The 54,482-nt window shown below is 70.3% G+C and carries 57 protein-coding genes and 2 tRNA genes (2 of these 59 only partly in view); 27 read left to right on the top strand and 32 right to left on the bottom strand.

Annotation, left to right across the window (positions count from 1 at the left end; all coding sequences use genetic code 11):
- From G6G98_RS15545 to G6G98_RS15535, 3 genes are all read left to right on the top strand, one after another.
- Nucleotides 1-1,537, top strand: the 3' portion of a protein-coding gene (locus tag G6G98_RS15545) for a helicase-associated domain-containing protein (RefSeq protein WP_067354769.1). It extends 164 nt beyond the left edge of the window; 1,537 of the gene's 1,701 nt are visible here — the last part of the coding sequence; its start codon lies beyond the left edge, outside the window; the stop codon is at nt 1,535-1,537.
- A gap of 61 nt (nt 1,538-1,598) precedes the next feature.
- Nucleotides 1,599-3,239 (top strand): DNA repair helicase XPB, encoded by a 1,641-nt coding sequence (locus tag G6G98_RS15540; RefSeq protein WP_067354766.1) that lies wholly within the window; start codon nt 1,599-1,601, stop codon nt 3,237-3,239.
- A 105-nt stretch (nt 3,240-3,344) separates the two neighbouring features.
- On the top strand, nt 3,345-5,018 hold the full coding sequence (locus G6G98_RS15535; protein ID WP_164234439.1) for a stealth family protein: 1,674 nt from the start codon (nt 3,345-3,347) through the stop codon (nt 5,016-5,018).
- A gap of 27 nt (nt 5,019-5,045) precedes the next feature.
- On the opposite strand, the gene G6G98_RS15530 is transcribed toward G6G98_RS15535, so the two are convergent.
- Entirely contained in the window at nt 5,046-5,957 is a 912-nt protein-coding gene (locus G6G98_RS15530) for an alpha/beta fold hydrolase (RefSeq protein WP_164234438.1), read from the bottom strand.
- A 110-nt stretch (nt 5,958-6,067) separates the two neighbouring features.
- On the opposite strand from G6G98_RS15530, the gene G6G98_RS15525 reads away from it, so the two are divergent.
- The 4 genes from G6G98_RS15525 to G6G98_RS15510 all read left to right on the top strand — a co-directional run bounded on the left by G6G98_RS15525 (nt 6,068) and on the right by G6G98_RS15510 (nt 9,514).
- Nucleotides 6,068-6,619, top strand: coding sequence for a TetR/AcrR family transcriptional regulator (locus G6G98_RS15525; RefSeq protein ID WP_067354758.1), 552 nt, complete (start codon nt 6,068-6,070; stop codon nt 6,617-6,619).
- Between the two features lie 57 nt (nt 6,620-6,676).
- On the top strand, nt 6,677-7,363 hold the full coding sequence (locus G6G98_RS15520; RefSeq protein WP_067354751.1) for a response regulator transcription factor: 687 nt from the start codon (nt 6,677-6,679) through the stop codon (nt 7,361-7,363).
- Between the two features lie 43 nt (nt 7,364-7,406).
- A complete protein-coding gene (locus G6G98_RS15515; protein ID WP_067354749.1) occupies nt 7,407-9,101 on the top strand; it encodes a sensor histidine kinase in 1,695 nt (564 codons plus the stop codon).
- 125 nt (nt 9,102-9,226) lie between these two features.
- Complete coding sequence (locus G6G98_RS15510; protein WP_067354748.1) at nt 9,227-9,514, top strand: WXG100 family type VII secretion target; 288 nt, start codon at nt 9,227-9,229, stop codon at nt 9,512-9,514.
- Nucleotides 9,515-9,621: 107 nt separating this feature from the next.
- Here the strand turns inward: G6G98_RS15510 and groL are convergent, their stop codons facing one another.
- The 4 genes from groL to G6G98_RS15490 form a co-directional block, all read right to left on the bottom strand.
- On the bottom strand, nt 9,622-11,241 hold the full coding sequence (gene groL, locus G6G98_RS15505) for a chaperonin GroEL (protein WP_067354745.1): 1,620 nt from the start codon (nt 11,239-11,241) through the stop codon (nt 9,622-9,624).
- Nucleotides 11,242-11,353: 112 nt separating this feature from the next.
- Nucleotides 11,354-11,932, bottom strand: a complete 579-nt coding sequence (locus G6G98_RS15500; RefSeq protein WP_347877970.1) for a LytR C-terminal domain-containing protein — start codon at nt 11,930-11,932, stop codon at nt 11,354-11,356.
- Nucleotides 11,933-12,000: 68 nt separating this feature from the next.
- The gene (locus G6G98_RS15495) at nt 12,001-12,258 is read right to left on the bottom strand and encodes a DUF3263 domain-containing protein (protein WP_164234437.1); all 258 of its coding nucleotides are present in this window, start codon (nt 12,256-12,258) and stop codon (nt 12,001-12,003) included.
- Nucleotides 12,259-12,267: 9 nt separating this feature from the next.
- Complete coding sequence (locus tag G6G98_RS15490; RefSeq protein WP_067354737.1) at nt 12,268-13,263, bottom strand: DUF2332 domain-containing protein; 996 nt, start codon at nt 13,261-13,263, stop codon at nt 12,268-12,270.
- 55 nt (nt 13,264-13,318) lie between these two features.
- On the opposite strand from G6G98_RS15490, the gene msrB reads away from it, so the two are divergent.
- Nucleotides 13,319-13,723 carry a peptide-methionine (R)-S-oxide reductase MsrB gene (msrB, locus tag G6G98_RS15485; RefSeq protein WP_067354735.1) on the top strand — a complete coding sequence of 135 codons (405 nt, stop codon included), beginning with the start codon at nt 13,319-13,321 and terminating at the stop codon, nt 13,721-13,723.
- A complete protein-coding gene (locus tag G6G98_RS15480; protein WP_067354732.1) occupies nt 13,720-14,271 on the top strand; it encodes a nitroreductase family protein in 552 nt (183 codons plus the stop codon). Before msrB ends, G6G98_RS15480 begins: the two co-directional genes overlap by 4 nt.
- Before the next feature lie 4 nt (nt 14,272-14,275).
- On the opposite strand, the gene G6G98_RS15475 is transcribed toward G6G98_RS15480, so the two are convergent.
- Nucleotides 14,276-15,187, bottom strand: a complete 912-nt coding sequence (locus G6G98_RS15475; protein ID WP_164234529.1) for a DMT family transporter — start codon at nt 15,185-15,187, stop codon at nt 14,276-14,278.
- Nucleotides 15,188-15,300: 113 nt separating this feature from the next.
- Between G6G98_RS15475 and G6G98_RS15470 the strand changes: the two genes are divergently transcribed.
- Nucleotides 15,301-15,927 (top strand): SOS response-associated peptidase family protein, encoded by a 627-nt coding sequence (locus tag G6G98_RS15470; protein WP_164234436.1) that lies wholly within the window; start codon nt 15,301-15,303, stop codon nt 15,925-15,927.
- A gap of 22 nt (nt 15,928-15,949) precedes the next feature.
- Here the strand turns inward: G6G98_RS15470 and G6G98_RS15465 are convergent.
- A tRNA-Thr gene (locus tag G6G98_RS15465) sits at nt 15,950-16,022 on the bottom strand.
- 40 nt (nt 16,023-16,062) lie between these two features.
- On the bottom strand, nt 16,063-17,004 hold the full coding sequence (locus tag G6G98_RS15460) for a DsbA family protein (protein WP_067354718.1): 942 nt from the start codon (nt 17,002-17,004) through the stop codon (nt 16,063-16,065).
- A 228-nt stretch (nt 17,005-17,232) separates the two neighbouring features.
- Here G6G98_RS15460 and G6G98_RS15455 point away from each other — a divergent pair, with 228 nt between their 5' ends.
- Nucleotides 17,233-18,336 (top strand): ABC transporter ATP-binding protein, encoded by a 1,104-nt coding sequence (locus tag G6G98_RS15455; RefSeq protein ID WP_067354717.1) that lies wholly within the window; start codon nt 17,233-17,235, stop codon nt 18,334-18,336.
- Between the two features lie 83 nt (nt 18,337-18,419).
- Complete coding sequence (locus tag G6G98_RS15450) at nt 18,420-19,724, top strand: DUF4032 domain-containing protein (RefSeq protein ID WP_164234435.1); 1,305 nt, start codon at nt 18,420-18,422, stop codon at nt 19,722-19,724.
- Nucleotides 19,725-19,750: 26 nt separating this feature from the next.
- Here the strand turns inward: G6G98_RS15450 and G6G98_RS15445 are convergent, their stop codons facing one another.
- The 5 genes from G6G98_RS15445 to G6G98_RS15425 form a co-directional block, all read right to left on the bottom strand.
- A complete protein-coding gene (locus G6G98_RS15445; RefSeq protein ID WP_164234434.1) occupies nt 19,751-20,392 on the bottom strand; it encodes an NAD(P)-dependent oxidoreductase in 642 nt (213 codons plus the stop codon).
- Nucleotides 20,393-20,404: 12 nt separating this feature from the next.
- The gene (gene rlmB, locus G6G98_RS15440) at nt 20,405-21,412 is read right to left on the bottom strand and encodes a 23S rRNA (guanosine(2251)-2'-O)-methyltransferase RlmB (RefSeq protein ID WP_067354711.1); all 1,008 of its coding nucleotides are present in this window, start codon (nt 21,410-21,412) and stop codon (nt 20,405-20,407) included.
- Nucleotides 21,405-22,832 carry a cysteine--tRNA ligase gene (gene cysS / locus G6G98_RS15435; RefSeq protein ID WP_067354709.1) on the bottom strand — a complete coding sequence of 476 codons (1,428 nt, stop codon included), beginning with the start codon at nt 22,830-22,832 and terminating at the stop codon, nt 21,405-21,407. The genes rlmB and cysS overlap by 8 nt, the downstream gene beginning before the upstream one ends.
- Nucleotides 22,833-22,935: 103 nt before the next feature.
- Entirely contained in the window at nt 22,936-24,135 is a 1,200-nt protein-coding gene (ispD, locus tag G6G98_RS15430; RefSeq protein WP_164234433.1) for a 2-C-methyl-D-erythritol 4-phosphate cytidylyltransferase, read from the bottom strand.
- A gap of 90 nt (nt 24,136-24,225) precedes the next feature.
- Nucleotides 24,226-24,708: a CarD family transcriptional regulator gene (locus tag G6G98_RS15425; RefSeq protein WP_067201792.1), complete on the bottom strand. Its 483-nt coding sequence runs from the start codon at nt 24,706-24,708 to the stop codon at nt 24,226-24,228.
- 135 nt (nt 24,709-24,843) lie between these two features.
- Here G6G98_RS15425 and G6G98_RS15420 point away from each other — a divergent pair, with 135 nt between their 5' ends.
- Entirely contained in the window at nt 24,844-25,377 is a 534-nt protein-coding gene (locus G6G98_RS15420) for a DNA modification methylase (protein WP_067354698.1), read from the top strand.
- Nucleotides 25,378-25,443: 66 nt separating this feature from the next.
- On the opposite strand, the gene G6G98_RS15415 is transcribed toward G6G98_RS15420, so the two are convergent.
- Together G6G98_RS15415 and G6G98_RS15410 are read right to left on the bottom strand one after the other, a co-directional pair.
- Nucleotides 25,444-26,127: a response regulator transcription factor gene (locus G6G98_RS15415; protein WP_067354696.1), complete on the bottom strand. Its 684-nt coding sequence runs from the start codon at nt 26,125-26,127 to the stop codon at nt 25,444-25,446.
- Nucleotides 26,124-27,347: a sensor histidine kinase gene (locus G6G98_RS15410; RefSeq protein WP_164234432.1), complete on the bottom strand. Its 1,224-nt coding sequence runs from the start codon at nt 27,345-27,347 to the stop codon at nt 26,124-26,126. Before G6G98_RS15410 ends, G6G98_RS15415 begins: the two co-directional genes overlap by 4 nt.
- 222 nt (nt 27,348-27,569) lie before the next feature.
- On the opposite strand from G6G98_RS15410, the gene phoU reads away from it, so the two are divergent.
- Nucleotides 27,570-28,280, top strand: a complete 711-nt coding sequence (gene phoU / locus G6G98_RS15405) for a phosphate signaling complex protein PhoU (protein ID WP_067354682.1) — start codon at nt 27,570-27,572, stop codon at nt 28,278-28,280.
- 89 nt (nt 28,281-28,369) lie between these two features.
- Here the strand turns inward: phoU and G6G98_RS15400 are convergent, their stop codons facing one another.
- A complete protein-coding gene (locus G6G98_RS15400) occupies nt 28,370-29,119 on the bottom strand; it encodes a phosphoglyceromutase (protein ID WP_067354679.1) in 750 nt (249 codons plus the stop codon).
- Nucleotides 29,120-29,178: 59 nt separating this feature from the next.
- On the opposite strand from G6G98_RS15400, the gene G6G98_RS15395 reads away from it, so the two are divergent.
- Nucleotides 29,179-30,003 (top strand): class I SAM-dependent methyltransferase, encoded by an 825-nt coding sequence (locus tag G6G98_RS15395; protein WP_164234431.1) that lies wholly within the window; start codon nt 29,179-29,181, stop codon nt 30,001-30,003.
- Here the strand turns inward: G6G98_RS15395 and G6G98_RS15390 are convergent, their stop codons facing one another.
- From G6G98_RS15390 to G6G98_RS15380, 3 genes are all read right to left on the bottom strand, one after another.
- Nucleotides 30,004-31,125, bottom strand: coding sequence for a YgfZ/GcvT domain-containing protein (locus tag G6G98_RS15390; RefSeq protein ID WP_164234430.1), 1,122 nt, complete (start codon nt 31,123-31,125; stop codon nt 30,004-30,006).
- A gap of 17 nt (nt 31,126-31,142) precedes the next feature.
- Nucleotides 31,143-31,742: an FABP family protein gene (locus G6G98_RS15385; RefSeq protein ID WP_067354674.1), complete on the bottom strand. Its 600-nt coding sequence runs from the start codon at nt 31,740-31,742 to the stop codon at nt 31,143-31,145.
- A gap of 172 nt (nt 31,743-31,914) precedes the next feature.
- Nucleotides 31,915-32,205, bottom strand: a complete 291-nt coding sequence (locus G6G98_RS15380) for a hypothetical protein (RefSeq protein ID WP_067354671.1) — start codon at nt 32,203-32,205, stop codon at nt 31,915-31,917.
- A 72-nt stretch (nt 32,206-32,277) separates the two neighbouring features.
- Here G6G98_RS15380 and G6G98_RS15375 point away from each other — a divergent pair, with 72 nt between their 5' ends.
- From G6G98_RS15375 to G6G98_RS15340, 8 genes are all read left to right on the top strand, one after another.
- Nucleotides 32,278-32,961, top strand: a complete 684-nt coding sequence (locus G6G98_RS15375; protein ID WP_067354669.1) for a winged helix-turn-helix transcriptional regulator — start codon at nt 32,278-32,280, stop codon at nt 32,959-32,961.
- A 52-nt stretch (nt 32,962-33,013) separates the two neighbouring features.
- Nucleotides 33,014-35,179, top strand: a complete 2,166-nt coding sequence (locus tag G6G98_RS15370) for an RNA degradosome polyphosphate kinase (protein ID WP_067355156.1) — start codon at nt 33,014-33,016, stop codon at nt 35,177-35,179.
- Nucleotides 35,176-36,183, top strand: a complete 1,008-nt coding sequence (locus G6G98_RS15365) for an NUDIX hydrolase (protein WP_084788373.1) — start codon at nt 35,176-35,178, stop codon at nt 36,181-36,183. Before G6G98_RS15370 ends, G6G98_RS15365 begins: the two co-directional genes overlap by 4 nt.
- A 163-nt stretch (nt 36,184-36,346) precedes the next feature.
- Nucleotides 36,347-37,447 (top strand): phosphate ABC transporter substrate-binding protein PstS, encoded by a 1,101-nt coding sequence (locus tag G6G98_RS15360; RefSeq protein ID WP_067354666.1) that lies wholly within the window; start codon nt 36,347-36,349, stop codon nt 37,445-37,447.
- Between the two features lie 147 nt (nt 37,448-37,594).
- Entirely contained in the window at nt 37,595-38,563 is a 969-nt protein-coding gene (pstC, locus tag G6G98_RS15355; RefSeq protein WP_067354663.1) for a phosphate ABC transporter permease subunit PstC, read from the top strand.
- 1 nt (nt 38,564) lies between these two features.
- Nucleotides 38,565-39,668: a phosphate ABC transporter permease PstA gene (gene pstA / locus G6G98_RS15350; protein WP_067354661.1), complete on the top strand. Its 1,104-nt coding sequence runs from the start codon at nt 38,565-38,567 to the stop codon at nt 39,666-39,668.
- A 42-nt stretch (nt 39,669-39,710) separates the two neighbouring features.
- Nucleotides 39,711-40,490 carry a phosphate ABC transporter ATP-binding protein PstB gene (gene pstB, locus G6G98_RS15345; protein ID WP_067354658.1) on the top strand — a complete coding sequence of 260 codons (780 nt, stop codon included), beginning with the start codon at nt 39,711-39,713 and terminating at the stop codon, nt 40,488-40,490.
- A gap of 374 nt (nt 40,491-40,864) precedes the next feature.
- Nucleotides 40,865-41,536 carry an endonuclease domain-containing protein gene (locus G6G98_RS15340; protein ID WP_243842147.1) on the top strand — a complete coding sequence of 224 codons (672 nt, stop codon included), beginning with the start codon at nt 40,865-40,867 and terminating at the stop codon, nt 41,534-41,536.
- A gap of 199 nt (nt 41,537-41,735) precedes the next feature.
- On the opposite strand, the gene G6G98_RS15335 is transcribed toward G6G98_RS15340, so the two are convergent.
- The 5 genes from G6G98_RS15335 to G6G98_RS15315 all read right to left on the bottom strand — a co-directional run bounded on the left by G6G98_RS15335 (nt 41,736) and on the right by G6G98_RS15315 (nt 46,545).
- Nucleotides 41,736-42,620: an aminodeoxychorismate lyase gene (locus tag G6G98_RS15335; protein ID WP_067354653.1), complete on the bottom strand. Its 885-nt coding sequence runs from the start codon at nt 42,618-42,620 to the stop codon at nt 41,736-41,738.
- A 163-nt stretch (nt 42,621-42,783) separates the two neighbouring features.
- On the bottom strand, nt 42,784-43,410 hold the full coding sequence (locus G6G98_RS15330; RefSeq protein ID WP_067354651.1) for a DNA-directed RNA polymerase subunit beta: 627 nt from the start codon (nt 43,408-43,410) through the stop codon (nt 42,784-42,786).
- A 28-nt stretch (nt 43,411-43,438) separates the two neighbouring features.
- Nucleotides 43,439-44,206, bottom strand: a complete 768-nt coding sequence (locus G6G98_RS15325; RefSeq protein ID WP_164234428.1) for an anti-sigma factor — start codon at nt 44,204-44,206, stop codon at nt 43,439-43,441.
- The gene (gene sigK / locus G6G98_RS15320) at nt 44,203-44,802 is read right to left on the bottom strand and encodes an ECF RNA polymerase sigma factor SigK (RefSeq protein ID WP_208321512.1); all 600 of its coding nucleotides are present in this window, start codon (nt 44,800-44,802) and stop codon (nt 44,203-44,205) included. The genes G6G98_RS15325 and sigK overlap by 4 nt, the downstream gene beginning before the upstream one ends.
- A gap of 30 nt (nt 44,803-44,832) precedes the next feature.
- A complete protein-coding gene (locus G6G98_RS15315; RefSeq protein ID WP_164234427.1) occupies nt 44,833-46,545 on the bottom strand; it encodes a cytochrome c biogenesis protein DipZ in 1,713 nt (570 codons plus the stop codon).
- 143 nt (nt 46,546-46,688) lie between these two features.
- Here G6G98_RS15315 and G6G98_RS15310 point away from each other — a divergent pair, with 143 nt between their 5' ends.
- The 3 genes from G6G98_RS15310 to G6G98_RS15300 all read left to right on the top strand — a co-directional run bounded on the left by G6G98_RS15310 (nt 46,689) and on the right by G6G98_RS15300 (nt 48,226).
- Nucleotides 46,689-47,348, top strand: a complete 660-nt coding sequence (locus tag G6G98_RS15310) for a fasciclin domain-containing protein (protein WP_067354643.1) — start codon at nt 46,689-46,691, stop codon at nt 47,346-47,348.
- 468 nt (nt 47,349-47,816) lie between these two features.
- Nucleotides 47,817-48,059, top strand: a complete 243-nt coding sequence (locus G6G98_RS15305; protein WP_164234426.1) for a hypothetical protein — start codon at nt 47,817-47,819, stop codon at nt 48,057-48,059.
- Between the two features lie 14 nt (nt 48,060-48,073).
- Nucleotides 48,074-48,226 carry a hypothetical protein gene (locus G6G98_RS15300; RefSeq protein WP_164234425.1) on the top strand — a complete coding sequence of 51 codons (153 nt, stop codon included), beginning with the start codon at nt 48,074-48,076 and terminating at the stop codon, nt 48,224-48,226.
- A 7-nt stretch (nt 48,227-48,233) separates the two neighbouring features.
- Here G6G98_RS15300 and G6G98_RS15295 read toward each other — a convergent pair whose 3' ends face one another.
- Nucleotides 48,234-48,749, bottom strand: coding sequence for a CGNR zinc finger domain-containing protein (locus G6G98_RS15295; protein ID WP_067354640.1), 516 nt, complete (start codon nt 48,747-48,749; stop codon nt 48,234-48,236).
- Nucleotides 48,750-48,774: 25 nt separating this feature from the next.
- Between G6G98_RS15295 and G6G98_RS15290 the strand changes: the two genes are divergently transcribed.
- Nucleotides 48,775-48,972 (top strand): hypothetical protein, encoded by a 198-nt coding sequence (locus G6G98_RS15290; protein ID WP_164234424.1) that lies wholly within the window; start codon nt 48,775-48,777, stop codon nt 48,970-48,972.
- Here the strand turns inward: G6G98_RS15290 and G6G98_RS15285 are convergent.
- The 7 genes from G6G98_RS15285 to topA form a co-directional block, all read right to left on the bottom strand.
- Nucleotides 48,969-49,496 carry a DUF1697 domain-containing protein gene (locus G6G98_RS15285; RefSeq protein WP_164234423.1) on the bottom strand — a complete coding sequence of 176 codons (528 nt, stop codon included), beginning with the start codon at nt 49,494-49,496 and terminating at the stop codon, nt 48,969-48,971. The genes G6G98_RS15290 and G6G98_RS15285 overlap by 4 nt on opposite strands.
- Nucleotides 49,493-50,074, bottom strand: coding sequence for an isochorismatase family protein (locus G6G98_RS15280; protein ID WP_164234422.1), 582 nt, complete (start codon nt 50,072-50,074; stop codon nt 49,493-49,495). The genes G6G98_RS15285 and G6G98_RS15280 overlap by 4 nt, the downstream gene beginning before the upstream one ends.
- An 80-nt stretch (nt 50,075-50,154) precedes the next feature.
- Nucleotides 50,155-50,230, bottom strand: a tRNA-Thr gene (locus G6G98_RS15275).
- Between the two features lie 54 nt (nt 50,231-50,284).
- Complete coding sequence (locus G6G98_RS15270; RefSeq protein WP_067354630.1) at nt 50,285-51,838, bottom strand: alpha/beta hydrolase; 1,554 nt, start codon at nt 51,836-51,838, stop codon at nt 50,285-50,287.
- Entirely contained in the window at nt 51,835-53,022 is a 1,188-nt protein-coding gene (locus G6G98_RS15265) for a DNA polymerase III subunit delta' (RefSeq protein ID WP_164234421.1), read from the bottom strand. Before G6G98_RS15265 ends, G6G98_RS15270 begins: the two co-directional genes overlap by 4 nt.
- 32 nt (nt 53,023-53,054) lie before the next feature.
- Nucleotides 53,055-53,684, bottom strand: a complete 630-nt coding sequence (gene tmk / locus G6G98_RS15260) for a dTMP kinase (RefSeq protein ID WP_164234420.1) — start codon at nt 53,682-53,684, stop codon at nt 53,055-53,057.
- Nucleotides 53,681-54,482 carry the 3' portion of a type I DNA topoisomerase gene (gene topA, locus G6G98_RS15255; RefSeq protein ID WP_164234419.1) on the bottom strand. It continues 2,036 nt past the right edge of the window, so 802 of the gene's 2,838 nt are visible here — the last part of the coding sequence; its start codon lies beyond the right edge, outside the window; the stop codon is at nt 53,681-53,683. Before topA ends, tmk begins: the two co-directional genes overlap by 4 nt.

The raw sequence follows: 54,482 nt of genomic DNA, 5'->3' as shown, positions 1-54,482 counted from the left end.
GACGACGCTCACGGCCGCCGAGGCCGAGGCGCTGCGGCGCGCGGCCGGCGGCGACGATCCCGGGGAGCGTCGCGGAATGCTGGCGTCCCTGGGACTTCTGCTTCCCGACGGCACCGTGCCGCCCCCGGTCGCCTCGGCGCTGGCGGGCAGGCCGCCGGCCGAGTCCCGCGACGCCGTGGAGCCCCCGCCGTCCGGCGACGACGCATCCGCCCATGCCGCCGAGCGCGCGTTCACGACGGTCGCCGCGCTCGCCGATCTGATGCTCGTCACGAAGGAGCGCCCGCTCACCCTGCTGGCCGGCGGTGCGGTGAGCGCGGGCGAGAAGCGGCTGCTCGCCGAGGCCGGCCTCGTCGTCGACGCCGTCGACCTGCTCGTCGCGCTCGCGATCGACGCGGGTCTCGCCGTGACGGAAGAGCGCCGGCTGCGGACCACCAGCGGCGCCGAGGAGTGGCTGCGCGCCCCGGTCGGACCCCGCTGGAGCGCGCTCGTGACGGGGTTGCGCGCGGCGCTCCCCCGCGGCATCCGCGACGGCGACGGCTGGACGCCGCCCTCCTCCTGGGCCGGAGCGCACCCCTGGGACCCCGCCTGGCCGGAGCGCTGCGCCGGGCTGCTCGAGCGCGCCCGGCTCCTCGGCCTCATCGCCGACGACGGCTCCGAGCCGGCATGGGCGCGCCCGCTCCGCGCCGGCGGGCCCGCCGACCCCGCCCCGCTCACGGCGCTGCTGCCGGCGGAGGTCGATCGCATCTTCCTGCAGAACGACCTCACCGCGATCGCGCCCGGTCCGCTCGCCCCGGCGCTCGACGTCCGCCTGCGCACGATGGCGGCCAGGGAGTCGGCGGCGCAGGCGTCGTCCTACCGGTTCACGGCCGAGTCGGTCGCGCACGCGCTCGTCGCCGGCGAGACCGAGCAGTCGATGCTCGACTTCCTCGAGGGCATCTCGCTCACCGGCATCCCGCAGCCGCTCCGCTACCTCGTGGGGCACACCGCGCAGCGCCACGGCCTGGTGCGGGTCTCCGTCGACGGCGAGACCGGGCGCACCAGGATCGAGAGCGTCGACGACCACCTCCTCGCGGCGATCTCCGTCGATCAGGCGCTGCGCCCCCTCGCACTCACGAAGCACGTCGGCTCGCTCACCACGCGTGTCGGACGGGACACCGTGTACTGGGCGCTCACCGATGCGCGCTATCCGGCCACTCTCGTCGCCGAGGACGGCACCGTCCTCACGGGTGAGCGGCATCCCGTGGCCGACCCGGTGCCCGTCGCCCCTGCGGATCACCGCCCCCTGATCGCGGCCCTGCGCGCACATCAGGGGCCCGATGCGGATGCCGCCTGGCTCGACCGCGAACTGGAGGCAGCCGTCCGCGCCAAAGCCGTTCTCCGGGTGACCGTCGGCATGCCGGACGGCTCGACCAGGGAACTCCTGCTGGAGGCGACGGGACTCGGCGGCGGTCGGCTGCGCGGCAGGGACCGCGCGGCGGACGTCGAGCGGACGCTCCCGGTCTCCAGCATCCGCTCCGCGACCATCGTCGCGACCTGAGAGGCCGGGAGTCCGGGCGGCCCGCGCCCCCGGCATCCGCCCGCCGGTAGACTGGTCTGCTATGTCTGATGGCCCCCTGATCGTCCAGAGCGATCGCACCGTCCTGCTCGAGGTCGCCCACGCCGACGCCGAGAGCGCCCGGCACGAGCTCGCGATCTTCGCCGAGCTGGAGCGGGCACCCGAGCACATCCACACCTACCGGATCACGCGGCTGGGCCTGTGGAACGCGCGCGCCGCGGGGCACACTGCCGAGGACATGCTGGAGACGCTGGACCGCTGGTCGCGCTTCCCCGTGCCGCCGTCCGTGGCCGTGGACCTGCGCGAGACGGTGAACCGCTACGGGCGCCTGGTCATCGAGAGGGACGAGGAGGGCGTGCTCATCCTGCGGTCCTCCGACCCCGCCGTGCTGACGCAGGTGGCGAGCAACAAGCGCATCCAGCCGCTGCTGATCGGCCACCCGGCGCCGGACACCTATGTGGTCGACGCCTGGGCGCGCGGCCAGATCAAGCAGGAGCTGCTCAAGATCGGCTGGCCCGCGGAGGACCTCGCCGGCTACACCCCCGGCACCCCGCACGAGATCGAGCTCGCCGAGGACGGCTGGCAGATCCGCCCGTACCAGCAGGATGCCGTGAACGCGTTCGCGAAGGACGGATCCGGGGTCGTGGTGCTCCCCTGCGGCGCGGGCAAGACGATCGTGGGCGCCGGTGCGATGGCCGCCACCAAGACCACGACGCTGATCCTCGTGACCAACACGGTGTCGGCCCGGCAGTGGCGCGACGAGCTGCTCAAGCGCACGAGCCTCACACCCGAGGAGATCGGCGAGTACTCCGGGCAGGCCAAGGAGGTCAAGCCGGTCACGATCGCGACCTACCAGATCCTCACGGCGAAGCGGAAGGGGCAGTACGCGCACCTCGCGCTGCTTGATGCCCTCGACTGGGGGCTCATCGTCTACGACGAGGTGCACCTGCTCCCCGCCCCCGTGTTCAAGCTCACCGCGGACCTGCAGGCGCGCCGCCGCATCGGCCTCACCGCGACCCTCGTGCGCGAGGACGGCCGCGAGGGCGACGTGTTCAGCCTCATCGGCCCCAAGCGCTTCGACGCGCCCTGGAAGCAGATCGAGGCCCAGGGATTCATCTCCCCCGCCGTCTGCTACGAGGTGCGGGTCGACCTTCCGCCGAGCGACCGCCTCGAGTACGCGGCGGCGACCGACGACGAGCGCTACCGGCTGGCGGCATCCGCCCCTGCCAAGATCGACGCGGTGAAGGAGCTCATCGCGAAGCATCCGGACGAGCAGATCCTCGTGATCGGCCAGTACCTCGACCAGCTCGACACGCTCTCGGAGGCGCTCGACGCACCGCAGATCACCGGCGCGACTCCCGTCGATGAGCGCGAGGAGCTGTACCGGCAGTTCCGAGAGGGCGAGATCCACCTGCTCGTGGTCTCGAAGGTCGCGAACTTCTCGATCGATCTGCCGGAGGCGTCGGTCGCGATCCAGGTGTCCGGCTCTTTCGGCTCCCGGCAGGAGGAGGCGCAGCGCCTCGGCCGGCTGCTGCGCCCGAAGCAGTCGGGGCACACGGCGAGCTTCTACACCCTCGTCGCCCGCGACACCATCGACCAGGACTATGCGCAGAACCGGCAGCGGTTCCTCGCCGAGCAGGGATACAGCTACACGATCATGGACGCGGACGCGATCGCGGCCTGATCGGGGCCGCGCAGCCCCCGCGCTCGCGCTCGAACCGGCCGACCGCGAGCTCGCCGGGGTTGTCAACCCGGTGGACTTCCCGGCGTCGTCTCCCACAGTCGAACCATGGCGAACGACACTCTGCCGGCTTTCATCCGATGGGCAGCCACCAGGCTTCCGCCGGACACGGTGATCTGGGTGAAACGGCTCCTCCGCGAGGAGCACCCCTGGCAGCGCCGGCAGCGCGCGCTGCGCAGGCTACTGCGCGTCCCCGGGGAGACGTCACGAACGCTGAGGTTCGCGGACGGTCCTGTCACGGTGATGGAGCGGGGCTATGACGCGATCCAGGCGGTCTCGCACAACGTCTCGCAGGTGGCCGATGCGCTCCGCACTGCGGGGATCGAGTACGTGCGCCTCCCGAACCTCGTGCCTTTCGACCCGCTCCTGGTGATCAGGGAGGACGAGCTTCCCGCGACGCTGGACGCGTTGACACAGCTGCCGGAATCGGACGGATGGTCGGTTCGCATCGAGGACGCGAGTCATCGAGCGCTCCCTGCGACAGCGTCACGTCGTCGACCGAGCGCGGTGTTCCGCATCGTCGTCTCACGGCGCATCGCAGGAAGGAGCGGGCACCTGATGTCCACGCCGAGGGAGAGCGTGGCGATCGAGCCCTGGGCGAGGACGCGAGAAGGCGAGGCCCGCGCCGACGGATCGGCTCACGTCGCGGGTACGATGCGCCGGCGAGTGTCGCGGCGAGGACCGTTCGTGGAGTACCTGACCCCGCAGGCCTGGGCCAGCGCCGTCGGTCGCGACGATCGGACGCTCACCTGGCCCCGACCGCACCTGTATCAGGTGACGGAGCCCATCGATGTCGTCTACACGTGGGTCAACGATGATGATCCGCAGTGGCAATCACGAAAGAGACGAGCCTCCGGCCTCATAGACGAGGACGAGGTGAACGACACCGCGCTGAACCCTTCGCGCTATGCCAACCGGGACGAGCTGAAGTACTCGTTGCGTTCAGTGGAAGCGTATGCGAACTGGGTGAATCACATCTACATCGTCACCGACCGGCAGGTGCCCGACTGGCTGAACACCGCGCACCCGCGGATCACGATGGTCGATCATCGCGAGATCTTCTCGGACCCTCGCGTGCTGCCGGTGTTCAATTCGCACGCGATCGAGTCCCAGCTCCACCACATTCCCGGGCTCGGCGAGCGGTACCTGTACATGAACGACGACGTGTTCTTCATGCGACCGGTGAGCCCTGAACTGTTCTTCACGAGCAGCGGACTGTCGAAGTTCTTCCCCTCACGGGCGCCCCTCGACGTCGACGACGCTTCCCCCCGGGACCTCCCCGTGCTCTCCGCCGCGAAGAACGGGCGCGAGTTCATGATCCAGCACCACGGGAGAACCGTGACGAACAAGTTCAAGCACACGCCCCACCCCCAGCTGCGCAGCGTGCTGCACGACATGGAAGCCGAGCACCCGGATCTGTTCCGATCGGTCGCGTCGTCGAAGTTCCGCGCGGCCGGGGACGTCTCGATCGCGTCTTCCCTGTATCACCATCACGCGTTCGCGCGGCAGCGGGCGGTTGTCGGCGACATCGCGTACGACTACGTCGACATCGCCAGTCCCAGGGCTGCACTCAGGCTCGAATGGTTCTCGTACCGGGGGCGGCTCGACGTGGTCTGCCTGAACGACACCGACATCGCGGGGGCGGACCAGGAACAGGTCTCGTCGCTGCTCACCGGGTTTCTCGAAAGACGGTTCTCGATCGCCAGCTCCTTCGAGCTCTAGTCGCGATCTCGCCCCTGGCGGCCGGGATCAGGTCGCTCCGCCCTCCCGTGCGAACCAGTCGAGCACCAGCCGGATGACGTCCTCCGGCGCATCGTCGGTGATGAAGTGCGCCGCGCCGTCGACGAACGCGAGTTCGAAGCGGTCGGCGTGAGCGGCGTGGTTCCGGCAGATGTGCCGGGCGGTGGGCTCCGCGAACGGCCCGTCCTCACGGCCGAACACGACGAGAGTCGGAGGGCGCAGCCGCATCCGCCTGTAGACCCCGGCCATGAGGCGGAAGGAGACGGGGATCACCAGGCCCCGGTACAGCGCCCGCACGGCCTGCTCGACCTCGGGGCGCTGGTGCGGCCGCAGATTCGCCTCGATCACCTGCTCGGACATCGGGTGCGTCATGTACCGCGGGCTGAAGAGGTAGCGCAGCGATGTGCCGGGGCGATGCATCAGCAGCTTCGGCATGTGCTCGAAGGCCGGCATCACCTTCGGAGTGAACTCCATGAATCCCGGCGGCACCGCCAGCTGGACGATCGTGCGCACCCGCTCGGGCTGCAGGTAGGAGATCTGCATCCCGGAGATCGCGCCCATGTCGTGACAGACGAAGTGCGCCCGCGGGATGCCGAGTGCGTCGAGCACGGCGATGACGTCGTCCCGCTGCGAGTCGGGGCCGAACCGCGGGTCCGCCGCCTCCGTCCACCCGGAGCCGCGCAGATCGGGACAGATCACCCGGAACCCCTGCGCGGCGATCGCCGGCGCGATGTCGCGCCACTGCCACCAGTGCCCGGGGAAGCAGTGCAGCATCACGACGGGGTCGCCCTCACCGATGGAGGCGACGTGGGTCCGCAATCCCGGAGTCTCGACCATCGTGTGCTCGAAGCCGTCCGCCTCGGGCAGCGGAGGCGACCACTCGTGTGTGACCGACCCTTTCGCGGATGCAGGTGTGTCCATGAGCAGACCTCCAAGTCGGGTGCGTTCTCCGGGTCGACTCGGCCCTCACCGCACTCTACTACTTTCATAGTGCGTTTGTCACTAGAAATATAGTGTTCTACGCTCGACGCATGAGCAGCACCCGACGTCGAGCCCTGGATGCCGCCGTGACCCTCGTCGGCACGGAGGGCATCCGCGCGCTCACCCACGGGCGAGTGGATGCCGCGGCCGACCTGCCGCCCGGATCCACCTCGAACCACTTCCGCACCCGAGCCGCACTGCTGGCCGGCGTCATCGACTGGATCGCGGAGAGCGAGCGCGCCGAGGGCGGCCACCCCGCGGCGATCACCACCGAGCAGGGCCTCGTCGAGATGCTCACCCGGGTGATGGAGATCGAGTCCGGGCCGAGAGCGGCGCGCACCCGCGCCCGGTACGCGCTGTTCCTGGAGGCCGTCGACGACGAGGCCGTGGCGCCGCTGCGCCGCCAGCGCCGGATCTTCGAGGACTGGACGCGCTCCCTGCTCGCCACGATCGGCGGGCCCGAGGCGGCCGATCGCGCGCCCCTGCTCATGGCCGCGTGCGACGGCCTCCTGCTGCACAGGATCACGGTGGATCCGGACGCGCCGTTCGCGGCATCCGTCGCCCTCGCGGTCGCCACCGCCGTGCACGGACCCGCCGTCTGAACCGCCGTTCCGGCCGACAATCAGCCCGCGCATGGCCGGAGTCACCATAATGGGGTCATGACTGATGCGCGCATCCTGGTCGTCGACGACGAGCCGAACATCCGCGACCTGCTCTCCACGGGTCTGAGCTTCGCCGGGTTCCAGGTGAAGACCGTCGCCAACGGCGCCGCCACGATCTCCGCCGTGCTGGAGGAGGAGCCGGACCTCATCATCCTCGACGTGATGCTGCCCGACATGAACGGGTTCAGCGTGACCAAGCGCCTGCGCGGCGCCGGCTTCACCGCGCCCATCCTGTTCCTCACCGCGAAGGACGGCACGGAGGACAAGATCGAGGGCCTCAACGCCGGCGGCGACGACTACGTCACCAAGCCGTTCAGTCTCGACGAGATCGTCGCCCGCGCACAGGCCATCCTGCGCCGTACGATGCAGGCCGACGAGGAGTCCATCATCCGCGCCGGCGAGCTCTCGATGGACCAGGACACGCACGACGTCCAGGTCGGCGGCGAGTCGATCGAGCTCAGCCCGACCGAGTTCAAGCTCCTGCGCTATCTCATGCTGAACCCGAACCGGGTGCTGTCGAAGGCGCAGATCCTCGACCACGTGTGGGAGTACGACTTCAACGGCGACGCCGGCATCGTGGAGAGCTACATCTCCTACCTGCGCCGCAAGATCGACCCGCACACCGAGGAGTCCCTCATCCAGACCAAGCGCGGCTTCGGCTACATGCTGAAGGTCGGCAAGTAGCACCCGATCCCCTTCGCCGCCGACGTCACACCGGGAGGACCGCATGGCGCACAAGCCCGATGCGGTCACCCGCTGGTGGCGGGCGATCAGCCTGCGCGCCAAGGTCACCGGCGTCACCGTGGCCGTGCTCGCGCTCGGCCTGCTCGTCGCGGGACTGGGCACCGTGCCGATCCTGCGGGGCGCCCTGATCGGCAACATCGACGCGCAGCTGCCCGCGCTGGTGTCCACGGACCTCACGTCCCGCTACTTCGAGGTCTCCACGTCCGACGGCGAGACCATCTACACCCAGACGGACACGCCGCGTGACTTCTACCTGGCCGTGTACGACGCGGACGGCGTCCTGCGCGGCACGGCCGGCGGCATCTCGGGCGTCGGCACGCCGATCTTCCCGTCCAGCTACTCCCTGCAGGAGGCGCTCGCCAAGCAGGACCTCATCATCCCGCTCGACGGCACGAAGTCGACGAGCTTCCACGCCGCGGTGGCCAGCGCCCCGGGCGAGGGCGGCGTGCTGCGCGTGCAGCTCGTGGCGATGCCGCTCTCCGCGGCCGATCGGATCATCGGACAGTACTTCGGGATCTACATCACGGTCGCCCTCATCACGATCGTGATCGCCGCCCTCCTCACGCGCGGACTGGTGACGCTGACGTTCCGCCGGCTCGGCCAGGTGGAGTCCACCGCGATGGCGATCGCGGCGGGGAACTTCAGCCAGCGCCTCACCGATCTCGAGCCGACGACCGAGGTCGGCCGTCTCAACTACGCCATCAACACGATGCTCGACCGCGTGGACCACTCCCTCGCGCAGCGCGACCGCACGGTGCGGCACATGCGCCGCTTCATCGGCGACGCCAGTCACGAGCTGCGCACCCCGCTGGTGAGCGTGCGCGGGTACGCCGAGCTGTACCGGATGGGCGCCATCAAGGGCGACGAGGACACGGCCAGGGCCATGGAGCGCATCGAGAAGGAGGCGATCAGGATGGGCGTGCTCGTCGAGGATCTCCTCGCCCTCGCCCGCCTCGACGAAGAGCGGGAGCCGGAGATCGAGCCGCTGGACCTGCGCCCCATCGCGCGAGACGCGGCTCTCGATGTGCGCGCCGCCGCACCGGCCCGCACCGTCACCGTCGTCGACCGCACGGTCGACGCCCCGCTCATCGACGTGACGACCCGCAGCACCCCGGTGATCGCCTCACCCTCCCCCGCGACGCCCCGAGGCCTCTCCAGGGCGGCCCTGGCGCGTCTGCGCCGGCGGCCGCGCAGCGCTCCCGAGCAGGTGCCGGCCATCGACTTCACCGAGGCGACCGACATCCCGGTGCGGACACCGCCCATCGTCCTCGGCGAGGAGAACAAGGTCCGCCAGGTCGTGACGAACCTGCTCGGCAACGCGCGCCGCTTCTCCCCGGAGGAGAGCCCGATCGAGATCGTCGTGGACGCCGACCGCGTGCGCGGCACGGGCAGCATCGCGATCGTCGATCACGGCGAGGGCATCCCGCCGCAGATCCGGGAGCAGATCTTCGAACGCTTCTGGCGCGCCGACACCTCCCGTGCCAGGGAGACCGGCGGCTCGGGCCTCGGCCTCGCCATCGTCGCGTCGATCGTGAAGGCGCTGCACGGCAGCGTCACGGTCACCGAGACGCCCGGCGGCGGCGCCACCTTCACGGTGACGTTCCCCCTCGCGCCGTCGCGCGCCACGCCGTCGCACCTCCTCGAGGACACCCAGCCGCTGGACCCCCTGGAGATCTGAGCGGCTCCTCCTGCACCGGCATCCGGCGACGACCGTTGTCCACAGGGCGCGACGATCGCTCGCCGCGAGGCGGATGCCGTCACCGGCGCGGACCTATCGTCGGAACCCCATCGAGAGGAGTTCCCATGTCCGTCTTCACCGTCGACACCGAGGCCGTCACCGCGGCGCACGGCGCCGCCCGCGCCACCATGGAGCGTCTGCGGACAGAGTCCGCGACCCTGATGTCGCAGCTGACCCAGCTGCAGTCGTCCTGGGTCGGCACCGCGTCCGACGCGTTCCAGGGCTGCGCGGAGCAGTGGCGCGGCGCGGCCCTGCACGTCGAGCAGACGCTCGAGTCGATCGGCAGCTCGCTCGGCGCGGCCGCGACGCAGTATGCGGATGCCGACCGGTACTCCGCCAGCCTGTTCCGCTGACCTCCGCCTGCCCTTCGACGAGCTCAGGGACGCACGCAGAAGCGCCCCGGCCGCAAGGGCCGGGGCGCTTCTGTCAGTGCGCTGAGGTGATCGTCAGCGGCCGGGACTCAGAAGTCCATGCCACCCGACGGGTCGCCCATCGGAGCGGCGGCCTTCTCGGGCTTGTCCGCGACGACGGCCTCCGTGGTGAGGAACAGACCGGCGATGGAGGCCGCGTTCTGCAGAGCGGAACGGGTCACCTTCGCGGGGTCGATGATGCCGGCGGCGAACATGTCGACGTACTCGCCGGTGGCCGCGTTGAGGCCCTGGCCCGCGGGGAGCTCGGAGACCTTGTTCGCGACGACACCCGGCTCGAGACCGGCGTTGAGGGCGATCTGCTTCAGCGGAGCCTCGATCGCGACGCGGACGATGTTCGCACCGGTCGCCTCGTCGCCCGAGAGCGAGAGGGCGTCGAGAGCCTTGGTGCCCGACTGGATGAGCGCGACGCCACCACCGGGGACGATGCCCTCCTCGACGGCCGCCTTCGCGTTGCGGACGGCGTCCTCGATGCGGTGCTTGCGCTCCTTGAGCTCGACCTCGGTGGCCGCGCCCGCCTTGATGACGGCGACACCGCCGGCGAGCTTGGCGAGGCGCTCCTGGAGCTTCTCGCGGTCGTAGTCGCTGTCGGTGTTCTCGATCTCGCGGCGGATCTGGGTCACGCGGCCCTCGATCTGCTCCGCCTCACCGGCACCCTCGACGATCGTGGTCTCGTCCTTGGTGACGATGACCTTGCGTGCGCGACCGAGCAGGTCGAGCGTGGCGTTCTCCAGCTTGAGGCCGACCTCTTCGGTGATGACCTGGCCGCCGGTGAGGATCGCGATGTCCTGCAGCTGAGCCTTGCGGCGGTCGCCGAAGCCGGGAGCCTTGACGGCGACCGACTTGAAGATGCCCTTGAGCTTGTTCAGCACGAGGGTCGCGAGAGCCTCGCCCTCGACGTCCTCGGCGATGATGACGAGCTCCTTGCCGTCCTGGATCACCTTGTCGACGATGGGCAGGAGGTCCTTGATGTTCGAGACCTTCTGGTTGGCGATGAGGATGTACGGGTCCTCGAAGACGGCCTCCTGGCGCTCCGGGTCCGTGACGAAGTACGGGTTCAGGTAGCCCTTGTCGAAGCGCATGCCCTCGGTGAGCTCGAGCTCGGTGCCGAAGGTCTGCGACTCCTCGACGGTGACCACGCCCTCCTTGCCGACCTTGTCGATCGCCTCGGCGATGAGCTCGCCGATCGCGGTGTCAGCGGCCGAGATGGACGCGGTGGCCGCGATCTGCTCCTTGGAGTCGATCTCCTTGGCGCTGGCGAGCAGCTCCTCGGTGATCGCCGCGACGGCCTTCTCGATGCCGCGCTTGAGGGAGATGGGGTCGGCGCCGGCCGCGACGTTGCGCAGACCCTCGCGGACCAGGGCCTGGGCGAGGACCGTGGCGGTGGTGGTGCCGTCACCGGCGACGTCATCGGTCTTCTTGGCGACCTCCTTGACGAGCTCCGCGCCGATCTTCTCGTACGGGTCGTCCAGCTCGATCTCCTTGGCGATGGACACACCGTCGTTCGTGATCGTGGGGGCGCCCCACTTCTTCTCGAGCACGACGTTGCGACCGCGCGGGCCGAGCGTCACCTTGACGGCGTCGGCGAGGATGTTGAGGCCGCGCTCGAGGCCGCGGCGGGCCTCCTCATCGAAAGCGATGATCTTTGCCATGAGTTTTGTCGTCCCTCCTGGACGTAGACGTTGGGTTTAGCACTCAGAGTGAGAGAGTGCTAACGCCATTCTGGCACTCGACCCCATCGAGTGCAAGCCGCGGAGGCGGCGGTCAGGATGCGGGGGTCTCTTCGGACTCGGCCGGGGCCGTGCTCGCGCTGTCGGTGCCGATGACGACGGTGAGCTGCTTGCCGTCCGTGGTGTTCAGGTCGGCATAGGCGTCGCTCTGCCTGACCTCCGCTCCGCCGAGCAGATCGGCGAGCCCGATCGCGGCGAGCTCGTCCTCCTCCGCGACGTAGAACACGGTCGTCGTGGCGAAGTCCTGACTGCTGCTGTCGCTCGCATAGACGGTCTCGGGCACCCAGCCCGCGGTGATCAGCTGCTCCCGGAACTGCTCGTCGAGCCCCTCCTCGGCCGTGGCGTTGAGGATCATCACCGAGTACGCGGTGTCGACGACGCCGGTCTGCTCGGGGGCGGGCGCCGCCGTGGGCACCGCCTCGGGGAAGAGCGTGATCCGCCCCATCACGACGAGCGAGCCGAAGATGCCGCCGATGATGAGCACCAGCGCGGCCACGAAGGACCACAGCAGCACCACCCAGCCGTTCATCCCCGGGGCCTCGGCACGGTGCGCCCCGACACGGCCTGAAGAACGGGGGACGTCGTCGAATCGGTCGCGAGTGGGCTTTGACACCCCTCGATGCTACTGGCAGCCGCCTGTGTACCCGCACGGCGCCCGCATCCCGCGCGCCGCCTCCGGATTCAGCCGACGAAGCCGGGCGTCCGTGCGGCGCGCTTGCGAGCCCTGCCGTCCCGGAGCCGACGGAGCCTTCCGACGAGCAGGGGGTCGTACTCGAGGGCGACGTCCGAGTCGATGAGGCGGCCGAGGAGCTGGTAGTAGCGTGCCGAGCTCATGCCCAGCTGGGCGCGGATGACCTCCTCCTTCGCGCCGCCGTGCCGCGGCCACGCGGTCTCCAGCGCGAGGATCGCGCGATCGCGCTCGGTGAGCTCTCCCAGCATGGCTTCAGGCTAAGCGCTCGAGGCTCCGGAGCCGGCGCGCCACTCCCACCAGCGCCCGAGCGGATCGGCTGCGGCCCGTACCTCGCCGTCCAGCGCCACGACGAAGCCGGGCCACCGCTCGGCGTCGACCGGAGGCCGCCAGACGTCGAGCAGACCGGGAGGGTCGATGGTGATCCAGCGCGCCGGCAGCGAGCGGATGCGCTCCACCAGCCGCTCCCGCGCCGGGCGCGGAATGTGCACGAGCACCCCGGGTGTGGTGATGACGAGCGTGGCGCCCGCGGGCGCCGCGGCGGCGAGCGCGTCGAGCCGGTCGACGGCGTCTCCGGCGATGAGGAGCGGCGGAGCGGATGCCGCGATGTCGAGAGCCGCGGCCACGCGCTGCTCGCGCCCCTCCTCCCCCGGCCACACCAGTCCCTGCAGCCAGCGGCGGTCCCGCTCCTCACGCGCGTCCAGCGGGGCGAGGTCGATGCCGGCACGCCAGACCACCTCGGGCATCCGCAGCGGCGGCAGCTCTCCCTCGACCCGGCTGACCAGCGTCACCAGGGAGGGGCCGTCATCCGGATCGAGAGCCGCCCGCGTCTCGCCATCCTGGCCGACGAAGCGGTACGAGTACCGGTCCGGGTAGAGGCAGAGCCCTGCGGACGCACCGATCTCGAGCAGCGCGAGCGGTCCATCGATCTCCCCGAGCAGCGGCAGCAGCGGTGCGAGCCGGAGCGGCTCGTTGGTCTGCAGGCCCCGCGCGGCGCTCTCCGCGACGACATCGTCGGCATGCGCGAGCACGAACGCCCGCCAGCCGTCGTACCCGGAGAGATCCGCCCCGAGCATCCGCGTGACGGCGAAGACGAGCGGCGGCTGGCGGCGGTTCTCGGGGATCCTGGCGAGCACCTCCTGCACGACGGCGTCCTGTGCGACGCCGGAGGCCCACTCGGCGTACAGGTCGCTGCGGCCGGGCGCCTCCTCCGCGGCGAAGCGCGCGTAGCGCCGCTGAACGGCATCCGTCGTCATCCTCCCATTCTGACGCGACCGTGCCGTGACGCGCCGGACGCGAGAGAATGGGGGCATGGCGTACAACGTGGAGAAGACCGAAGAGGAATGGCGCAGCGAGCTCGGCGACGAGCAGTATGCGGTGCTGCGGCAGGCGGCGACCGAGCGCGCCTGGACCGGCGAGCTGCTCGACGAGAAGCGCGCGGGACTCTACACGTGCGGGGCGTGCGGCGCGGAGCTGTTCCAGAGCGGCACCAAGTTCGACTCCGGCTGCGGCTGGCCGAGCTTCTACGAGTCGGTCCGTCCCGATGCGGTCGAGCTGATCGAGGACACGAGCCTGGGCATGGTGCGCACCGAGGTCCGCTGCGCGAACTGCGGGTCGCATCTCGGCCATGTGTTCCCCGACGGGTTCGGCACGCCGACCGGCGACCGCTACTGCATGAACTCGATCGCCCTGAACTTCACCCCCGACGCGTCGTGAACGCCCTCGAGGCCGTCCGCGCGCGGCAGTCCTGGTCGAAGGTGACCGAGGAGGCGCCGTCCCGCGAGGAGCTGCTTCACCTGGTCGCCGCCGCCGGTCGCGTCGCGGATCACTCCTCGCTGCAGCCCTGGCGCCTGATCGAGCTGCGCGGCGCCGACCGGGAGGTCCTGGGAGCGGCGATCGCGAAGGCGCAGGGAGACGACTCGCCCTCCGCCAAGCCGCTGCGGGCCCCGCTGCTGATCGCCGTCGTGGCCAGCTACCGCAAGAGCGACAAGGTGCCGCGCTGGGAGCAGGAGGCCGTCGCCTCCGGCGTCGCGCACGTTCTGAGCCTCCTGCTGGACGAGGCCGGCTGGGGCGTGATCTGGCGCACCGGCCACTACACGCGCGCGAAGGCGGTGGCCAAGGCGCACGGGCTCGGCAGGAACGAGGAGCTCCTGGGCTGGCTCTACGTCGGCGGCAAGCCGGCCGGGAAGAAGCCGGGGCGGCGCAAGCCCGTGGATGCCCGCAAGCTCGTCACGCGGATGCCGAAGAAGGCGAAGAAGAAGTAAGCCGTCAGCGTCGCCGCCGGCGCGGCACGGCGACGACGACGGACGCCACGGCGATGATGACCATCGCGATGATCTGCCAGAGCGCCGGACCGGACGCGGCCGGCCAGATCAGATCGATGACGACGGATGCCGTCAGCTGACCGAGCACCGAGCCGAGCCCCATCAGCAGCACACCGGTGTGCGCGACGATGAACGCGCCCAGCAGGATGTAGGCGAAGCCCAGCAGTCCGCCGAGGTACAGCCACGGCTCGGCCGGTGGCGCCTGCGGCAGGCCGCGGAAGAGGATGCTGACGCCCGCGGCGAGGGAGAGCATGACCACGCCCCCGGCGAAGCTCATGAACGTCGCGGTGATCGGCGACTGCACGCGCTGCGCGAGCCGTCCGTTGGCGGCCGCCTGCCAGGCGATGCCCACGCCGGTCGCGAAGGGCAGCAGCAGCATCCACAGGGGCGCCGTGGCGAGCACCTCCCCGCTCAGCGACACGGCGACGGCGGCGAGGGCGAACACGCCGCCGAGCACGCGACCGCCGGTGACCGCGACCACTCCGGCGGGGCCGATGCCGATCCGGTCGAGAACGAGGCCCTGCAGGGTCTGCCCTGCGACGACCCCGACGGTGAACAGGGAGACGCCGAGGAATCCGGCGGTGATGCCCTGGGTGGAGACGGTGAGGGCGCCGCAGACGCCGCCGAGGAGCATCCAGAACGGGATCGTGCGGCTGCGGATGCCGCGCCACAGCCGGGACGCGCCGCGGCGCGCCGACGGGATGCACGGGATGACCACGACGAGCACGAGCAGGCCGACCGAGAACGAGATGAGGCCGGCGACGATGCCGTTGTCGACCTTCACCCCGAGAACACCGTTGACGCGGGCCTGGATCGCCGTCATCACGCCGATCGCGACCGCTCCTCCGAGCGCCACCGGCGCGGGGAGTCTGCGGGTCTCGGTCACCTGTCGACCCTACCCGAGCTCCCGGGAGGCCGAGCGCGGAGGCGGCCTGCCGCGATGTCGGAGGCCGGGACTACCCTGGCGGCATGTGCGCGAGCTATGGCCTTGACCCCCGGTTCACCGACACCGAGCTGCTGGAGGCGGCAGACGAGGCCGTCCTGGAGGGGCTGCGCGCGTGGGCGGTGGAGAACGCCGGCGAGACGGTGCGCCCGACCGGGAAGAACCTCCGCAACCTGAACCCGATCGTGGTGCAGCACGATGCGGCGCCCGCCGTCGAGACCGGATGGTGGGGGTTCCTCGTGGGCGGCGAGCCGTCGAAGTTCCCCTCCATCAACACCCGCTCCGAGCGCCTGCAGGAGCGTCCAGGCGGGTTGAAGGGCCGCGCGCTGGTGCCGGCGACGAGCTGGTTCGAGATGCAGAAGCCGGAGCGGAAGTGGAACGAGTTCCTCATCGGCGACGGCACCCTGTTCGGCATGGCCGCGGTGACGCAGCGCGGCCGCACCGCCGACGGCGAGTGGTACACCTGCTACTCGATCGTGATGCGCCCGGCCCCGTCGCACCTGGTCTCGCTGCACGACCGGATGCCGCTGCTGATCCCCGCCTCGCTCAGCCACGACTGGCTCACGGCCGAGCCGACGCGGGAGATCATCGACGAGGCGATCGTCGCGTCCGACGAGCTCGCGGAGCGCGTGCGGGCACGGCCCAGGGCCTGACCGGCATCCGCATCCGCTGAAGAGCCGACTACGGGACTCGAACCCGTAACCCCCGTATTACAAGTACGGTGCGCTACCAATTGCGCCAAGTCGGCGGATGCCACCAGCTTAGCGATGGCGGCGTACCGCTTCGAACTACGGCGTGGTCGTCGGCGTCGGCGTGGGCGTCGCGGTCTCGGCCTGGTAGGCCTCGTTCGAGATGCCGAGGACGAAGGTCGAGAACTCCGACGGGTCGTCCAGTGCGCCGACATAGGCCACGCCGTTGACGACGATCATCGGCGCGGAGGTGAGCACGAGGTCATCCGAGCCGACCAGCGGGCCCTCCAGGGCGCGGGTCGTCGCGTCCTTCGCCCAGTCGACGAAGTCCTGGTCCTCGATGCACGAGCGGATGCTCTTCGCGTGGTCGACGCCCACGGCGCCGGCGATGTCGGCGAGCTCCACGTCGGTGAACCCGTCGGTGTTGACCTCGGGCTGGTCGTCGAGCAGGTCGTGGTTGAAGGCGTAGAACTGCTCAGGCGAGTAGGTCGCGACGCAGGCGGCGGCGGCCGCCGCGCGGAGCGAGTACTTGGTGCCGTTCGAGCTCGCGGTGAGCAGAGCCACCGGGTGGTAGGTGACCGTGGCGGCGCCGCTGGTGATCCACGTCCCGAGCGTGGCCGAGTTGGCCCGCTCGAACTCTCCGGCATCCGGGGAGAGGTAGTCGACGTACACGTGGATGTCGACGCTCTCGGCCGAGGAGGGCTCGGGGGTCGGCGTCGCGGTCGCGCCTGCCTCGCTGGGTGTGGGCGTCGGCGTCGCGAGCGTCTCCTCCCCGGCGGCCGAGGCGTTGATGTCGGTGATGAGGATGCCGTCGTCATCCATGCCGGCCGGAGTCAGCTGGGGCTTGGACACCTGAGCGGAGACGGCGAGCGTCACGGCGGTGCCGATCGCCCCGACGGCCACGACGGCGATCGCGCCGATGATGATCCGTCGCATCAGGCGAGCCCTGGACTGCTGGGCATGCACCTGCTGTGCCTTCTCCCGCACGGCCTCGCGCGTGTTGCGAGTGGTGGGGACGTTCGGCGTTTCGTCGCTCGACATCGTTCCTCTTGACAGTCTCGTGGGGGTAGGGTTCCCCGACCGTCGCGCTGCGACGATCGCCGCGATGCGCGGCCGAGATCGATGTTAACCAGCGAGGCTGAGAAATACCCAGGTGCCGGTCTTTCTGTCATACTGATCCCGACCCAAGGACGGGTCACGGCGGTTCACCCCGCCGCTCTATCACTACGGATCGTCCGGCACGTACCTGCCGGTGAAGGAGAAATTGCAATGGCATCTGTGACTTTCGACGAAGCCACCCGCCTCTACCCCGGTGGAACCCGCCCGGCGGTCGACAAGCTCAACCTCGAGGTGGGAGACGGCGAGTTCCTCGTCCTGGTCGGCCCCTCCGGTTGCGGTAAGTCCACCTCCCTCCGCATGCTCGCAGGCCTCGAAGAGGTCAATGCCGGCCGCATCCTCATCGGCGACCGCGACGTCACCGACGTGCCGCCGAAGGACCGCGACATCGCGATGGTGTTCCAGAACTACGCGCTGTACCCGCACATGACGGTCGCCGAGAACATGGGCTTCGCGCTCAAGATCGCCGGCGTCGGCAAGGAGGAGCGGGCCTCCCGCGTCCTCGAGGCCGCCAAGCTACTCGACCTCGAGCAGTACCTCACCCGCAAGCCGAAGGCGCTCTCCGGCGGTCAGCGTCAGCGCGTCGCGATGGGCCGCGCGATCGTTCGTCAGCCGCAGGTGTTCCTCATGGACGAGCCGCTGTCGAACCTCGACGCCAAGCTCCGCGTCCAGACCCGCACCCAGATCGCGTCGCTGCAGCGTCGTCTCGGCGTCACCACGGTCTACGTCACCCACGACCAGACCGAGGCCCTCACCATGGGTGACCGCATCGCGGTCCTCAAGGACGGCCTCCTGCAGCAGGTCGGCTCCCCGCGCGACCTGTACGAGAAGCCGAACAACGTGTTCGTCGCCGGCTTCATCGGCTCGCCGGCCATGAACCTGTTCGCGGCGGACCTCGCCGAGGGCGGTGTCAAGTTCGGCACCGAGGTCGTCGGCCTCGACCGCGACACCGTGGGCCGTGCGCACGGCTCGCAGGTCACCGTGGGCGTGCGCCCGGAGGACATCACCGTCGGCCCCGCCGACGGCAAGGGCCTCTCGGTCGTCGTCGACCTGGTCGAGGAGCTCGGCGCCGACGGCTACCTGTACGGTCACACCGAGATCAACGGCAAGCGCACCGACCTGGTCGCGCGCGTCGACGGTCGCAACCACCCGCACGCGGGCGAGACCGTCACCCTGGCCGCCAACGCCGGCCACGTGCACGCGTTCGACATCGAGACGGGCGACCGCCTGAACGACAAGCCGGTCGTCTCCGCCTGATCGGAATCACGGAAGCGGCGCGGGCAGACTTCGGTCTCCCGCGCCGCTTCTGCTTCTGCTGACGAACAACCCTCTGGAGAGCAATGCAGGATGCGCTGCGGATCACCGCCAGCACCGTCGATCCGGGGCTGCTGGCACTGCCGTGGTCCACGACTCTCGCGAAGTGGCCCTCCGAGCACATCGTGTCGCTGCCCAAGGGTCTCTCCCGTCATCTGGTCCGCTTCGCCGACCTCTCCGGCCGCGTGATCGCCGTCAAGGAGACCACGGAGGAGATGGCGCAGCGGGAGTACGACATGCTCGGCAACCTGGCGCGCCTCGATGTGCCGTGCGTCGACAGGGTCGCCGTGATCGGCGGGCGGACGGATCCCGGCGGCGAGCCGCTCCCCGCGGCGCTCGTGACCTCGCACCTGCGGTTCTCCATGCCGTACCGGGCCCTGTTCACCCGTGTTCTCCGCCCCGACACCGCGACCCGTCTCGTGGACGCCCTCGCGCTGCTCCTCGTGCGCCTGCACAACGTCGGGTTCTACTGGGGCGACGTCTCGCTGTCGAACACCCTGTTCCGCCGCGATGCCGGCGCCTTCGCCGCCTATCTCGTCGACGCCGAGACCGGCGAGCTCCACGAGGAGGGCCTCACGAAGGGCCAGCGCGCCTACGACCTCGACCTCGCGCGCACCAACATCGCCGGCGAGATCATGGACCTCGCCGCGGGCGGACGCCTCGAGCGCGGCGTCGACGCGATCGCCATCGCCGACGGAATCGTCTCCTCGTACCGTTCACTGTGGGCCGAGCTCACCGCGCAGGAGTCGTTCGCCGCAGCGGAGACCTGGCGCATCACCGAGCGCGTCGAGCGGCTCAACGCACTGGGCTTCGACATCGACGAGATGTCGATGTCGACGACCGCCGACGGCACGCTCGTCCAGATCCAGCCCAAGGTGGTCGACGCCGGGCATCACCAGCGCCGCCTCATCCGCCTCACCGGGCTCGACGTCGAGGAGAACCAGGCCCGCCGGCTGCTGAACGACCTCGACGAGTTCCGGGCGCGGTCGACGAAGCAGTGGGCGGACGAGGAGATGTACGCCCACGAGTGGCTCACTCGGGTGTTCGAGCCGGTCGTCAGGGCCATCCCCTACGAGCTGCGTGCGAAGCTCGAACCCGCCGAGGTGTTCCACCAGGTGCTGGAGCACCGCTGGTACCTGTCGCAGGCGCAGGGACGCTCCGTCCCGCTCGCCGAGGTGCTCACCAGCTACATCAACGACGTCCTGCGCCACCGGCGCGACGAGGCGACGATCATGGGTCCGCCGACCGAGACGATGAGCCTGCCGGTGATCACCGGTTCCACGCCGGTCGCCGACGACGACGAGGACGTGGACTGGCGCGACCTGGTCTGACCGCGCCGCGGAGCGCGACCTGCGGCTCAGTAGCCGACGGTGAACCGCTCGCGGTGGTGCGTGCGCCGCTCGATCTCGTCGACGAACGCCACGGCGAGATCCGCGCCGGAGATGTACGAGCGGCCGTCGGCATCCCGCACGACGACGTCCCCGCCGTCGCGATAGCGCCCCGTGCGCTCCCCCTCCACCCAGGCGCCGAACTCCTGCGGCGGGTGGACGAGGAACCAGTCCAGTCCGGCATCCGACGCCTGGAGCAGCTCGAGCGTGTCCATGCCGACCTGCGCCTCGTGCCGGTACTCCTCCGGGACCCCGAGGTCCCACAGCCGCGGGCCGCCGGGAGCCGCGAGGCTGCCCATCGCACCGCCGATGACGCCGAGGCGCGTGCTCGTCCCGGTGAGCTTCGCCGCGACCCCGCGGAGCGCGTCGATCTGCGCGTCCGCCATGTCGCCGCGCGGAGAGAGCGCGAAGATCACGTCGTCCGCACCCTCCATGACACCGGCGAGCGCGTCGACGTCGAGGGCGGAGCCCTGCACGTACGTCGCCCCGTCGACCGGGTCCGCGGGAGCATTGCGGGCCACCGCGACCACCTCGTGACCGCGGCTCACCGCCTCTGCGACGATGTGCCGGCCGGCATAGCCGGTCCCTCCGAGAACGACGATGCGGGCCATGGCTCTCTCCTCCTACTTCTGGGCGTTGCGGATGGTGGCGACCTGGTACAGCGCCACGGACGTCGCGATTCCGGCGTTCAGCGACTCGGTGGCCGCGGAGATCGGGATCGAGACGATCTGGTCGCAGGTCTCGGCGACGAGGCGGGAGAGCCCCTTGCCCTCGGACCCCACGACGATGACGACGGGCCTGTCGGCGAGCTGCAGCTCGGGAAGTGCGACGTCACCGTCGCCGTCGAGGCCGAGCACGAACACGCCCTGCTTCTTGAACTCCTTGAGCTGCGTGGTGAGATTCGACGCGAGCGCGACCGGCACCCGGGCCGCGGCCCCCGCGCTGGTCTTCCAGGCGGCGGAGTTGACGCCCGCAGAGCGGCGCTGAGGCAGGATGAGGCCGTGACCGCCGAACGCGGCCGTCGAGCGGATGATCGCACCGAGGTTGCGCGGATCGGTGATGCCGTCGAGGGCGACGAACAGCGGCACCTCGCCCTTGTCGATGACCTGCTCGAGGATGTCCTGCGGGTGCGCGTACTCGTACGGCGGCACCTTCAGCGCCACGCCCTGGTGCACGCCGTCGAAGCCCGCCATCCGGTCGAGCTCCTGGCGGGTGACCTCGAGCACGGGGATGCCGCGGTGCGTGGCGATCGACAGCATCTCCTTCACGCGGTCGTCCATCTCGACCCGCTGCGCGATGTAGAACGTCGTGGCCGGGATCTTCGTGCGCAGCGCCTCGAGCACCGAGTTGCGCCCGGTGACGGTCTCGGTGTCGGAGGTGTTGTCCTTCACCCGCGCCGCGCGGTTCGGGTTGCCGCCGGACGTCTGACGCCCGCCCGGCTTGCCGCGACCGCCGGCCGCGGCGTAGCGCTCGGCGGCGGCCTTGCGCTTGCCCGCGGGGTGCCAGGCGCGGTCCTCCGCCTTCGGGGTCGGCCCCCGGCCCTCGAGCGCCTTGCGCCCGAGTCCGCCCGTGCCCTTGCTCGGGCCCTTCTTCTTGCCCTTGCCCGCTGAGGGGTTGCCTGGCTTAGCCATCGATACTCCAATGAGTTCCGGCCGGAGTGTCCTCCAGCGTGATTCCTGCGGCGGCGATCGCGTCACGGATGCGATCCGCCGCCGCCCAGTCCTTGTCGGCGCGCGCCTGTGCGCGCTGGGTGATCATCGTCTGCACGAGGGCGTCGAGAGCGGACGCCGCAGCCGAGCCCTTCGCGGAGGAGCGAGGTGTCAGTCCGAGCACCTCGGTCATCCCCGCGACCTCCGCCGCTGCGATCGCGGCGCCGTCGAGGTCGCCCTGATCGAGCAGCGCGTTCCCCGCGCGCACGGTCTCATGCAGCACGGCCAGAGCCTGGGGGACACCGAGATCGTCGTCCATGGCGCTGACGAAGCCCTCAGGCAGCCGTCCGGAGACGGCGGTGAAGCCCGTGCCGGCCAGGACCGGACCGCGGGTGGCGCCCGCGAGGACGCGGAGAGCGCGCTGGCGGAAGGTCTCGATGCGTCCGAGTGCGGCCTCGGCCTCCGCCCAGGACGAGTCGGAGAGATCGAGGCTGGAGCGGTAGTGCGCGGCGGCGAGCGCGTAGCGCACCACGAGCGGGTCGTGCTGCGCCAGCACGTCGGCGGCGAGCGTGAAGTTGCCCAGCGACTTCGACATCTTCTGCCCGTCGACGTTCACGAGTCCGTTGTGCACCCAGTACCGGGCGAAGCCGTCGCCGGCCGCGGTCGACTGGGCGAGCTCGTTCTCGTGGTGCGGGAAGCGGAGGTCGAGTCCGCCCCCGTGGATGTCGAAGTCCGCACCGAGGTAGCGCTTGGCCATGGCGGAGCACTCGATGTGCCATCCGGGGCGACCGGCGCCCCACGGCGAGTCCCAGGTGGCGTCGGCGGGCTCGTCCGCCTTGGCGCCCTTCCACAGGGCGAAGTCCTGGGGGTTCCGCTTGCCGCGCGGGTCGGCGTCGGCCGCGGCCTCCATGGCGTCCACGGACTGGTTGGTGAGCTCGCCGTACGAAGGCCAGGAGCGCACGTCGAAGTAGACGTCGCCGGAGCCGTCCGGCGCCGGGTAGGCGTGCCCGCGCTCGATGAGGCGGGCGATGATCTCCTGCATCTGCGGGATCGACGCCGTGGCGCGCGGCTCATAGGTGGGCGGGAGGATGCCGACGGCGGCGTACGCCGCGGTGAACTCCTGCTCCATCCGGTAGGCGAGCGCCCACCAGGGCTCGGCATCCGTGCCGTTCGCCAGGACCTTGTCGTCGATGTCGGTGACGTTGCGCACGAAGGTGACGCGCCGGTGCCGATGAGCGAGCCACCGCCGGAGCAGGTCGAAGCTGAGGGCTGCCCGGACGTGCCCGATGTGGGGTCCCGACTGCACCGTCGGTCCGCAGACGTACATCGTGATGTTCTCGGGATCGAGAGGCACGAAGTCGCGCAGCTGCTGTGCGCGGGTGTCATAGAGGCGGAGTGTCACCGCTCAAGCCTACTCGGGCACGACTGATCGTCAGCCGTCACGCGACGATTCGCGGAGGTTGTGACGGTTCACGGACCGATCGGGCGAAATGATCCGCCGATCGTCACACGGTCCGCGATCCGTCGGGCACGACGAGTGCGACCGCCATGACCGAGATCCCCTCCCCCCGGCCGGGGAAGCCGAGTCCGTCGGTGGTCGTCGCGGTGACCGACACCGGCGCCCCGAGGATGCCGGAGAGCACGTCCTGCGCCTCCGCCCGCCGCGGGCTGAACTTCGGCCGGTTGCCCTGGAGCTGCACGGACACGTTGCCGATCCCGAACCCCGCCTCCGCGAGGATCTCCCGCGTGCGGGCCAGGAACACCTCGGCGTGCGCGCCCGCGTACTCGGGGTGCGCGGTGCCGAAGTGCTCGCCGATGTCGCCGAGACCGGCCGCGCCCAGCAGCGCGTCGACGATCGCGTGGGCGACGGCATCGCCGTCGGAGTGCCCGGAGAGCGGCTGCTCCCCCGGCCATTCGAGGCCCGCCAGCCAGAGGCTCCCCTCGCCGCCGAAGGCGTGCACGTCGGTGCCGACGCCGACCCGCGGGACCACCGTCCTCGCCGGCGCGGGGGCGGCCAGCAGGAGCCGTGCGCGCTCCAGGTCGGCCGGGGTCGTGATCTTGAACCCGCGAGCCGAGCCCTCGATGCGCCGCACGGGGTGCCCCGCAGCGGAGAAGAGCGCGGCGTCGTCGGTGTACTCGGTCCCGGCGGCCTGCGCCAGGGCGTAGGCCGCCTCGAGGAGGTCCCGCGGGAAGCCCTGCGGGGTCTGCGCAGCGGCGAGCTCCGAGCGGTCGACACCGCCGATCACCGCCTCGCCGTCCACGCGCTTGAGGGTGTCGACGACCGGCATCGCCGGGATCGCGCCGGACTCCGCGGTGACCGCCTGCGCCACCGCGTCGATCAGGGCGGGCGGCGTGAGCGCCCTGGCCGCGTCGTGCACAAGGACCACGGTGACGTCGCCCCACAGCGCGGCGAGTCCCGCCGCGACCGACTCCTGCCGGGTGGCACCGCCGGTGACAACCCGGCCGAGCTCCGCCCGGTCGCCGGCGGCGGCCCGTAGTTCGCTCTCTGCATCCCCCTCGTGGCCCGCGGGGGCGACGACGACGACCTGGGCGGGCGCGGCGGCGAACACCCCGTCGAGTGCATGACGCAGGATCGAGCGGCTGTCGATGCCGACGAACGCCTTCGGGGCGCCGGCCTCCAGGCGGGTGCCGGAGCCCGCAGCGACGACGATGACGGCGGTGTCGGGAACGGGGAGAAGGGTCACGCTCTCACGTTACCCGGCGCACGAAAAAGGCGGATGCCGCAGCATCCGCCTTCTCCCATGACAGGAGCCCCAGCGCGCAGTGCGCGACGCTCAGGACGCGAGGACCTCGTCGAGCAGGGAGCCCGCCTTGTCCTCGTCGATCTTCTCGGCGAGCGCCAGCTCGGAGATGAGGATCTGGCGAGCCTTCGCCAGCATCCGCTTCTCCCCCGCGGACAGGCCGCGGTCCTGGTCGCGGCGCCACAGGTCGCGCACGACCTCGCTCACCTTGATGACATCACCCGAGGCGAGCTTCTCGAGGTTCGCCTTGTAACGGCGGGACCAGTTCGTGGGCTCCTCGGTGAACGGCGCGCGTAGCACCTCGAACACGTGATCGAGGCCCTCCTTGCCGATCACATCGCGGACGCCCACCAGGTCGACGTTCTCGGCCGGAACCTCGATGATCAGATCGCCCTGGGTGACGTTGAGCTTCAGATACTTCTTCGTCTCGCCCTTGATGATGCGTTCCTTGACCTCGATGATGGTCGCGGCGCCATGGTGCGGATAGACGACTGTTTCGCCAACCTCAAAAAGCATAAAAACGTGTCCTTTCGGCAACCTCAAGGATACCACAGCCGATATGCGCTAAGGTTCGCGCCCCCTGGTCCCGGGGACGGTCTCGGCTTACCCATAGAATGGATGCGGATATCCCGCCGGACCTCAGGAGGACCCGTGAAATCGCGCCTTGTCGCATCTGCCGCTCTCGGTGCTCTCGTGCTGCTGGGCGCGACCGGTTGCACGTTCATCTCGCCGCAGGCGACGACGATCGAGTACTCCGCCTCCGACGGCGTCAACATCTCCGACGCCGACGGCCCGCTGGACGTCCGCAACGTCTTCATCGTGGCGAACGAGGACGGCTCCGTCGGCAACCTGGTCGCGGCCATCGTGAACCCGACCGACGAGAAGGCCACCCTCACGATCACCCTCGCGGGCATCGACCCGTTCGCGGTGACCGTCCCCGCCCACGGCACGGTCAGCCTCGGCGCCGACGAGGAGCCGCTGAGCATCGTCGATCTCGACACGAAGCCCGGCGCCACCGTCGAGGTGCACTTCCAGTCCGGCGACGGCAGCGGTGCGAAGGCGGATGTGCCCGTCCTCGACGGCACCCTGCCCTATTACGCCGACCTCACGCCCGGCGGCGCGGAGAACGCGCCGAAGCCGGAGCCCGCAGAAGAGGACGAGTCCGAAGAGGAATCGTCGCACTGACGCGCTCACCAGCATGAGAAGGCCGGTCGCCCTGCTGGGCGACCGGCCTTCTCCGTCTGGGGACGCTCAGCCCTCGAAGCGGTAGCCGAGCCCGCGGACCGTCACGAGCATCACCGGCTCGCCCGGGTTCTCCTCGATGCGCGAGCGGATGCGCTTGATGTGCACGTCGAGCGTCTTCGTGTCCCCGAAGTAGTCGCTGCCCCACACGCGGTCGATGAGCTGGCCGCGGGTGAGCACGCGACCGGAGTTGCGCATGAGCACCTCGAGGAGCTCGAACTCCTTGAGGGGCATGTTGATCTGCTCGCCGGCGACCGAGACGGTGTGCCTGTCGATGTCCAGCGACACCCGCCCGCCCTCGAGGACGCGCTCGTCCAGCTCGCTGTCCGCCTGCACGACGCGGCGCAGCACGGCCCGCATCCGGGCGAGCAACTCGCGGGAGGAGTAGGGCTTGGTGATGTAGTCGTCCGCGCCGAGCTCGAGCCCGACGACGATGTCCACCTCCGAATCCTTGGCGGTGAGCATGATGATCGGCACCGCCGAGGTGGATCGGATCTGCCGGCACACCTCGGTGCCGGGCATCCCCGGCAGCATGAGGTCGAGCAGGACGATGTCGGCGCCGCGATCGCGGAACGCGGTGAGCGCCCCGGGGCCGTCCTCGGCGATCTCCACCTCGTAGCCCTCGCGGCGCAGCAGATACGCCAGCGGGTCGGCGAGGTCGGGCTCGTCTTCGACGAGAAGGATGCGGGTCATGCGCTCTCTCCGTTTCGGACGCGTGCGGGGTCGGACTTCGCCGCCTTGCGCTCGCGCTTCTTCTTCTTGCTCTTCTTGTCCTTGTCGACACTCGCGGGAGCATCGATCCTCGGAAGCCGGACGGTGAAGGTGGAGCCGCGGCCGGGCCGCGACCACAGCCGCACCTCGCCGCCGTGCCGCTGCGTGGCGTGCTTGACGATCGAGAGGCCCAGGCCGGTGCCTCCCGTTCGCCGGGAGCGCGCCTCGTCGGCGCGGTAGAAGCGCTCGAAGATGCGCTCCCGATCCCCCTCGGCGATGCCGATGCCCTGGTCGGAGACGGCGATCTCCACCACGTCGTCGTCGGCCCGCACGCCGATCCCGACCCGGGAGCCATTCGGGGAGTACACGATCGCGTTGGCGATGAGGTTCCCGATCGCCTCGATGAGGATCTGCGAGTCTCCGCGGACCCAGACGCCGCGGTCGCCGCCGCGGGCGAGCTCCACTCCGGCGGAATCGGCCTGCACGACGTGCGCCTCGATGGAGGCGGCGATCACCTCGTCGATGGACACGGGACGCACGTCGGAGATGGCGTCGTCCGCCTGCAGGCGCGACAGGCTCATGATGCGGCCTGTGAGCTGCCCGAGTCGTGACGCCTCCGCGGAGATGCGGGCGGCGAAGATCCGGACCTGCGCAGGGTCGTCGGCGGCCGATTCGATCGCCTCCGCCAGCAGGGTCACCGCGCCGACCGGCGTCTTCAGCTCATGACTGGTGTTCGCCACGAAGTCGCGCCGCATCTGGTCGAGGCGCTCCTGCTCGGTGACGTCGCGGATGATCAGCAGCGACATCCGCGGGCTGATCGCACTCGCGCGCGCGGAGACGAGCCTGGGGTCGAGGCTCAGACCGCCCCGGGTGATCCGCAGGGACTCGGTCGCAGACGCCCCCGTGCTGCGGACGCCACGGACGAGCTGGCGCAGCTCCGGGTTCTCCAGCGCCGCGCCGACCTCGATGCCGAACCGGGCGGCGGCCTTCGAGGCCGCGAGCACCAGGCCCGAGGCGTCGACGACGCAGGCCGCGTCGTCCATGCTGCCCAGGACGTCGGCGACGCCGTCGGGGACGACCGTCGACGTCTCCCCTGCGAAGCGCGCCCTGGTGCGGTACGCCCAGACGACCAGGAGGGACATGCCGACACCGATCAGCATCCCGACGGCCAGCGCGAAGAGCGCGATCTGGGGCAGGGTCATGTCACCAGCGTAGAGTGCGTTCACCCGTGCTCCGGCGGGTTCTCGCCCCCGGACGGGAACGCGAGAAGTACTATTCACGTGCTGGGCACCGTTCGTTAACCTTCGGGGCGGACAATCGCTTCGGGCCTGTGCGGGAGCGCGGTCCTCCCCTCCCGTGCGGACGACCCAGCCGTCTCGCGCCGGCCGCTGACGCCGAGACCCGAACGAAAGGTTGCGCCCACCATGCGCGAAGTCTTCCACCAGTCCCTCGAGGACCTGCAGTCCCGCCTTGTCGAGATCGCCGACCTCGTCACGGTCTCGATCGACAAGGCGACCCGTGCGTTCGCGACGAGCGATGTCGCCCTGGCCGAGGAGGTCATCGCCGACGACGCGAAGATCGACGAACTCGCCGTCACCCTCGACGAGCAGGCCATCGAGATCCTCGCGCGTCAGCAGCCGGTGGCCCGCGACCTGCGCATCGTCGTCACGGCGCTGCGGGTGAGCGCCTCGCTCGAGCGCATGGGCGACATGTCCGAGCACATCGCCCAGCTGGCGCGCCTGCGCTTCCCGGAGCGCGCGGTCCCGAAGGGCCTCAAGGGCACCTTCACCAAGATGGGCGAGCTGGACGTCGAGATCGCCCGCACGCTCTCCGAGCTGCTGCGCACGCAGGACCTGCGCCTCGCCGACACCATCCGCAACACCGACGACGACATCGACGAGCTGCATGCAAGCGTGTTCGAGAAGGTCCTCAGCGACAACTGGAAGGGCGAGGCGACGGCGACCGTCGACGCGACGCTCGCCAGCCGCTACCACGAGCGCTTCGCCGACCACGCGGTCGCGGTGGCGAAGAAGGTCGTCTACCTCGCAACCGGCGACTGGCACGTGGCCGAGCAGGACATCGCCCTGGTCATCGAGCAGCAGGAGCAGATCCAGCAGGAGCACGGGCACGCCTGAGCCCCCGCTGACACGACGAAGGCCGGATGCTGAACAGCATCCGGCCTTCGTCGTGTCGGCTTGCTTCTTGCCCTGTGCGCCTCCGGCGCCTACTTCTTGCCCTGTGCGGCGACCGCGGCGGCTCCGGCGGCCGCGGCCTCCGGGTCGAGGTAGCGGCCGGGAGCGGTGGGGACGTTGTTCTCGTCGAGCTCGTAGACCAGCGGGATGCCGGTGGGGATGTTCAGCTCGGCGATGTCCTCGTCGCTGATGCCCTCGAGGTGCTTCACGAGGCCGCGCAGCGAGTTCCCGTGGGCGGTGACGAGCACGGTCTTGCCGGCCTCGAGGTCGGGGACGATCGCGCTCTCCCAGTACGGGAGGAGGCGGTCGATGACGAGCTTCAGGGACTCGGTGCGGGGCACCTCGCCGTCGATGCCGGCGTAGCGCGGGTCGGCGACCTGGCTGAACTCGCTGTCGTCGTCGAGGGGCGGCGGCGGCACATCGAAGGAGCGGCGCCACAGCTGGAACTGCTCGGGACCGAACTGCTCGAGCGTCTCGGCCTTGTCCTTGCCCTGCAGCGCGCCGTAGTGGCGCTCGTTCAGGCGCCAGGAGCGGGTCACCGGGATCCACAGGCGATCGGCGGCGTCGAGCGCGATGTTCGCGGTCTGGATCGCACGGCTCAGCAGCGAGGTGTGCAGCACGTCGGGCAGGATGCCGGACTCGGCGAGCAGCTCGCCGCCGCGGCGCGCCTCCCGCTCGCCCTGCTCGTTCAGGCGGACGTCCACCCAGCCGGTGAAGAGGTTCAGTTCGTTCCACTCGCTCCGGCCGTGGCGGAGCAGGATCAGGGTGCGCGTCGCTGTCATGGGGCCAGTTTATCGACGGACGTCGCGGGGCCGGTCCCTGAGCCTGCGAGGATTGACGCATGGCGTCATCTCCCCTCGGCCGGCCGACCCGCGGCACGACCGGGACGAACCGGCTGCGCCGCAACGACCGCTGGATCGCCGCATCCGAGGCCTTCCGCCGCGCCGCCGACCCGCTCGTCATCGACCTCGGCTACGGCGCCAGCGGCGTCACCGCGTTCGAGCTGGCGACGCGGCTGCGGCACGTGCGGACGGATGCCGAGGTCCGCGGCCTCGAGATCGACCCGGCACGCGTGGCGACCGCCGACGCCCAGCTCGCCGAAGTGCGCGCCGGACGCACCTCCTTCGCCCCGGACCTCCGGGTGTCCTTCGCCCGCGGCGGCTTCGAGATCCCCCTTCCCGCCGGGCGGCGCCCCGCGGTGATCAGGGCCATGAACGTGCTGCGCCAGTACGAGGAGAGGGATGTCCCCGGCGCCTGGCGGACGATGGCCGCGCGACTCGCTCCCCGCGGCCTCCTCGTCGAGGGCACGTGCGACGAGATCGGCCGCGTGGCGTCCTGGGTGGACGTGCTCCCGGACGGCACGCCGTCGCGCTTCACGATCTCCCTGCGCCTGGCAGAGCTCGAGCAGCCGAGCATCGTCGCCGAGCGACTGCCGAAGGCGCTGATCCACCGGAACGTGCCCGGCGAGAGGGTGCATGTGCTGCTGACGGACCTCGACCGGGAGTGGGCCCGCGCGGCGCCGCTGTCGACGTTCGGCGCGACGCAGCGCTTCCTCGCCGCCGTCGCCGCACTGCGCGCACAGGGCTGGCCGGTGCAGGGCGGGCGCAGCCGCTGGCGGCTCGGCGAGCTCACCCTTCCGTGGGAGGCTGTGGCGCCCCTCGGCTGATCAGGCTCCGGCTCTGGGATCCGGTGCGGAAGGCCGGCGCGACAGGCGCGTCAGGCGCGGCACGTCGGCGGTGGCCCCGGCGTCCGCCGGAACGATCACCTGCTGGGATGCCGCGATGTCCGCGCCCTCGGCGCGCACCACCAGGTCCCCGGCCGGTGCGCGGCGGGAGAGGATCGCGAGCGCGATCGGCCCCTCCTCGTGGTGACGGGCGACGGACGTGATGCGGCCGACCTCGTCCTCGCCGGCGAGCACGAGGTCGCCCGGTGCGGGGAGCACGGCGTCGCTGCCGTCGAGGTGGAGAGCGGCGAGGCGGCGAGGCGGGTGACCGAGATTGTGCACCTTGGCGACGGTCTCCTGACCCCGGTAGCAGCCCTTGCTCAGATGCACCGCGGTGCGGATCCAGTCCGCCTCGTGCGGCAGCGAGCGGTCGTCGACCTCGGACGCCCAGCGCGGACGCCAGGCGGCGATGCGCAGGGCCTCGGCCGCCAGGAGACCGGCGCGCTCCTCGGGCGCCAGGCCGGCGGCGAGCGCGTCTGCGGCATCCGGCTCGAGCACGGCGACCCGCCATGCGAACGCGGCACCCGGATGCTCGTCCACCTCGGCGTACTGGTGCCCGCCGGCGCTGACCCGCTGCCACGGATCGGCCCAGACGAGCGGGACGCCGTTCGGCGCGGCGGACGCCGCGGTGGCGGCGGCCGCCGCCGGCCCGCCGTCTATGAAGCCGACCAGGGCGAGCTCGGGACGCAGCGTCACCGTGGCCTGCGTGCGGAATCTCATGCGCAGGAGCCACGTCGCGAGCGGCTCCGCGTCGGCGGCATCCGCGATCAGCCAGGTGGAGGCGCCGTCGTCGAGGACGCCGGCCGCGTGCTCCACCCGCCCCTGGGGGTCGAGCACGAGCAGCTCGGTGCTCTCCCCGGGCGCGAGCCTGCCGACCGCCTGCGAGGTGATCGAGTCCAGCCAGCCGAGACGCTCGGGGCCGGCCACCTCGATGACGATCCTGTCGCCGAGCGGCGCGAGCGCCGTTCCCGCGGACAGCCGGCGCTGCTCGCGGAAGACGTCGCCGAAGTGGTCGATGCCGTGCTCCCCGCTCACGGCGCCGTCGAGGTCCTGAAACCCGGTCATGTCGGAACTCCGCTCACTCAGACGCGCGCCAGCCGCGCCGAGGCGTGCGAGCGCAGCGGGGTGCCGAAGGCGGCGATGTCCCACGCCCAGAGCAGGTGGCCGTCGACGAGTCCGTACATGCGCGATGCGGCGCTGTAGTTCTTCGAGTTCGCGCCGCGGACGACCGCATCGGAGGCGATGTCGATGCGCGGGCCGTTGACCTCGCCGAGGTACAGCTCCAGGATGCCGTCCGAGTGGACGACCGAGACCTCGAGCGGGAAGCCGCCGGACTCCGTCCGCAGCTCCTCGACCTCGTCGACCGTCCGCGGCACCGGATCGGCGACCGGCGGAAGAAGCGCCGGTCCGGAATCCGCCGGTGTGAGCGGCCGGACCAGCCGCCAGAACCCAGTCTCCGCCACCAGCGGGATCGCCGACGAGCCGTCGCCGGTGTAGGTCGCCGTCGCGGCGTAGTTCAGGAAGGGGCCGCCGTCATGGCTGAAGCTCACTCGGTGCGTGAACTCGCCCTGGAAGCGGGCGTCGCCGATCGGATAGTCGATGACCCCGGTGCCCTCCCAGACGCCGATCAGCCAGGCGAGCGGCGCCAGGTCTGCGGGAAGGTCGGTGGGCAGCTCGAGCATGAGCTCAGCGCTGGCCGCGGAAGAGGTTGCGCAGCACCACGACCGAGACGAAGGCGATCGCAAGGCTCGCGAGGCCGAGGAGGCCGATGAAGAAGAATTCGAGCGCGACGAGATCCATGTCCCCCACATTACCCCCGTCGAGGGCGGTGCGGCGATCCGGTGACAGGCTCCGTCAGGCCGATGCCAGCGCAGCCAGCCCGAAGCCGACGGAGATGATGCCCATCAGCAGCAGGGCGCCGGTCACGCTCCCCGCCACGCGGAGGATGAACCCCTCGGTGAGGCCGTACCAGAGCTGCACGGCGAACGACAGCAGCACGACTCCCCCGAAGGTGACGAGGAGCCACGGGACGCGCCATTCCCCGGGGACGAAGATGCCGACGGCGACGGAGGCGAGGAAGGCCGCCGCCCACACGACGATCACGCCGAGGGCGGCGTTGCGCGGTGCGAGTGCTGGTTCCGACATGACTCCATTGTGGCCCATCCCGTCCCGGTATCATGGCGGCACGGCGTCGACAACCGCCCGGAAGGAACGCGCGTGGCCCTGGTCCTGGTCTTGACCCATGCTCCGATCTCGGAGCCGGTCCTGCCCGCCCTGGAGCTTCTCAGCCACCGCGTCCGCCAGATCCCGGCCGAGCCCGCGCAGCTCGTGAACGCCCCCGAGTACGACATCGTCATCGTCGACGGACGCCAGGATCTCGTCGGAGCCAAGTCGCTGTGCCGGCTGCTGCGGGCGACCGGTCAGGACGCGCCGCTGCTGCTCGTCGTAACAGAGGGCGGCATGAGCGCGCTGTCCGCGGACTGGGGCGTCGACGACGTCATCCTCGCCACGGCCGGGCCCGCCGAGGCGGACGCCAGGGTCCGCCTCGCCCTCGCCCGGCGCGACGAGGTCTCCGAACCCGTGCGCGTGCAGGCCTCGGGCATCACCATCGACGAGCAGTCCTACTCGGCCAGGCTGCACGGCAAGCCTCTGGATCTCACCTACAAGGAGTTCCAGCTGCTGCACTTCCTGGCGACGCACCCCTCCCGCGTGTTCACGCGGGAGCAGCTCCTCAGCGAGGTGTGGGGCTACGACTACTTCGGCGGCACGAGGACGGTCGACGTCCACGTGCGGCGCCTGCGCGCCAAGCTCGGCGACCAGGAGCAGATCATCGGCACCGTCCGCAACGTGGGCTACCGGTTCAACGTGTACGACGACGAGACGGTGACACCGGCGCGGTAACGGAACCGTTCCGTTCACACGAGTGACACCTCACGGTGCTTAGATGTACCCCATGATCGATCCCGCACTCGCCGACGCCGGACTCGGGGACTCCGAGGACGATGACTTCGACAGCGTCGAGGCCCCGGACTCCCTGCTCCCCGATCACCGGTACCTGGACCGCGAGCTGAGCTGGCTGGCGTTCAACCAGCGCGTGCTGGAGCTCGCCGAGGATCCGTCGCTCCCCGAGCTGGAGCGGGCGAACTTCCTCGCCATCTTCGCGAGCAACCTCGACGAGTTCTTCATGGTCCGCGTCGCCGGCCTGAAGCGACGCATCATGACGGGCCTCGCCGTCCCCACGAACATCGGCCGCTCCCCCGTGGATGCCCTCGCCGACATCTCCCGGGAGGCCCACGCGCTCCAGCTGCGCCACGCGGGGGCCTGGACCAGCCTGGTCAAGCCCGCGCTGGCGGATGCCGGCATCGAGATCACCGGATGGGAGGACCTCACCGACGACGAGCGGGCCGCGCTCACCGAGTACTTCCAGCTGCAGGTGTTCCCGGTCCTCATGCCGCTGGCGGTCGACCCCGCCCACCCCTTCCCCTACATCTCCGGGCTCTCGCTGAACCTCGCCATCCGCATCCGCAACGCCCGCACGGGCCGGCAGGAGTTCGCGCGCCTGAAGGTGCCGCCGATGCTCCCCCGCTTCGTGGAGGTGCCCCGCTCCAGCGAGATCCTGCGGTTCATCCGCCTCGAGGAGCTCATCGCGAACCACCTCGGCGACCTCTTCCCCGGCATGGAGGTGCTCGACCACCACGCGTTCCGCCTCACCCGCAACGAGGACATGGTGATCGAGGAGGACGAGAGCGAGAACCTCATCCAGGCGCTCGAGGCGGAGCTGCTGCGCCGCCGGTTCGGCCCGCCGATCCGTCTGGAGATCACCGAGGACATGGACGAGGTCACCATGGACCTCCTGATCCGCGAGCTCGACATCACCGACCAGGAGGTCTACCGCCTCCCCGGACCGCTCGATCTGCGGGGACTGTTCGACCTGTCGAGGATCGACCGCCCCGACCTGCGCTACCCGCCGCACCTGCCGACCACGGCCGTGGCCTTCCAGCCCACCGGGAGCAACTCCCGCGCCGACATCTTCAAGGCGATCCGCAAGTCGGACGTGCTGGTGCACCACCCCTACGAGTCGTTCACCACCAGCGTCGTCGCCTTCCTGGAGCAGGCGGCCCGCGACCCGCACGTGCTCGCCATCAAGCAGACGCTGTACCGCACCTCCGGCGACAGCCCGATCGTCGAGGCGCTGATCGACGCCGCCGAGGCCGGCAAGCAGGTGCTCGCCCTCGTCGAGGTGAAGGCCCGATTCGACGAGGCGAACAACATCGTCTGGGCGCGCAAGCTGGAGAAAGCCGGCGTGCACGTCGTCTACGGGCTCGTGGGCCTGAAGACGCACTGCAAGCTCGCCCTGGTGATCCGCGAGGAGGACGGCGTGCTGCGCCACTACTCGCACATCGGCACCGGCAACTACAACCCGAAGACGAGCCGCATCTACGAGGACTTCGGCCTCTTCACCACGGATCCGCAGGTCGGCAAGGACCTCACCCGGCTCTTCAACGAGCTCAGCGGCTACGCGATCGAGAAGAAGTTCAAGCGCCTGCTCGTCGCGCCCCTGCACCTGCGCAAGGGGCTCATCCGCCAGATCGACAACGAGCGGCGCAACGCCGTCGCCGGGAAGCCTGCCCGCATCCGCATCAAGGTGAACTCGATGGTCGACGAGGAGGTCATCGACGCGCTGTACCGTGCCAGCGAGGCCGGAGTGAAGGTCGACGTCTGGGTGCGCGGCATCTGCAGCCTGCGCACCGACCTCGCCGGCATCAGCGACAACATCACCGTGCGCAGCATCCTCGGCCGCTACCTCGAGCACTCGCGCATCTTCACCTTCGACAACGACGGCGATCCGCAGGTGTACATCGGCAGCGCCGACATGATGCACCGCAACCTCGACCGGCGCGTCGAGGCCCTCGTCCGCGTGACCGACCCCGCGCACCTCCGGGAGCTGCAGGAGTTCTTCGACCTCGCGATGGATCCCGGCACCAGCTCCTGGCACCTCGGCGCCGACGGCGTGTGGGAGCGGCACTCCGAGGATGCCGACGGCGAGCCGCTCGTCGACCTGCAGGACAGGACGATGGGCCAGGTGCAGCGGCGCCGCCGCGCCCGGGCGGTTCGATGACCTCGCCGAAGGCGGGCGTGGTCCCCCCGCGCTCGAAGCGGGACGAGGGCTCGACGCGTGCGAAGTGGACCGACAAGGCGGTCTACGCGGCCGGCGCGGTCGTCTGGCGCATCGTCGAGGGCAAGCTGCGGGTCCTGCTGATCCACCGCACGAAGTACAGGGACGTCACGCTGCCCAAGGGCAAGGTGGACCCCGGGGAAATGCTCGCCGAGACCGCGGTCCGCGAGGTCCAGGAGGAGACCGGCATCCGGGTGTCCCTCGGCGTCCCGGTCGGGGTGAGCCGCTACCACCTGCCCTCGAACAAGCAGAAGGTCGTGCACTACTGGGCCGCCGAGGCCACCGACGACGCGATCCGCGCCTCCTCCTTCGTACCCAACCGGGAGATCGCCGCGATCGAGTGGGTCAGCCTGAAGAAGGCCCGCGCGCGGCTGAGCTATCCCGTCGACCGCGAGGTCATCGACTTCTTCGCAAACCTCGTCGACGAGGACGTGCTGCGCACCTTCCCCATCGTCGCCCTCCGTCACGCCAAGGCCCTCGCCAGGACGGACTGGAACGGGCCGGATGCCGAGCGGCCGCTCACCGAGCGCGGGAAGCGCCAGGCGAAGTCGATCGTGGGTCCCCTCCGCGCCTTCGGCGTCCGCAAGATCATCACCAGCGACGCCGTGCGATGCACCGAGACGGTCGCCCCGCTGGCCTGGACGCTCGGCCGGAAGGCGGCTCAGACCGCCAAGATCAGCCAGGATGCGTGGGAGGCCGGCACCGCCGATCTCCGCAGCGTCGTCGGCCGCCGGGTGCGCTCGGGGAAGCCCGCGGTGCTGTGCAGCCACGGACCGGTCCTCCCCGAGCTGCTGTCGGAGATCGCGCTGGCGACCGGCACCGTGCACGGATCGTACGTCGGCGACGCCGCCGCACTCGACCCGGCCGCCTTCTCCGTCGTGCACCTGTCCGCCTCGAACCCCGGATCGGGGATCATCGCGATCGAGACGCACATCCCCAAGGACTGACGGATGCTCGGGCTCTGCCTGAGCATCCGCTGTGGACTCCCCAGAGAGTCGCCGGTCGTTCACCTTCCGTTCACCTGCTCGGGAGAGTCTCGTTAACCGCCGCACCTAGCGTCACTGTGTGCCCTGCACCGGGCCCCACCCAACACAGATCGAAGGATCCACAGTGAAGATCTCCCGAATCGCACGTATCGGCGCCGTCGGCGCCGTCGCCGCTCTCGCGCTCGCCGGCTGTGCCGCGAACGAAGGCGGCACCGGCTCCACCGAGGGCCCTTCCGAGTCCACGCTCTCGGGCACCATCGGCGCCACCGGCGCGTCCTCGCAGGAGGCCGCGCAGCAGGCCTGGGTCGCCGCGTTCCAGACCGCGAACCCCGACACCACCGTGAACTACACGGCCACCGGCTCGGGCACCGGACGTGAGAACTTCATCGCCGGCTCGTCCAACTTCATCGGCTCCGACCGCGCGTTCAACGCCGAGGAGATCGCCGCCGGCGGCTTCGGCTCCTGCGCCTCGGACGAGATCGTCGAGATCCCCGTCTACATCTCGCCGGTTGCGGTCGCCTTCAACCTCGAGGGCATCGACGAGCTCAACCTGGACGGCAAGACCATCGCGGGCATCTTCGCCGGCACCATCACGAACTGGAACGACGAGGCCATCGCCGCTCAGAACGAGGGCGTCGAGCTCCCCGACCTGGCGATCGTCCCGGTGCACCGCGCCGACGCGTCGGGCACGCAGGAGACCTTCACCAAGTACCTCAGCGCCGTGGCCCCCGACGTCTGGACCTACGAGGCCGCCGACGAGTGGCCGCTCTCCACCGGTGAGGCCGGCGACGGCACCTCCGGCGTCGTCGACGCCATCACCAACGGCGCCGGCTACATCGGCTTCGCGGACGCCTCGCGCACCTCCGACCTCGGACAGGTCGCCGTGCAGGTCGAGGGCGAGTACGTCGCGTACTCCGCCGAGGCCGCCGCCGCGCTCGTCGAGGCGTCCCCGCTCGAGGAGGGCCGCTCCGCGCACGACCTCGCCTTCGACGTCGACCCGGCCGCCGCTCCCGCCGGCTCCTACCCGATCGCCCTGGTCTCGTACCTCATCGGCTGCGTCGAGTACGAGGACGCGGAGGTCGCCTCCCTGGTGAAGGCGTACTTCGAGTTCGTCGCCTCGGCCGAGGGCCAGGACGTCGCGGCCGAGGCCGCCGGCAGCGCCCCCATCTCCGACACCCTGCGCGAGCAGATCACGGCCGCGATCGACGCGATCGTCACCGAGTGATCGGATGCTCGGCCACACGCCGAGCTCCGGGCACCGTCGCCCCCGTGGCTCCGGTCGAAAGGATCTCGACCGGAGCCGCGGGGGCACCCGCATGAAATCCCGATTCACTTTCAGCAGAACCTCGAGAAGGACCGTGGAGCCGCTCCGATGACCACCACCACAACGGGTCCCGACACCGCCCGTTCCACCCGGTCGCGCACCGCCCTGCGACGCCGGGGCGATCGCATCTTCTCCGGAACCGCCCTCGGGGCCGGCATCATCATCCTCGTCACGCTGGCCGCCGTCGCGATCTTCCTCATCGTCCAGGCGATCCCCGCGTTCGCACCGGACACCACCGGCAACCACATCCTCGAGGGGCAGTCGTTCCTCTCCTGGGTGTGGCCGTTCGTCTTCGGCACGCTGTGGTCGAGCTTCATCGCCCTGATCATCGCGGCGCCGATCGCGATCGGCATCGCGCTGTTCATCTCCCACTACGCGCCGCGCCGCCTCGCCGGAGTCCTCGGCTACGTCATCGACCTGCTCGCGGCCGTGCCGTCGGTCGTGTTCGGCCTCTGGGGCGCCCTGACCTTCGCCCCCATGCTCGTGCCGTTCTACAAGTGGCTGAACACGAACATGGGCTGGTTCCCGCTGTTCAGCGGCACGGCATCCGGCACCGGAAAGACGATCCTCACCGCCTCCCTCGTGCTCGCGGTCATGATCCTCCCGATCATGACCGCCATCTGCCGCGAGGTGTTCCTGCAGACGCCGAAGCTCCACGAGGAGGCGGCCCTGGCGCTCGGCGCGACCCGCTGGGAGATGGTGCGGATGGCCGTGCTCCCCTTCGCCCGCAGCGGCATGGTCTCCGGCGCGATGCTCGGACTGGGCCGCGCGCTCGGCGAGACGATGGCCGTGACCCTCGTGCTGTCGCCCCTCGGCATCGTCACCTTCAACCTGCTGAACCCGGAGAACCCGACGACGATCCCCGCGATCATCGCCCTGCGGTTCCCCGAAGCCCACGATGAGGGCGTGAACACCCTCATCGCGGCCGGTCTGATCCTGTTCATCGTGACCTTCGCGGTCAACTTCGTCGCGCGCTGGATCGTGTCGCGCCGCGCCGAGTTCTCGGGAGCCAACTGACATGACCGCCACCGCCACTCCCCCCGTCGCCACCGTCGTCCCGACCACGCACACCACCACGGCCGGGCACCTGCCCAAGTGGGCGCCGTGGGCGCTCCTCCTGGTCTCCTTCGTGGTCTCCGCCACGATCTTCGCCTTCGCGAACAGCGGCGGCGACCCCGCCGACTTCAACATCGCGCTCACCCTGGTCGTGGGTCTGCTGCTCTACATGGCGCTGATCTTCGTGATCTCGTCGGTCGTCGAGAGCCGCCGGCACGCCGTCGACCGCCTGATGACGGCCCTCGTCTCCGGCGCCTTCGTCGTCGCGCTGCTCCCGCTCGTCTCGCTGCTGTACACGGTCGTCGTGAACGGGCTGATGCGCTTCGACGGCGAGTTCTTCAGCTTCTCGATGCGCAACATCGTCGGCGAGGGCGGCGGCGCCGTGCACGCCATCTGGGGAACGCTCCTCATCACACTCGGCGCCACCGTGATCTCGGTGCCGATCGGCCTGATGACGTCGATCTACCTGGTGGAGTACGGTGAGGGCCGCAAGCTCGCCCGCGGCATCACCTTCCTCGTCGACGTGATGACCGGCATCCCGTCGATCGTCGCCGGTCTGTTCATCTACTCGGTGTTCGCGCTGATCGTCGGGCCGGGAACGCGCATGGGCATCATGGGCTCGCTCGCCCTGTCGGTGCTGATGATCCCGGTCGTGGTCCGGGGCTCGGAGGAGCTGCTCCGCATCGTCCCGAACGAGCTCCGCGAGGCGGCGTACGCCCTCGGCGTGCCGAAGTGGCTCACGATCCTCAAGGTCGTGCTCCCCACCGCGATCGCCGGCATCACGACGAGCATCATGCTCGCGATCTCCCGCGTCATCGGCGAGACCGCGCCGCTGCTGCTCACCGTCGGCATCGTCCAGGGCATGAACCTGAACATGTTCAGCGGGCAGATGGCGACGCTCCCGGTGTTCTCCTACATGCAGGCCAAGTACCCCGGCATCCCGGTCGACGCCTACCTCGAGCGCGCCTGGGCCTCGGCGCTCACGCTCATCGTGATCGTGATGGTGCTGAACCTGCTCGCGCGGGTCATCGCCAAGGTGTTCGCACCGAAGACCAACGGCCGCTGACCCGGCCCACCCGACTCTCACCCGACTGGAAAAGGATCTCTCGTGTCCAAGAGCATCGAAGTCAACGACCTCAACGTCTACTACGGCGACTTCCTCGCCGTCGAGGGCGTATCGATCGACATCAAGCCCAACACCGTCACGGCCTTCATCGGCCCGTCCGGATGCGGCAAGTCCACGTTCCTCCGCACCCTCAACCGCATGCACGAGGTCATCCCGGGCGCGCGCGTGGAGGGCGAGGTCCTCATCGACGGCAACAACCTCTACGGCGCCAACGTCGACCCGGTGCTCGTGCGCCGTCAGGTCGGCATGGTCTTCCAGCGTCCGAACCCGTTCCCGACGATGTCGATCAAGGAGAACGTGCTCGCAGGCGTGACCCTCAACAACGCGCGCATGGCGAAGAGCGACCAGGAGGCCCTGGTCGAGAAGTCCCTCCGCGGCGCGAACCTGTGGAACGAGGTCAAGGACCGCCTCGACAAGCCCGGCTCCGGCCTCTCCGGCGGTCAGCAGCAGCGCCTCTGCATCGCCCGCGCCATCGCCGTCTCCCCCGACGTGATCCTCATGGACGAGCCGTGCTCGGCGCTCGACCCGATCTCGACCTTCGCCATCGAGGAGCTCATCGCGGAGATCAAGAACGAGTACACGGTCGTGATCGTGACGCACAACATGCAGCAGGCATCGCGCGTGTCGGACAGGACGGCGTTCTTCAACATCGCCGGCACCGGCAAGCCCGGCAAGCTCATCGAATACGACGACACCTCGACGATCTTCACGACCCCGTCGGTGCAGGCCACCGAGGACTACGTCTCGGGGCGCTTCGGATAAGACGGTCTCTCCCGCGCGCCGCTCCGCGGGCACAACTTCGGACCTCGGCCGCGAAACGCCGTGTGATCATCTGATCACGCGGCGTTTCGTCTTTCTGCTCCGACGCTCAGCCCGCTGGTCCGCGTCGACGAGTTCTTCTGCACGGCGAGCGTATGCGGAGGAGAGTTCCACAGGTCGCGGGTTTGAGCACCGGAACGGATGTCGGAGCCGACGATCCTTGGCGGATGTGCGTATCCATCGACTCGATCGACGTATGGACGTGGCGGGAGCTGCGCAGGTCGCATTCTCGCCGTGAACTCGAGCGCCGGGTGCGAGACGAGGAGCTGCGTCGGCTTCGACGCGGTGTGTACGCAGCCCCCACGGCGTGCTCTGACGTGGTCGAAGCCGCCGAGCACGGGGGCTCGATCGGCTGCGAGACGGCGGCACGCCACCTCGGGCTGTGGGTGCTCGACGAGCCCGGCATCCACGTGTGGATGCGTTCCGATCGCCACCATCATGGTTCCGCGTCGAGGACCTGCGAATGCACGCGGCACTGGGACGCCGGTCCGGGAGAGGAGACCTTCGGGCTCCCGTCCCTCCCGCGCGTCCTGCTGCAGATCTACCGATGCCGCGGTGCCGAAGCCTTCTTCGTCGCCCTGGAGTCGGCCCGTCGTGTGGGACTCCTCCCCCGAGCCGCCTTGCGATGGTTGCGGAGCGTGGTCGATCGCACCGGCAGAGACCTCATCGACTTCTCGCGCGACGATTCGGACAGTGGACTCGAGTCACTCGTGCGGCTGCGCATCCGCAAGTACCGCTGGTCGGTGCGAACGCAGGCCGAGATCATCGGAACCGGCCGAGTCGACCTGCTCGTGGACGACTGGCTGATCATCGAGACCGACGGCAAGGACAACCACGACGGCGCATCGCACCGCCACCGAGACCTGGTCCGCGACGCGACGGCGGCGTCATGGGGGCATGTGTCGTTGCGCTTCGACTACGCGATGGTTCTCCACGACTGGGATCTCGTCGAGCGGGCCATCGTCGCGATGATGGCCCTCCGCCCGTGATTCGCACACTCGCACTTCACGTGATCTCACTCGAAGGTGCTCCGAGCACAGCTTCGGAGCAAGTGTGTGTGCACGACTTCGGAGATGGAGCCGCAGCACGCCGTACTGCCGAGTCGCACAGTGGCGTGTCGCGTTCGGGCTCCGAAGCTGTGCCCGGCCGGTCAGGCGCGGGCACCCGGCCGCAGGCGGCGGCTCGCCGTCAGTCGCGGGGGGAGAGCAGGTACGCGTTGAGCTCGGCGGTGAGCGCGGCGTCCACGGGGATCTCGGTGCCGTCGACGGCGGTGATCGGAGCGGCCAGACGCACGCTGGACACCAGCCACGCGGCATCCGCTCTGGTCAGGTCGGATGCCGGGATCTGCGCGTAGCCGACCTCGAAGCCGCGGGACGCGAGGTGGTCGTAGACGCTCAGCTGCGTCGTGCCGTGCAGGATACCGCCGTTCGGCGCCGGTGTGACGAAGCGGTCCCCGAAGCGCAGGATCAGGGATGCGGTCGGCGCCTCGAGCACGAACCCGTCGCTGGAGAGGAAGATCGCGTCGTCGGCACCGCGCCGTCGCGCCTCCCTCAGTGCCGCCATGTTCACGGCGTACGACAGCGTCTTCGCTCCCAGCAGCAGCCACGGGGCGCGCTCGGCGACGCCGAGGTCGTATCCGCGATCGAGCGTCACCACGCGGACGCCGTTCACACGGGCCGCCGTGAAGTCGCCGGCCGGCGCCGCGGTGACCCAGGCGGTGGGGGTCGGCCCGTGCTCGACGCCGCGGCTGAGGATGAGCTTGATCACGGCCTCCCCCTCCCCGCACTCCGCGGCGGCGACGCCGATCGCCTGACTCCACTGCGCCGGGTTCGGGACGGGGAGATCGCACAGCCGCGCCGAGTGCGCGAGGCGCTCGAGGTGCGGCACGACCTCCTGCGCATGGCCGTCGACCACGCCGATCGACTCGAACACCCCGTCGCCGCGCTGGGTGCTCAGCTCGCCGACGCTCAGGGCGGGGGCAGCGGCATCCACCATGGTGAACGTGTCGCCGTAGTCGGAGCGGGCCTCATCCGCGGCCACGGGGTCGATCATCAGTGCGAAGCGCCGGGTCATGCTCCGAGCCTAGGGCCCCGGGAATAGACTCCGCCGCATCGCGTTACAATGGATCAGGCCGGGCCGCATAACCCCGGGCTCCAATTTTCGCCGCTGCGAGCGGCCTTCCGCCGAGAGGCGTTCTTGCGGCCCGGTCTTCTCATATCCGGGCGCCGAAGACCGATCAGGCCAGGGCGTCCATCCGCCACAGCACCGCCGAGGCGCTGAGGTCCTGGGCGTAGCCGCTCAGCCGCAGCGCCCTGGTCGTGAGCTCGCTCGCCCTGGCCGGCTCCGTCGGCTCGTAGTCGTCCGCGGTGTGCGTCGCTCCCGAGGCCTGCACCCGGCAGAAGGCGGCCGCCCGTTCCAGCGCCACCGCGAAGTCGCCGCGGAACGCGCCCCGCAGGATCGTGTCGATAAGCGTCACGATCTCCTCCGGGTTCGCGGGCACCGGCGCTCCGGCGATGACGGCATCCGCCGAAGGGAGCTCGACACGCCCCCGCTCGTACAGCAGCGCCGCCGTCCGCGGATCCGCATGGATCGCGAGCTGCAGCAGGTACAGCCGCCACAGCGCCCCGGGAAGAGTGCGCGACGGCGCCTTCGACCACAGTTCGGCGATCTCGTCGATGCCGTGCTCCGCGGTGAACGCGACGAGACGGTCGGCGCTCACTCCGCTCTCGTCGGCGCGGACCCTGGTGAGCAGGGCGGATGCCGTCGCATGGGCGATCCGCGTCTCCTCGGCAGGGTCGTGCGAGCCGACGATGTTGTCGAACGCCTGCGTGGGGCGGCGGACGGGGCGGTGGTGCTCAGGCATCCATCCAGGGTACGCGCGTCCGGCGGTGTCAGGCGGTCGGGATGACGATCACGGGATCGGTGGTCGGCTGCCCGCTGGGCGAGCCGCCGGCCTCCTCCACGGTCACCGCGATCACGTCGCCCGCGTGCATCTCGCCGTCGAGCACGGCGGAGGTCTCGCCGTCCGCCGCCGAGAAGAGGCCGGCGGGCACCGGCGTGTCCCCTCGGACGAACCACAGCTCGTACTCCTTGCCCTCCGGGAGCTCCGGGATGCCGTCCGCGACCAGCACGACCGTGCCCAGGGACGCCGACCAGTGGGCGGTGGCCGTGCCGCCGCCGTCGAGGGAGACGGTGGCCTGTTCGGCATCGCCCGCCGCCCGGATCTCCTCGAGCGCGACGACGCTCGCAGGGCGGTTCAGCTGCTGGTTCAGGGCGACAGCGCCGAAGCCGACGCCGACGAGCAGGGCGAGGCATGCGGCGAGCGCGAAAAGGATCCGCAGCGGATGCCGTGGGCTCCGTGCGGCGCTCTCCTCGCCGGCCGGGGCCGGTGCGGAGACCTGCACGGTCGCCGCGGGCGGCTCCTCGGCGCCCTGCGGCGTCTCCGCGATCCGGGCGAGGAGGGCGGAGCGGATGCCGGCGGGCGGCGCCTCAGGCGCGACGGCACCGGCGAGCAGGTCGGCCGTCTCGGCATCCGTCTCGGCGATCGGGGACCACTCGGGGTGGTCCGCGAGCGCGTCGCGGTAACGGCGCTCGTCCTCCGGCGACAGCGCGTGCAGGGCGGCGGCGGCCGCGAGCTCCGCGAATTCGTCCTCGTTCATGCCCTCACCCCCATCGCCGTGCGGAGCCGGCTGAGACCGTCCCGCATCCGTGTCTTGATCGTCCCCAGCGGGGCTCCCACGAGCACCGCGATCTCGTTCTGACTGTAACCGCCGTAGTACGCGAGGACGAGCGCCTCCCGCTGCGCCTCCGGGAGCCCGGCGAGAGCCCCGACGACGCGTTCGCCTTCGAGGCCGAGCTCGACCTGCTCGGCGACGCTGTCGTGCGCCACGCCGAGGTCGCGGAGTCCGGCGCGCACGTCCCGGTCGGCGCTGGACTGCGACGCCCGAACCCTGTCCACGGCACGGCGGTGGGCGATCGTCATCACCCAGGACCGTCCCTGACCTCTGTTCGGAGCGAAGCGTCCTGCGGATTGCCAGATCTCGAGGAACACCTCCTGCAGCACCTCCTCGCTCTGCGAGCGGTTGACGAGGACCCGGAGGATGAGACCGAACACCCGCGGGGAGAGCGAGTCGTAGAGGGACGCGAAGGCGTCCTGGTCGCCGTCGGCGATGCGCACGAGCAGCTCCGCGACGGCGTCCTGCGCCGTCCCGTCCTCGGGCACGTCCATACCGTCGATGACCATCTCCACCAGCATGCCTCATCCCTCCTCGATCACGTGCCGACGTCACCCGAACGTGAAGGAATAGACCTGGATGCCCGGCGGGACCTCGAGCGTGAGGATGCCTGCGGCGATGTCCTCACCGGCGACGAGCCCGTACGAGCGCGGCGTGCCGTCGACGCGGAGCGTCCACTCCTCCCCTTCCGCGTCGCGGACCTCGATCTGCCCGGCTCCGGCGAGCACCACGCGCACCTCGGCGGCGTGGTAGTCCAGACGGATGCGGGCGCCCTCCTCCGCAGGGGTGGCGTACTGCGTCTCGATCGTCCAGTCTCCGTCGAGGGCGAAGGAGTCGTCCGGCTGGTCGGCGGGGAACGAGAACCCGGCGGAACCGGCCCGATACGCGCCTGAGCCGCCGTAGTTCACGTCCTTGGCGGAGCCGAGGAACGTCTCCCTCGTGGTCGAGCCCACCTCCGGCGTGTCGTCGGCGACCTCGGTGGGGGACGGCAGCCGGACGTCGGTGTCCGCATCCCGGAGCAGCTCCCTGATCATCGCCTCCGTCGCCGCGTAGTTCCCCTCGCCGAACGAGATGTGCCGCACCGTCCCCTCGGCGTCGATGAGGTAGTGGGCGGGCCAGTACCGGTTGCGGTAGTTCGTCCAGGTGGCGAGGTCGTTGTCGAGGGCGACGGGATACTCGATGCCGAAGCCTTCGGCGCCCGCCGCCACGTTGCCGGCGTCCTTCTCGAACGCGTACTCCGGCGAGTGGATGCCGATGACCTGCAGGCCGAGCTCGCGATACGCCTCGTCCCAGGCGACGACGTGGGGCAGCGAGCGCTGGCAGTTGATGCAGGAGTACGCCCAGAAGTCGATGAGCACGACCTGGCCGCGGAGATCGTCGAGGGCGATCGGCTCTCCGCCCGGCGTGTTCAGCCACTGCTCGATGCCCCTGATCGAGGGGGCGGTGCCGCAGGACTCCAGCACGGTGGCGCCGTTGGTGCACAGGTCGAGGTCCTTGTTCTCCTCGTTCACGAGCCCGCCGAGATCCAGTGCGTCGCCGACGCCCTCGGACTCGACGAGCCGATCCTGCAGAGGGGCGGTGTAATCCGGCAGCAGCCGCTGCAGCGCCTGCGGGACGTCGAAGACGAGCCCGATGGCGAGGGCGATCATCGCGATGCCGGCGGCGATGCGCAGCATCCGCTCCCGCGTGCGGAAGGCGCGGATGCGCTCGACGACACTGCGACCGGCCAGGGCGAAGAAGAGCAGCGGCACGGCGACGCCGATCGCGAAGGAGACGGTGAGCAGAACGGTGCCCGCGCCGATCCGGCCCGTCGAGCCCGCCACGATGATCGCGGCGAGCACGGGACCGGCGCACGGCACGAAGACCGCGCCGAGGGCGAGCCCGACGCCGAAGCCGCCGCCGCGGTTCGTGACCTCGCGCTGCCCGAACCTCTGGAACGGCCGTTCCAGGAGGTGCGCCACCCGCGGGACGATCAGGCCGACGCCGATGATCAGGAGCACCGCGATCCCCGCCCACCGGATGATGTCCTGCGGCAGGTTAAGCAGCCCGAGCAGCAGCGACCCTGCCAGCGTGACCAGGGTGAAGCTGAGCACGAGGCCGGCGATCACCAGGTACGGCCTGCTGCGCTTCGCGGGCAGAGGCTCACCGTCGTACCTCGCCGACTGGGCGCCGCCGGTGAGGAAGATCACCGGGAGCACGGGAAGGATGCACGGCGAGATGCCGGTGATGAACCCGCCGAGCAGGCCGATGATGATCAACTCCATGAGGTCCTCGCTTCTGTCTCCCCCTGTTCGCTCCGGACCGGCCGATCGGATTGGATGCGACAGGTCCCCATCCGATCCGGGGAGGGCTCCGAACAGCAGTCGACGCCGCGGAGAGGCCGCGGCGCATCACGAAGGAGCTCGAGATGTTCAGCACCAAGAAGAAGGTCACGGCGGCGCTCACCCTCACGCTGGCGAGCGCGTTCCTGCTCTCCGCCTGCACGATGGGCGGCACGACGACCGAGGAGCCCGCGGAGTCCACGGCCCCGGAGTCGACGGAGACGACGGCGCCCGAGACCATGGACCCGGCCGCGAACCTCGTCGGCCCCGGCTGCGCCGCGTACGCAGAGGCGGTGCCGGATGGCGCGGGATCCATCCAGGGAATGTCGCAGGATCCCGTCGCGGTCGCCGCATCCAACAACCCGATGCTGAAGACGCTCGTCGCCGCGGTGAGCGGACAGCTCAACCCGGACGTGAACCTTGTCGACACCCTCAACGGCGACGAGTTCACCGTCTTCGCCCCGGTGGATGACGCCTTCGCGAAGATCGACCCCGCCACGATCGAGGCCCTGAAGACCGACAGCGCCACGCTGAGCGCCATCCTCACCTACCACGTCGTCCCGGGTCAGATCGAGCCGGCCGACATCGCGGGCACCCACACGACGGTGCAGGGCGCGGATCTCGAGGTGACCGGCAGCGGCGAGGAGTGGATGGTCAACGACGCGAACGTCGTCTGCGGCGGCGTGCAGACCGCGAACGCGACCGTCTACCTCATCGACACGGTGCTGATGCCCCCGGCGCAGTAGGCGCCGGGCGCCGAGTGGGGACTCGGCAGCCGCCCCTCTCCCGGACGGGAGGACCGCGGAGGGGCTTCGAGGAGGGCGGTCGGCGATGGGGAACGCCGACCGCCCTCCTCCGCTCGCACTAGACTGGGAGCACACGGGCCTCTAGCTCAGTTGGCAGAGCATCGGACTTCAACAGAATAGGAGCGCCTCGGGGGAAACCTCGGGGATGACACCACTCAAAGTCGGGGAACCCTTCCTGGGAGACCAGTTGGCAATCCCGAGCCAAGCCGGATGAGAATCCGGAAGGTGTAGAGACTGGACGGGTGGCACCTACAGCGAAAGCCAGGGTGAAGGGACAGTCCAGACCACGAACGCCCGAAGGGCGGCGGCGAAAGCCGAAGTGGCAGGTTAATCCGCGGGTCGAGGGTTCGAGCCCCTCGGGGCCCACCGTGAACGAAGAATGTCGGCAGCCGGCGATAGCGTCAGGCCATGAAGCGCTGTGGGACATGCGGCGAGACTAAGGCGCGGACCGAGTTCAATCGAAAGGCCTCCCGGGCTGACGGCCTCCAGGAGGTCTGCCGCACCTGCAATCGCGAGTCTTCACGCCGCTACTACGCCCGTAACCGCGCGCATCACATCGAAGTCATCCGGGCGCGGACGAACGCGCAGAAGGCCGAGAACATCGCACTGATCTCACGCTTTCTCGCCGACCACCTCGCCCGGGAACGCTGAAACGTAGCACGGTGATGCGACTGGTACGCAACGGCCATCCCGCCGCCACGATCATCGCCGAGATCGACAAGTGCGACGTGCGCTGCCGCAACTGTCACGCCATCGTCACCTACGAGCGCATGGGAGGGAGCTGGCGGTCGACGGCGGCCGACCGCCCAGACGAGTGAGGTCGGCTCAGGCCCGCGCCCGGTGCCGGCGCACAGCCGCGCGGTTCGCGCAGCGCACGGAGCAGAAGCGCTGACGGCCGTTACGCGTGACGTCGACGACGACGTTCGTGCACGGCGGCGCCTGGCAGCGTCCCAGTCGCGTCATCCCGCGCGTCGTGAGGTGGAGGGCCGTCCCCACGGTGATCACGGCGCGCAGCACGAAGGCGAGGCGCTGGCCGTCGTCGCGGTAGTGCAGATGCCAGCCCTCGCCGTGATGATCGGTCAGCCGCGGGTACGTCGCCGCGGCGGCCATCTGCGCGTTCAGCAGCTCGGCGCGCGGCATCCCCGGTTCCGCATCCACGACCCGCAGCCATTCGTCGATCACGGCGCGTGCGAGCTCGCGGTCGTCAGGTTCGTCGGGGAAGTCCATCGTCATCCCGAACTCGCGGGTGCGCGCCTCGATCCCCGCCCGGTCGTCCGGCCAGTCGTTCGCGAGGGATGCCGCGAGCAGCACGGCATACTCGCCGTAAGGGTTGAGATGCATAAGGGCATTACATCACGCTGGGGACATGACCTCCTCGCAGACGCTTCCGATCCCTCTGCAGACGCTGGCGATCCATGAGCACGCGTGGCTCGTCGAGTCCCGGCATCCGACCAGCGAAGGCATCGTGCTGTACGTGCGATGCGACGGCTGCGGCACGCGGCGCGTCGATGTGCAGCAGCATCCGCACGTGCCGCCGACGGCGCTGAGCCGGGCGCTCCGCTAGGCGGTCAGCTCAGCAAGCGTGCGGACCGCGCGCAGGTTTCGCGCTGTGCCGGCGACGCCGAGGGCCCTGTCGAGCACCTTCTTCGTCAGCCTGGTGCCGTGCACCCCGTCCTCGCCGTAGTCGATCCAGAGATCGTCGCCGATCAGCGCGAGCCGCTCCCCCGGCACCAGCCGCTGCTCGAGCGCCTCCACCGCCCCGGCGCGCGGCTTCCCCTCGAGGAACATGGCGTGCAGCATCTTCTCGCTCGCGTCCGGGAACGGATGCTTCGCCGCCGCCGCGGCCAGCGCCCTGCCCGTGCGGAGGATCACCGGAGTGTCGACACCGAACCGGTCGGCGATCAGCACCCGCACCTCCGCGCATGTCGCCCGAGGATCGGAGGGATGCTCGCACACGATGTTCCCGCTCGCGATGTACGTGGAGACCTCGCCGAGGAGGGGCGCCAGCACCTCGCGCAGCTCGGCCATCGGCACCCTGTTGCGGCCGCTGACGTTCACCGCCCGCAGCAGCAGGGCGCTGCGACTCATTCGGCTCCGCTCTCGACGAGCTCGGCGCCCGCGTGCGCCAGCTCCGCGAGGGCTGCCTCGCTGGAGTCGGGGGCGACGCCGGCGATGAGGTCGGTGAGGATGCGGACGTGCACGCCATGTGCGACCGCATCCAGCGCCGAAGCCCGCACGCAGTGGTCCGTGGCGATCCCGACGACGTCGGCGCTGAGCACGCCGGCGGCGGCGAGGACGTCCCCGACGGTGTCCCCCTCGTCCGTCACCCCCTCGAACATCGAGTACGCCGGCTTCCCCTGGCCCTTGCGCACATGATGAGTGACGGCGTCCGTGACCAGCAGCGGGTCGTAATCGGCGCCCGCTGTGCCGGCGACGCAGTGCACCGGCCAGGTGTCGACGAAGTCGGGCTGATCGGCGAAGTGGCCGCCGTTGTCGCCCTCGGGGTCATGCCAGTCGCGAGAGGCGACGATGACGTCGTAGTCGGCCGCATGGGCGGCGAGAAAGGCGGTGACGCCCGAGGCCACCGCGTCTCCTCCCTCCACCGCCAGGGCTCCGCCTTCGGTGAAGTCGTTCTGCACGTCGACGATGAGAAGCGCTCTGCTCATGGATCGAGACTACGCCCGCTCATGCCTCGACGCCGGGGAACCAGAAGGCCCCGTGATGTTCTTCGCATCACGGGGCCTGGTGGAGCCGCTTGTCAGAATCGAACTGACGACCTTTTCATTACGAGTGAAATGCTCTGCCGACTGAGCTAAAGCGGCGCGGGTACCGATATTACCCGTTCCGGCGCCGCGTTGCGAATCGAGCCGATCACGCTAGCAGCGGAGGCCGTCCTCGGGCACGACGTCCTGGAGGAAGAAGTCCTCCACGGCCTCGTCCACGCAGATGTTGCCCTTGTTGTAGCCGGTGTGCCCCTCCCCCTCGCGGGTGATCAGGACGCCCTCCTCGAGCTGCGCCGCCAGGGACTCCGACCACGCGTACGGCGTCGCCGGATCGTTCGTCGTGCCGACCACGAGGATCGGGCCGGCACCCTCCGCTCGGATCTCCCCGCGGGTGCCGGTCGGCGGGTACGGCCACACCTCGCAGGAGTCCGGGCCGCTCCAGTACGGCGCGATGGTCGGGGCCCCCTCCGCGATCTTCGCCTCGTACGCGGCTTCGGCGGCCGGGTCGTCCTCCACCGGATAGTCCATGCAGTTGTAGGCGCGGAACGCCTCGCCGGAGTTGTCGACGTACGTGCCGTTCTCGCGGCTGTTGTAGTAATCGGCGAGTACGAAGGCGGTCGACGGGTCGCCCTGCAGTGCTTCGTCGAGCCCCTGGGTGAGGTACGACCAGCTCTCCTCGGAGTACAGCGCGGCGATGATCCCGGTCATCAGCGAGTCCGCTCCGAGCATCCGCCCGTCGCCGTTCTCGAGCGGCTCCGCGTCGACGCTCGCGAGCAGAGCCCCGAGGTCGGCCATCGCCTCGTCGACGGTGCCGTTGAACGGGCACTGCCCCGAGTCGAGGCAGTCCTGCATGTACGCGCGCAGCGCGGACTCGAACCCGAGCGCCTGCGTCGCCCCGACGTCCAGCCCCGACACGGCGGGGTCGATCGCGCCGTCGAGGACGAGGCGCCCTGCCTTCGCCGGGAACAGCGACGCGTAGGTCGCCCCCAGGAAGGTGCCGTACGAGTAGCCGATGTAGTTCAGCTGCTTGTCGCCCAGCACCGCCCGGATCAGATCCATGTCGCGCGCCGAGTTGACGGTCGTGATGTAGGGCAGGATGCCGTCACTGTTCGCCTCGCACGCGTCGGCGAAGGCCTTGTGCCGCTGCAGCAGCTCGGCCTCCCATTCGGCGGTGCCCCGCGGGGCGGACGGGATGCCGTACAGGTAGTCGTCCATGTCCGCCGCGTCGAAGCAGGTCACCGCGGTGGATGCGCCGACGCCGCGCGGATCGAAGCCGATCACGTCGTAGGCGTCGATGAGGTCGGCGCCTACGGCGAAGTCGAGGCTGTCCCTGACGACCTCGACGCCGCTCGAGCCCGGGCCGCCCGGGTTCGTCAGCAGGGAGCCCAGCCGCTCGCCGGTCGCCTGGTGCCGCACCACGGAGAGGGTGATCTCGGCACCCCCGGGGTTCTCCCAGTCGAGCGGGGCGGTGACGTCGGTGCAGTCGAAGCCCGGGCCGCACTCGGTCCAGACGAGGGTCTGCCCGTAGTACGGCAGCAGCTCCGCGGCCACTCCCTCGGTGTCCGGCGGGTAGGTGACGGACGGTCGGGGCTCGGCCTGCTCGGGGATCAGCGCGTACAGGCAGCCGGAGAGCGCCACGGATGCCGCGGCGAGGCCGGCGATCACGGCGGCTGCGCGACGGAAGCGGGAAGTCGGTCGATCGTTCACGGTGTCCTCCCGCTCGTGACGGTCACGAGCAAGCTCTCCAGGGCGAGCAGCGGGGCGACGTTGCGCTCCAGCGACTGCCGGGTCTCGGCAAGGTGGTCCAGCACGACCAGGGTACGGGCCTGCGGCCAGGCGTCCGCGAGCGCGGACAGCTCGTCGCGGAGCTCGGCGTTGATAAGGGCGTCGCCGCGCCCGAACTGGAGCATCACGACATCGCGGAACAGCGACTGCAGGTCGGTGAGGACTCGGTCGATGCCGTCGCGGAGGCTCCGGGTGGCGCGCTTCTTCTGCTCGTCCTCCAGCGCGGAGATCTGCGTGCGCAGCGCCGGCGGCACGGCCTGCCCCTCCGCGACGCCGACGGTGCGGAGCAGCGACGCCCGCTCGGCGGCATCCCGCTCGGCGGTGAGCGCCTTGGCGTCGTCGGTGGCCGCCTGGATGATCCGGCCGGCGACGTCGACGGCGTCGGACACGCCGCGCACGCCGAGGACGGCGCGGAGGGTCTCGTCTCGGCGCCGGCGCGCGGCGTCGTCGGTTGCGAGGCGCTGCGCCATGCCGATGTGCCGCTGAGCGTGTCGTGCGGCCTGCTCGGCGATCTGCGCATCGACGCCGGTGCGCAGGCTGATCAGGCGCGCGACGTCCGCCACGTCGGGTTCGCGGAGGCGCAGCGAGCGCACGCGGGAGCGGATCGTGGGCAGCAGATCGGCCTCGCTGGGCGCGCAGAGGATCCACACCGTCTGCTCCGGCGGCTCCTCGAGCGCCTTGAGCAGCACGTTGGAGGTGCGCTCGACCATCCGATCGGCATCCTCGACCACGATGACCCGGTAGCGCCCGGCCGACGGCGCGAAGTAGGAGCGCTCGACGAGCGCGCGGGCCTCGGCGATCGTGATGATCACCTTGTCGGTGCGCAGCGCGGTGACGTCGGGGTGGGTGCCCGCGAGCACCTGCCGCATGGCGTTCTCGTCACCGGGGCTGTCGGCGACGAGCGCCGCGGCGAACGCGTAGGCGAGGGTGGAGCGCCCCGATCCGGGCGGGCCGGTGATCAGCCAGGCGTGCGACAGCGCCGCAGGGTCGGATGCCGCGGCCCGCAGCGTCTCGACGGCGGCGTACTGACCCCACACGTCCCCCCACGGGAACTCCGCCGGGACGGCCTGGGCGGCGACGTGCGGAGCGTCGTCGGTACGGGGCATGACTTCAGCGTAACCTGCGCGGCCGACAGCGATCAGCGCGCGGCCAGCAGCGCCCCGACGCGGTCGCGGATCGCGGCGGCGATGTCCTCCGCGGACGCCGCGGCGTCGAGAACGAGAAAGCGCTCCGGCTCCGCCGCGGCCAGCGCGAGGTAGGCGTCGCGGACCCGCACGTGGAAATCGCTCTTCTCCGTCTCCAGGCGGTCGAAGGGCTTGTCCGCGGAGTCGAGGCGCTCGCGCGCCGCGGCGGGATCGAGATCGAGCAGCACGGTGAGGTCGGGAAGGGCTCCCTCTGCCGCCCACAGCGACAGATCGCGGATCTCGGTGCCGTCGAGCACCCGGCCCGCGCCCTGGTACGCCACGGAGGAGTCCAGGTAGCGGTCCTGCAGGACCACGTCGCCGCGCTCGAGCGCGGGCCTGACGACTGTCGCGACATGGTGCGCGCGGTCGGCGGCGTAGAGCAGCGCCTCGGCGCGCGGGGCGATGTCGCCGCGGTGGTGCAGCACGATGTCCCGGATCAGCTGGCCGACCTCGGAGCCGCCGGGCTCACGGGTGCGCACGACGCGGCGCCCTGCATCCGTCAGCCAGCCCGCGAGCAGGTCGGCCTGGGTGGTCTTGCCCGAGCCGTCGCCGCCCTCGAGCGTGATCCACGCCCCTGCGGTCACGCGCCCGCCTTCCGCGCCGCGTTGGCGGCGCGCGTCGCCGCGGCCTTCTTCGCGGCGGCCGATCGGGCTGCGGCCTTCTCCGCATCCGTCTTCGCCGCTGCGGGCTTCTTCGCCGCGGTCTTCTTCGCGGGAGCCTTCGACGCGGTCTTCTTCGCGGGGGCCTTCTTCGCCGCGGCACCGCGCGCGCCCCGCTTGGGCGCCGGGCCCTTCGCCCGCTTGTCGGCGAGCATCTGCACGGCGATCTCGAACGTGATGTCCTCGACCTTCTGACCGCGCGGGATCGTGACGTTCGTCTCGCCGTCCGTGACGTAGGCACCGAAGCGGCCGTCCCTGATGCGGATCGGCTTGCCGCTGACCGGGTCGGCCTCGAACTCGGCGAGCGCGCTCGACGCCCGGCGGGCACCGTACTTCGGCTGCTTGTAGATCTCGAGGGCCTGCTCGAGGGTGACGTCAAAGATCTGCGACTCGCTCTCCAGCGAGCGCGAGTCGGCGCCCTTCTTCAGGTACGGCCCGAATCGCCCGTTCTGGGCGGTGATCTCGTCACCGGTCTCGGGGTCGGTGCCGACGATCCGCGGCAGGCTGAGCAGCTTGAGCGCCGTGTCGAGGTCGATCGTGTCCACCGACATCGACCGGAAGAGCGATGCCGTGCGCGGCTTGGGCGCGGCCTCCTTCTTCGCGCCGCGCTTCGGCTTCGGCGCCTCGACCACCTCTCCGGTGGCTTCGTCGACCGCCGCGTCCTCGGACACCGGGTCGTTCTCCTGCACATACGGTCCGAATCGTCCGTCCTTGACGACGACG

The organism is Microbacterium hydrocarbonoxydans (genome assembly GCF_011752045.1).
In the GTDB taxonomy this organism is placed as follows: domain Bacteria; phylum Actinomycetota; class Actinomycetes; order Actinomycetales; family Microbacteriaceae; genus Microbacterium.
This window is presented reverse-complemented; position numbering and strand designations above follow the sequence as displayed.

Excerpts from the sequence above, each read along its gene's own strand:
- G6G98_RS15540 (WP_067354766.1), top strand. The coding sequence starts at position 1,599 with ATGTCTGATGGCCCCCTGATCGTCCAGAGCGATCGCACCGTCCTGCTC.
- G6G98_RS15535 (WP_164234439.1), top strand. The coding sequence starts at position 3,345 with ATGGCGAACGACACTCTGCCGGCTTTCATCCGATGGGCAGCCACCAGG.
- G6G98_RS15530 (WP_164234438.1), bottom strand. The coding sequence starts at position 5,957 with ATGGACACACCTGCATCCGCGAAAGGGTCGGTCACACACGAGTGGTCG.
- G6G98_RS15525 (WP_067354758.1), top strand. The coding sequence starts at position 6,068 with ATGAGCAGCACCCGACGTCGAGCCCTGGATGCCGCCGTGACCCTCGTC.
- G6G98_RS15520 (WP_067354751.1), top strand. The coding sequence starts at position 6,677 with ATGACTGATGCGCGCATCCTGGTCGTCGACGACGAGCCGAACATCCGC.
- G6G98_RS15515 (WP_067354749.1), top strand. The coding sequence starts at position 7,407 with ATGGCGCACAAGCCCGATGCGGTCACCCGCTGGTGGCGGGCGATCAGC.
- G6G98_RS15510 (WP_067354748.1), top strand. The coding sequence starts at position 9,227 with ATGTCCGTCTTCACCGTCGACACCGAGGCCGTCACCGCGGCGCACGGC.
- groL (WP_067354745.1), bottom strand. The coding sequence starts at position 11,241 with ATGGCAAAGATCATCGCTTTCGATGAGGAGGCCCGCCGCGGCCTCGAG.
- G6G98_RS15495 (WP_164234437.1), bottom strand. The coding sequence starts at position 12,258 with ATGCTGGGAGAGCTCACCGAGCGCGATCGCGCGATCCTCGCGCTGGAG.
- G6G98_RS15490 (WP_067354737.1), bottom strand. The coding sequence starts at position 13,263 with ATGACGACGGATGCCGTTCAGCGGCGCTACGCGCGCTTCGCCGCGGAG.
- msrB (WP_067354735.1), top strand. The coding sequence starts at position 13,319 with ATGGCGTACAACGTGGAGAAGACCGAAGAGGAATGGCGCAGCGAGCTC.
- G6G98_RS15470 (WP_164234436.1), top strand. The coding sequence starts at position 15,301 with ATGTGCGCGAGCTATGGCCTTGACCCCCGGTTCACCGACACCGAGCTG.
- G6G98_RS15460 (WP_067354718.1), bottom strand. The coding sequence starts at position 17,004 with ATGTCGAGCGACGAAACGCCGAACGTCCCCACCACTCGCAACACGCGC.
- G6G98_RS15455 (WP_067354717.1), top strand. The coding sequence starts at position 17,233 with ATGGCATCTGTGACTTTCGACGAAGCCACCCGCCTCTACCCCGGTGGA.
- G6G98_RS15450 (WP_164234435.1), top strand. The coding sequence starts at position 18,420 with ATGCAGGATGCGCTGCGGATCACCGCCAGCACCGTCGATCCGGGGCTG.
- G6G98_RS15445 (WP_164234434.1), bottom strand. The coding sequence starts at position 20,392 with ATGGCCCGCATCGTCGTTCTCGGAGGGACCGGCTATGCCGGCCGGCAC.
- rlmB (WP_067354711.1), bottom strand. The coding sequence starts at position 21,412 with ATGGCTAAGCCAGGCAACCCCTCAGCGGGCAAGGGCAAGAAGAAGGGC.
- G6G98_RS15425 (WP_067201792.1), bottom strand. The coding sequence starts at position 24,708 with ATGCTTTTTGAGGTTGGCGAAACAGTCGTCTATCCGCACCATGGCGCC.
- G6G98_RS15415 (WP_067354696.1), bottom strand. The coding sequence starts at position 26,127 with ATGACCCGCATCCTTCTCGTCGAAGACGAGCCCGACCTCGCCGACCCG.
- G6G98_RS15410 (WP_164234432.1), bottom strand. The coding sequence starts at position 27,347 with ATGACCCTGCCCCAGATCGCGCTCTTCGCGCTGGCCGTCGGGATGCTG.
- phoU (WP_067354682.1), top strand. The coding sequence starts at position 27,570 with ATGCGCGAAGTCTTCCACCAGTCCCTCGAGGACCTGCAGTCCCGCCTT.
- G6G98_RS15400 (WP_067354679.1), bottom strand. The coding sequence starts at position 29,119 with ATGACAGCGACGCGCACCCTGATCCTGCTCCGCCACGGCCGGAGCGAG.
- G6G98_RS15395 (WP_164234431.1), top strand. The coding sequence starts at position 29,179 with ATGGCGTCATCTCCCCTCGGCCGGCCGACCCGCGGCACGACCGGGACG.
- G6G98_RS15390 (WP_164234430.1), bottom strand. The coding sequence starts at position 31,125 with ATGACCGGGTTTCAGGACCTCGACGGCGCCGTGAGCGGGGAGCACGGC.
- G6G98_RS15385 (WP_067354674.1), bottom strand. The coding sequence starts at position 31,742 with ATGCTCGAGCTGCCCACCGACCTTCCCGCAGACCTGGCGCCGCTCGCC.
- G6G98_RS15380 (WP_067354671.1), bottom strand. The coding sequence starts at position 32,205 with ATGTCGGAACCAGCACTCGCACCGCGCAACGCCGCCCTCGGCGTGATC.
- G6G98_RS15370 (WP_067355156.1), top strand. The coding sequence starts at position 33,014 with ATGATCGATCCCGCACTCGCCGACGCCGGACTCGGGGACTCCGAGGAC.
- G6G98_RS15365 (WP_084788373.1), top strand. The coding sequence starts at position 35,176 with ATGACCTCGCCGAAGGCGGGCGTGGTCCCCCCGCGCTCGAAGCGGGAC.
- pstC (WP_067354663.1), top strand. The coding sequence starts at position 37,595 with ATGACCACCACCACAACGGGTCCCGACACCGCCCGTTCCACCCGGTCG.
- pstA (WP_067354661.1), top strand. The coding sequence starts at position 38,565 with ATGACCGCCACCGCCACTCCCCCCGTCGCCACCGTCGTCCCGACCACG.
- G6G98_RS15335 (WP_067354653.1), bottom strand. The coding sequence starts at position 42,620 with ATGACCCGGCGCTTCGCACTGATGATCGACCCCGTGGCCGCGGATGAG.
- G6G98_RS15330 (WP_067354651.1), bottom strand. The coding sequence starts at position 43,410 with ATGCCTGAGCACCACCGCCCCGTCCGCCGCCCCACGCAGGCGTTCGAC.
- G6G98_RS15325 (WP_164234428.1), bottom strand. The coding sequence starts at position 44,206 with ATGAACGAGGACGAATTCGCGGAGCTCGCGGCCGCCGCCGCCCTGCAC.
- sigK (WP_208321512.1), bottom strand. The coding sequence starts at position 44,802 with ATGCTGGTGGAGATGGTCATCGACGGTATGGACGTGCCCGAGGACGGG.
- G6G98_RS15315 (WP_164234427.1), bottom strand. The coding sequence starts at position 46,545 with ATGGAGTTGATCATCATCGGCCTGCTCGGCGGGTTCATCACCGGCATC.
- G6G98_RS15310 (WP_067354643.1), top strand. The coding sequence starts at position 46,689 with ATGTTCAGCACCAAGAAGAAGGTCACGGCGGCGCTCACCCTCACGCTG.
- G6G98_RS15305 (WP_164234426.1), top strand. The coding sequence starts at position 47,817 with ATGAAGCGCTGTGGGACATGCGGCGAGACTAAGGCGCGGACCGAGTTC.
- G6G98_RS15300 (WP_164234425.1), top strand. The coding sequence starts at position 48,074 with ATGCGACTGGTACGCAACGGCCATCCCGCCGCCACGATCATCGCCGAG.
- G6G98_RS15295 (WP_067354640.1), bottom strand. The coding sequence starts at position 48,749 with ATGCATCTCAACCCTTACGGCGAGTATGCCGTGCTGCTCGCGGCATCC.
- G6G98_RS15290 (WP_164234424.1), top strand. The coding sequence starts at position 48,775 with ATGACCTCCTCGCAGACGCTTCCGATCCCTCTGCAGACGCTGGCGATC.
- G6G98_RS15285 (WP_164234423.1), bottom strand. The coding sequence starts at position 49,496 with ATGAGTCGCAGCGCCCTGCTGCTGCGGGCGGTGAACGTCAGCGGCCGC.
- G6G98_RS15280 (WP_164234422.1), bottom strand. The coding sequence starts at position 50,074 with ATGAGCAGAGCGCTTCTCATCGTCGACGTGCAGAACGACTTCACCGAA.
- G6G98_RS15265 (WP_164234421.1), bottom strand. The coding sequence starts at position 53,022 with ATGCCCCGTACCGACGACGCTCCGCACGTCGCCGCCCAGGCCGTCCCG.